Here is a 55,145-nt window from a genome sequence, read left to right as displayed (position 1 = left end):
CGTTCACCCCGTCCTCCGGGAAGGCGCCGTGGCTGGCCTTGCCGATGACGTCGAGCTCGAACCAGATGCGCCCCTTGAAGACGTGGGGGACGTCGAAGTTGGTGGCCTCGCCCAGGATGGCGGCCCGGGCGGGCACGAGGCCCTTCTCGAAGGGGTAGCGCAGGCCGTAGCGCCCGGCGGTCTCGTCGTCCACGGCGGCCACGAACCAGAGGTCCCCCTTGAGCCGGACACCGGAGGCGCGGATGGCGCGGATCGCTTCCAGCATCCCGGCGAGCATGCCCTTGGAGTCGGCCGTGCCCCGGCCCCAGAGGATGCCCTCCTCCACCCGGGCCTCGAAGGGAGGGTACTTCCAGGCCGAGAGGTCGCCCGGGTCCACCACGTCCATGTGGGAGGAGAGGCAGAAGGCGGGCCCCCCGCCCGCGCCGGGCAGGCGGCCGACGATGTTCGGGCGGCCGGGCTCCCCGATCGAGCGCCGGATGTCCACGAGCCCCACCTCGCGCATCAGCCGCTCGGCCTCGTCGGCGACCGCGGCATAGTCCCCGGGCGGGTTCACGCTCGGCCGGCGCACCAGCTCGCGGGTCATCCCGACGACGGAGTCGCGGCTCACGCGGGCGAGGATGCGTTCCTGGGCGTCCGGCACGGGATGGGCCTCCTGTGGGATGGGATCGGATAATCGCGGCGTTTCGCCTTCGGTGCCGTTCATCCGCAGGGGCGGTTCGCGAACCGCCCCTACAACCAAACCCTGCCATGCCGCCTGATCTGGGCGAGGCATGCCTCGCCCCTACCCCTTCCTGTCCTTCCCCTCGTACACCTCCAGCACCCGGGTGGCGTCGTCCTTGGCCCAGCCGGCGGCCTCGGCGCGCTGGAACATCTCGCGGGCCGCCTTCACCACCTGGAGGTCGAAGCCCTTCTCCTTGGCGAGCTTGACGGCCATGCCCATGTCCTTGACGAAGATCTCGACGGCGCCGCGCGGGGCGAAGTCGCGCCCCATGATGCGGGGGGCGGTCTGTTCGAGCATGGCGCCCCGGACCGAGCCCTTGCGCAGGCAGGTCATCATGGTCTCGTGGGAGAGGCCGCAGCGCTCCCCCAGGAGGATCATCTCGCACAGGAGGGCGACGGAAGAATTCACGTAGAGGTTTGTCACCACCTTCATGGTGGCCCCGGTGCCGCTCGGCCCGGTGTAGTCCACCCCCGAGGCCAGGGGCTTGAGGATGGGATGGACGCGGTCGAAGACCTCGCGCTTTCCCCCGACCATGATGGAGATGGTGCGGTCGTCCACCTTGGGGTGGGAGCCCGAGATGGGGGCGTCGAGCATCTCGACGCCGTGGGCCTCGAGCTTCTTCGCGAGCTCGGCCTGCCAGCTCGGGTACATGGTGCTCATCTCGACGTGGATGAGGCCCTTCTTCTTCGCCTCGGTGAGGCTGTTCGGGCCGAAGAGGTTCCCCTCGATGTGCTCGGGCTTGAGGAGGATGGAGAAGGTGACGTCGGAGCGCTCGGCCACCTCCTTGGCCGAGGCGCAGGGGGTGCCGCCCGCTTCCTTCAGGAGCTTCAAGCGCGCGGGGTCGGTGTCGTAGCCCGAGACGGCGTGGCCGTCCTTAATGAGCGCCCGGGAGAGCGCCAGCCCCATCTTGCCCAAGCCGATGTAGCCCAGCCGTTCGGCCATGAAGCCTTCCTCCTCGATGAATTCGGTCAGGGGACGAGGACCAGCTTGCCCAGGAAGCGCCCGCTCCGCAAGAGCTCGTGGCACTCGTTCGCCTTCGCGAGGGGCATCTCCTGGTCCACGGGCACCCGGAAGCCGCTCTTCTCCCACAGGGCGTCCAGGCGGCGGTTCACCTCGGGGATGTGGGGCTCGAGGTTCCGGGCCGCGATGCCGAGGACGCGGGCGTTCTTCCCCATCACCCCCGAGACGCGGAAGGTGGTCATGGGGCCCTTTCCGGTCCCCATCCCCACCAGGACGACCCGGCCCCCGGCCGGGATGGCGTCCAGGTCCTTGTCGAGGTTGTCGCAGGCGGCCAGCTCCACGATGACGTCCGCGCCCCGGCCCCCGGTCAGCTCCCGGCAGCGGGCGGCGAAGTCCTCTTTCTTGTAGTTGATGGTCTCGTGGGCCCCGTGGGTGCGGCAGAAGGCGGCCTTCTCCTCCGAGCTGACGGTGGTGAGCACCCGGCAGCCCAGCGCCCGGGCGAGCTGGATGGAGGCGATCCCCACGCCCCCGGCCCCGCCCTGGACCAGCACGGCCTCGCCGGGCCCGGCCTGGGCCTGGAGGACGAGGGCGTGCCAGGCCGTCTGGAAGGCCACCGGGAGGGCGGCCCCGTCGGAGAAGGAGATGGAGCCGGGCAGCCGGGCGGCGGAGCGCGCCTCCATGAGGGTGTAGTCGGCGTAGGCCTCCCGCCTGGGGCAGTAGGCGAACACCCGGTCGCCCTCCTTGAAGCCCTGGACGCCCTTGCCCAGGGCCGCCACTTCGCCCGCGCACTCGCTCCCCAGCAAGTGGGGGAGCCTGAGGCCGGCCACGTAGTTCGGCAGCCCCCGGCGGATGGAGAGGTCGATGGGGTTCACCCCGGCGGCCTTCACCCGGACGAGGAGCTCGCCCGGCCCCGGCTCGGGGACGGGGACCTCGTCCAGGCGCAGGGGCTCGCCGAGGGTGTCGCTGTAGGCGTGGATCCGCATGGCTCGCATGGTCTTCTCTCGCGGTGGAGCGGGGATAAGGACGCGCCGGCGGGGGCCGCCGGCAGGGGCTTATAGGAACGGCATGGAGCGGACGCGCATGACCTGGTTCGTGGCCTCGGAGTGGAGGAAGGCGGTCACGTCCCGGAGGTACTTCTCCATGGGGGCCTCGGTCATGTAGCCCATGCCGCCCCAGACCTCGAGCGCCTTGCGGACCACGTCGAAGCAGGTCTCCCCCATGTAGGCCTTGGTCATGAAGGCCATCTTGGGGTCGTAGATGGCGGGGTCCTCGGCCGTCCAGGCGGCGTAGTGGAGGAGCCGCCGGGCGGCCTCGAGCTGGACGAAGCAGTCGCAGAGCAGGAACCCGACCGCCTGGTGCCCGATGATGGGCCTGCCCCCCTGGACGCGGTTGCGGGCGTACTCCAGGGCGTCCTCGTAGGCGGCGCGGGCCACGCCGAGGCAGGGACCCACCGCCTCGATGTTCGAGCCGCGCACCTTGCGGCGGGCCTGGTAGGCGCCGTTCACCTCGCCCAGGCGGTTCCCGTCCGGCGCCTGGAGGTCGCGGAAGACGAGCTCGCGGTTGGGGCCCAGGCGCATGCCCAGCTTGTCGTGGTAGCGGCCGTAGGAGAAGCCCTCCATGTCCGGGGTCAGGAGGAAGAAGGTCGTCCCCTTGGTGATGCCGGCCGAGGGGTCGGTGCGGGTGTTCACCATGTAGAGCTTGGAGAGGCCGGCGTTGAAGATGAAGTGCTTCATGCCGTTGATCACCCAGCCCGCGCCCTTGCGGACGGCGGAGGTGTGCATCCCGGCGCCCGGGGCGTCGACGGGGATGAGGTTGTCCGAGCCCGAGTCGGGCTCGGTGCCGGCGATGCTGAAGTGGTAGCGGTGGTCCCCGGCGAAGGCCCGGAGGAAGCGCCCCTTCTGCTCCTCCGTCATCAGGGTCTCGAAGACGCGGGAGAGCTTCCAGTCCTGCTCCAGGATGACGCTCGTGCCGAGGTCGCCCCAGCCGAGCTCCTCCCCCACGATGCACAGCGTCACCATGTCGGCCCCGCCGCCGCCCCACTCCTCGGCCAGGCCCAGCGTCCTCAGGCCGAGGCGGCTCGCCTTGTCCAGGACCTCGACGGGGCTGCGGTCCTTGGGGTCGGGGCGCCGGTCGAGCTCGCGGGCGACCGGGCGGATCTCCCTGCGGGCGAACTCCCGGGCCATCCCCTGGAGCGCGAGCTGGCGTTCGGTGAGCCGGAATTCCATGCGCGCTTCCCCGGTCCGGAGAGGCCGGACCGCGAGGCTCAGTTGCGGGTGCGGGGGTCGAGGGCGTCCCGCAGGCCGTCGCCGAAGAGGTTGAAGCCCAGGACCGTGAACATGATCGCCAGCCCCGGCGCGACGACGATGAACGGCCGCTCGGAGAGGGAGGTCATGTTCTGCTTCAGGTCGAAGCCCCAGGAGGGCGTCGGGGGCTGGGTGCCCAGGCCGAGGAACGAGAGGTTGGCCTCCACCAGGATGGCGAAGGCGATGGACACGGTGGCCGTGACGATGATGGGGGCGAGGCAGTTGGGCAGGATGTGCCGGAAGAGGAGCCGGACGTCGGAGGCGGAGATGCTCCGGGCGCCGGAGACGTAGTCGAGCTCTTTCACGGTGAGGACGCTCCCCCGGATGACGCGCGCGAAGATGGGGATGCGCACGATGGCCAGGGCCAGCACCACGTTCTTCGTGCTGGGGCCCAGGATGACCATGATCACGATGGCCAGGAGGAAGGTGGGAAAGGCCAGGATCAAGTCCATCAGGCGCATGACGAGCAGGTCGATCCAGCCGCCGTAGTAGCCCGAGCTGATCCCGAGCGGGATGCCGAACAGCACCGCGAGGCTGATGGAGCCCAGGCCCACGAACAGGGCCACCCGGGTGCCGTAGATCACCCGGGTCAGGATGTCGCGGCCGAGGGGGTCGGTGCCGAAGGGATGCCTCAGGGAGGGCGGTTGCAGGCTGCCCGCGGCCGGGTTCTCGAAGGAGTAGGGGGCGATGAAGTCGGCCGTCAGGGCGGTCAGGACGAGGCCGACGACGACGACGAGGCCGGCAATGGCGGTCTTGCTCCGGCACAGGTTGCGCCAGATCATCAGCAGCATGGACTCGTAGCCGGGCTCCTCCGGCCCCGGGAGGCCTGCCGGGCGCCCTCCCATCTCCCCGAGCTGGGCGCCGGCGCGGCCGTTCCCGGCCAGGGCGCCCTGGCGGGCGGGTTCAGTTCTCATAACGAATCCTCGGATCCAGGAACGCGTATACCAGGTCCACCGTCAGGTTCGCCAGGACGAAGATGGACGATGATACCAGAATGAAGCCCATCACGGCAGGGTAGTCCCGGCTGGCGATGGCGTTGATGCCGTACTGCCCGAGCCCGGGCACGGAGAAGATGGTCTCGACCACGATGGAGCCGCCCACCAGGAAGCCGACCTGGAGCCCCATCACCGTGACCACCGGGATGAGGGCGTTCTTCAGGGCGTGCTTGCAGATGACCAGGAACTCGGGCGAACCCTTGGCCCGGGCCGTCTTGACGTAGTCCAGGCCCACGACCTCCAGCATGCAGCCGCGCACCATGCGGGTGAGCAGCGCGCCCCGGGTGAGGCCCAGGGTGAGCACCGGCAGGACCATGTGCGTGACGTGCTCGGCGGCCCCCTGCGACCAGGGCTTGTAGCCCTGGACAGGCAGGATGCCCAGCCCCAGCGAGAACAGGAGCACCAGGAGGATGCCCCCGAAGAACTCCGGCACCGAGATGCCCACCATGGAGCTGGTCATGGCGGTGTAGTCGCTGGCCGTGTAGGGCCGGGTGGCCGAGATGATGCCCGCCGGCAGGGCCACCATGAGAGCCACGATCATGGCGCCGAAGATGAGCTCGAGGCTGATGGGCAGGCGCTCGAGTATCTGCTCCAGGACCGGCAGGCCCGAGAGGACCTCCTTGCCCCAGTCCCCCCGGGCCAGCCGGCCGAGCCAAAGCACGTATTGGACGTAGACGGGCTTGTCCAGGCCGTACTGCCTGCGGAGCGAGGCCGCGAGCTCCTCCTCATAGTACTGGCCGAGGTAGGCCTCGATTGGGTCGCCCGGGATCGACTGGATCGCCAGGAAAATCACCATGGTGATCCCGAGCAGGGTCGGGATCAGCAGCAGCAGGCGCCGGATGATGTATGACCGCATCGTCCTCCGAACCTCATGTTACTTGTCCAGCCAGACGGCCCTGTAGTCGAGCATGAGCTTACCAAGATTCGTGAATCCTTTCACGTAGTCCCGCGCCGCCTGCAGGAGGCCGAAGCTGGCGATGTTGGGGTAGTACCCCTGCTCCACCATGTAGCGCTGGAGCTTGTGGCTGGCCTCGAGCTGCTTGCGGGGGTCGATGTTGGAGCGCCACTCGTCGAGGAAGGCGTCCACCTTGGGATCCTTGATGTTGTAATAGTCGATCCCCGACTTGGAGTGGATGGTGTGCGAGTTGCTGTTCACCGTCCGGGAGGAGAGGGTGTTCTGCAGCGTGAGCTGGAGCCGGCGCTGGGCGACGAAGGCGCGGTTCCAGGTGGCGTAGTCCACCACGCGGATCTCCATGTCGACCCCGAGCTGGCCAAACTGGGACTTGAGCGCCTGGGACACCTCGAGGTGGGCCGGGTCGGAGTTGTTGGTGGTCAGGGTGATCTTGAGCGGCTTGCCCGGCCCGTAGCCCGCCTCGGCGAGGAGCTTCTTCGCCTTGGCGGGGTCGTGGGGGCACTCCTTCGTGAGGTCCAGGGCGTCCTTGGCGCCGGCGGGGGAGTAGCTCGCCCAGGGCTTGCCGAGCCCCCGCAGAGCGGTCCTCACGATCTGGGCCCGGTCGATGCCGTAGCAGCCGAGGGCCCGGCGGACGCGCACGTCCTTCCACGGGTCCATCTGGCCGTTGATGGGCACGGCGTAGTTGATGGTGTTGGGGCCTACCAGCACCTTCACCCCCTCGGTCTTCTTCGCCGTCTCGTAGAGCGGGAGGGGCAGGTTGTTGATGATGTCGATCTGCCCGGCGGCCAGGGCGTTCATCCGCTGGTTGGCGTCCGGCATGAAGTAGAACTCGATCCGGTCCACGTAGGGCAGGTTCTTGTCGAAGTAGCCCTTGTGGCGCTCGGCGAAGAGGTGCTGGTTGCGCTTCCACTCCACGAACTTGAAGGGACCGCTCAGGACCGGGTGGAGGCGGAACTTCTCGAGGTCCGTGTCGTAGGCCTTGGGCGAGACGAGCACGAAGCGGGAGAAGGCGCTCGACATGGCGTCGAAGGTCTGCGCCTTGCCCAGGTCCTTCTGGCGGACCCGGACGGTGTACTTGTCGATGACATCCACCTGGTCGATGTGGAAGAGATAGCCCACCCAGATGTTGCGCCACTTGTACTTGGGGTTCTTCTTCTTCATCTCCTCGGCCCACTTCGGGGCCGTCTTGTTGATGAGGTCGAGGTTCCACTTGACGGACGCGGCGTCGAGCGGGGCGCCGTCGTGGTAGGTGCCCCCGGGATGGAGCTTGAAGGTGATGATGCGCCCGTCCTCGGAGACCTCCCACTCCTTGGCCGCGTCTCCCACGACCTCGAAGTTCTCGTCGAGGCGGACCAGGCCGTTGCCCATCGCCTCGCGGTACACCTTGCGGGCGAAGTTGATGCCGATGACGTTCAGGTCCGGCGCCTCGCCCTCGATTCCGATGCGCAGCGTGCCGCCGCGCTTGGCGGCCTCCGCCCCGGCCGCGGGGGCCAGGACGAGGGCCAGGGCGGCCATGACGGCCGCGGTCCGCGTCCACATCATGATGGTGTGCCTCCCATGGTTTGGGCCTGCATTGTCAGGATCCAGCGTCAGGATCGCGGTGCGCCCGGCGCCGCGGGGCGGCCGCCGGCCGGATGATGGCCGCTTTTCGAATGGTCATTTTTCTCAAAAAGGCTCTTACCTGTCCAGCCACACCCCGCGGAAGTCGTTCATCAGCTTGCCCAGGTAGTGGAAGCCCTTCACGTCCGCCCGCGACGCCTGGATGAACGGGAACCCGGCGATGGCCGGGTAGTAGGCCATCTCGGCCATGTACCGCTGGATGCGGTGGCTGGCCTCGATCTGCCGGCGCGGGTCGATGGTGGAGCGCCAGGCCTCCACGAGGCCGTCCAGCTTGGGGTCCTTGATGTTGTAGTAGTCGAGCCCCGACTTCGAGTAGAAGACGTGGGAATTGGTGTTCACGGTCAGCGAGGAGAGCGTGTTTTGAAGGGTGATCTCCAGCCTGCGCTGGACCACGAAGGCGCGGTTCCAGGTGGCGTAGTCCACCACCCGGATGTCCATGTCCGCCCCGATCCGGGCGAACTGGGACTTCAGCGCCTGGGCCACCTCGAGGTGGGCCGGATCGGAGTTGTTGGTGGTCATGGTGAACTTGAAGGGCTTGGCCGGCCCGTAGCCCGCCTCGGCGAGGAGCTTCCTGGCCTTCTCCGGATCGTAGGGGCACTCCTTGGTGAGGTCGAGGGCGTCGACGGCCCCGGGGGGGGAGACGCTGTTCCAGGGCTGCCCGAGGCCGCGCAGGGCGGTCTTGGCGATCCCGGCCCGGTCCACCCCGTAGCACGAGATGGCCTTCCGGACGCGGATGTCCTTCCACATCGGAAGCTGCACGTTGTAGGGGAAGGCGTAGTTGGTGGTGGTCCGGCCGAGGTAGGTCCGGACGCCGGGCGCCTTCTTGGCCGTCTCGTAGAGGGACAGGGGCAGGTTGTTGATGATGTCGATCTGCCCGGAGGTCAGGGCGTTCATCCGCTGGTTGGCGTCGGGCATGAAGTAGAACTCGATCCGGTCCACGTAGGGCAGGTTCTTGTCGAAGTAGCCCTTGTGGCGCTCGGCGAAGAGGTGCTGGTTGCGCTTCCACTCCACGAACTTGAAGGGACCGCTCAGGACCGGCGACCGGCTGAACTTCTCGATGTCCATGTCGTAGGCCTTGGGCGAGACGAGCACGAACCGGGTGAAGGTGGCGGCCAGGGCCTCGAAGGTCTGGGCCTTGCCGATGTCCTTCTGGTGGATGCGGAGGGTGTACTTGTCCACCACCTCCACCTTCTGGACGTGGCTCAGGTAGGCCTTGAAGCTGTTGGGTATCTGCGCCTTCGGGTTCTTCTTCCGGGCCTCCTGCAGCCACTTCGGCACCACCTCGCCCGTGACGAGGCCGAAGTTCCACTTCACCGACTCGGCGTCGAGCGGGGCCCCGTCGTGGTAGGTCCCGCCGGGGTGGAGCCTCAGGGTGAGGACCCGCCCTTCGTCGGAGAGCTCCCAGCTCCGCGCCAAGTCTCCCGTGAACTCGAAGTTCTCGTTCACGGACATGAGGCCGGTGCCGAGGCTCTCCCGGTACACCTTGAGGGGCCAGCCGACCTTGACGACGTCGAGGTCGGTGGTGTCCCCCTCCATGGCCACGCGCAGGGTCCCGCCGCGCTTGGCGGCGTGGGCGCCGGGCGCGGCGCCGAGCAGCAGCAGGGCGGCGGCGATCAATGCCAGGCGGGCTTTCATGTCGGCTCCATCCTTCCGGTGCGCGCCGCGGTTCAGGCGGCTATTTGTCCAGCCAGACCTCGCTGTAGTCGAACATCAGCTTGCCCAGGTACTTGAATCCCTTCACGTAGTCCCGCGTGACCTCCAGGAACGAGAAGGTGGCGAGGTTGGGGTAATACGCCTGGTCCAGGACGTAGCGCTGGATCGCGTGGCTGGCCTCGAGCTGCTTGCGCGGGTCGATGGTCGAGCGCCAGGCGTCCAGCAGCTCGTCCAGCTTGGGGTCCTTGACTTGGTAGTAGTCGTTCCCCGCCTTCGAGTAGACGACGTGGGAGTTGCTGTTCACGCTGCGGGAGGAGAGCGTGTTCTGGAGCGTGAGCTGGATCTTGTGCTGGCCCACGAAGCCGCGGTTCCAGGTGGCGTAGTCCACGATCTTGACTTCCATGTCGATGTTGCTCTTGGCGAACTGGAGCTTGAGCGCCTGGGACACCTCGATGTGGGCCGGGTCGGAGTTGTTGGTCGTCATGGTGATCTTGAGGGGCTTGCCCGGGCCGTAGCCCGCCTCGGCCAGGAGCTTCTTGGCCTTCTCGGGGTCGTAGGGGCACTCGGCCGTGAGGTCGAGCGCGTCCACGGCCCCGCCGGGCGCGAAGGTCACCCAGGGCTTGCCGAGCCCCCGCAGGGCGGTCTTCACGATCTGGGCCCGGTCCACGGCGTAGCAGGAGACGGCCTTGCGCACCCGGAGGTCCTTCCAGGGCTCCATCTGGTTGTTGAAGGGGAAGGCGTAGTTGATGGTGGCCCGCCCCCGGTGGACGACGACGCCGGGCGCCTTCTTCATCGTCTCGTAGAGGGAGAGGGGCAGGTTGTTGATGACGTCGATCTGGCCCGAGAGGAGGGCGTTCATCCGCTGGTTCGCGTCGGGGATGAAGTAGAACTCGAGCCGGTCGAGGTAGGGCTGGCCCTTGCGGTAGAAGCCCCTGTGGCGCTCGGCGAAGAGGTGCTGGTTGCGCTTCCACTCCACGAACTTGTAGGGGCCGCTCAGGACGGGGCGGCGGCGGAAGGACTCGATGTCGGTGTCGTAGGCCTTGGGCGAGACGAGGACGAAGCGTCCCAGGGTGCCCGTCATGGCGTCGAAGAGCTGGCCCTTACCCAGGTCCTTCTGGTGGACGCGGAGGGTGTACTTGTCCACCACCTCCACCTTGTCGATGTGGTAGAGATAGTTGACGAAGAGATTTTGCCACTTGTACTTGGGGTTCTTTTTCTTCATCTCCTCGACCCACTTCGGGACCGTCTTGTTGACGAGGTCGAGGTTCCACTTGACCGATTCGGCGTCGAGCGGGGCGCCGTCGTGGTAGGTGCCCCCGGGGTGGAGCTTGAAGGTGACGATGCGCCCTTCGTCGGAGATCTCCCAGCTCTTCGCCAGGTCGCCGATGGGGTTGAAGTTCTCGTCGAGGCGGAGAAGGGCGCCGCCCATGATCTCCCGGTAGACCTTCAGGGCGCCGCTGATCCCGATGGGGTTGAGATCGAACGCTTCTCCCTCGGTCGCGATCCGGAGGGTGCCGCCCCGCTTCGCGGCCTGGGCGCCGGCCGCGGGTCCAAGGGCGAGGGCGAGAACTGCGAGGGCAGCGGCGAGAATATGCATCATGGGATTTTTTCCTCCAGTAATCCTGGATGACCGCATGGCGGCGCATGGGCCGCCGCACCGGCCTTCCCACCGCTGATGAGTTCGAGAGTTCCGCCCTCGGGGGCGGCCGGGCCACCCCCGAGGGCGCATGGACGCGGGAATGAAGCCTAGGCCTTCACCTTGTCGAGAATCCCGGTCTTGGTCAGATCGTCCCGGAACTGCTTCCGCTCCTTGTCCGTCAGGGGGACGATGGGCGGGCGCGGCTCGCCGGCGGCCATGCCGAGGAGCTTGCTCCACTCCTTCAGGTAGGCCGTCGTCCGGCCGTTCGGGCCCGAGGTGAAGTACTTCTTCCGCACCTGGCGCAGGGGCTCGAGCTCATAGTGGAGCTTCCAGGCCTTGACCATGTCGCCCTTCTGGATCGCGTCGTACATGTCCTTCATCGGGGTGTAGCCGGGGACCTGGTACAGGAACGGCGCGGGCGAGGACATGTGGACCTGCATCCCGAAGTGCGCCATGCCGACCAGCATGTTCTCGTCGCTGGGGTCGCAGACCACGATCTTGTCGCCCACCCGGCGCCGGACCTCGGCCATGTGGTCCATGCTGTTGACCGCGTTCTTGATGCAGCAGATGTTGGGGATGTCGGTCAGCCGCTCGACGAGCGCGGGGCTGAGGGTCGTGCCCGACTTGGGCTGGTTGAAGAGGGCGATGCCCATCTCGGTCTGCTTGGCGATGGTCTGGAAGTAGAGGAAGATCTCGTCGTCGTCGTGCGCGCCGTAGACCGGGTTGATCATGATCACGTAGTCGCCGCCCACTTCCTCGGCGTGGTGGGTGAGCTCGACCGCCTCGGAGATGTTGATGTGGGCCGTGTGCGGGATGGTCTGGGCATTGCCCCGGCTCTCCTCGCAGACGATGTGCTGGGCGCGCTTGCGCTCCTGCGGGGAGAGCGACCAGAATTCGCCCATGAGGCCGTTGCAGAAGAAGCCGTCGATCTTGAGGTCGTCGATGCAGCGGCGGACGTTGCGGCGGAGGCCCTCCTCGTCCAGCTCGCCCGAGGGGGTGAACGGAGTGCAGAGGGCGGCCCACACGCCCTTCATGTGGGCCTTACAGTACTCCTTGGCTTCGGACGCGCTTTTGTACTCCATTGCTCTTCTCCTTTGGATGACCGCGGGTTCCCCCGTTGACCGATACGCCACTCTCCGCCCCAAGCGGCGGTGATGGTGCTCCCCCCAGGAGCCTGGACAGCTCGGCGGCCCCTCGCCGGACGGCCTCCGCGATGGCCGGCACCCGGTCCTCCGTGAGCCGGTCGTTCGGCCCCGAGAGCCCGATGGCGGCCACCGCCTCGCCCGTGAAATCGAAGGCGGGGGCCGAGATCCCTCCGCCGCTCTCCCGCCACTCGCCCCGGTTGATGGCCACGCCCTCGCGGCGGATCTGCTCCAGCCGGGCGAGAAGCGCCTCCGGGGCGGTGATGGTCTTGTCGGTGAAGCGCTTGAGCCCGGCGCGGAGCACCTCCTCCACCTTCTCCTTCGGGGAGTGGGCGAGGATGGCGAGGCCGGGGGAGGTGCAGTGGATGGGCGCCCGCACGCCCGGCCGCAGCACGAACCGGTGGGGCACGGGGCTCTCCAGCACCCGGAGGTAGACCGTTTCGAGGCCGTCCACGACCGCGAGCTGGGCCGTCTCCCGCGACTCGATCCACATGCGGTGGAGCACGTCCTGGGCGATGCGCACGAGCTCCATCTGATCCTGGGCGAGGGCGGCGAGCTGGAGGATCTTGAAGCCCATGCGGTAGCGGCCGCTCTGGGGGTCGCGGCGCAGGTAGCCGCGCTCCTCCAGCACCCGCAGGACGCGGTACTGCGTCGCGCGCGGGATGTGGAGCATCTCATGGAGCTCGCGCGCGCTGAATTCCTTGGGCCCGAACTGGAAGGCCTCGATGGTGTCGAGGGCATGCCGGATGGCGGAGGGCGTGTGGTCCATTTGGGGCCTCTGCTTCTCTTCTGCTTTGTCTCTGTATTGAGAAAGGATGATCAATCTAGAGATTCCCGGCACTGTGTGGTTTGGCAAAATCAAAGTCAAGCCCCGCCTGGGAGGAAATTTGGGCCACGGCGGCCTTGGCCCGTACTCTCATGCTTATCAATGGATTGCGCGTACCTCCCACTCTCGGTTGCGTCTTTGGAGAATGGCGTCGGATAATCCGGCGGCCTCTGTGTGGAGAAATTCCGCATGATCTATGAGATCGAAATCGTGCGTTTGGCGCCCCGGGGGTGGGGGGAGTACGCGAAAGAGTTCGCGCGGGTCTTCCGGAAGCACGACCTGGGGGCCTCGCTCCTCGGCCTCTTCCAGGCCGACATCGGCCTCCTCAACCGGGCGATGCTGGTCTGGGCGCACGAGGACGGGGACCAGCAGGCGCGCGTGCGCCGCGCGCTGACCAACTGCTGCGAGGTGGAGGGCTCCACCTCCAGGATGTACCGCACCGTCCCCCTTCTTCCCCGCCCGCTCGTGGGCAGCTGGGGCGGCGTCTACGAGGTCCGCACCTACCAGGGCCATCCCGGAAGGATGGACGACGCCGTCCGCGCCTGGGAGAAGCATCTCCCCCCCCGGCTGAAGCTCTCGCCCTGCGTGGCGCTCTTCTTCTCGGAGCCCGCTCCCGACGGCTCCTGGGAGTACGTCCACTTCTGGCCCTACCGGGACCTCAACCACCGCGCCGAGGTGCGCGGCCGCGCCCACGAGGCCGGCTGGCCGCCCGGCACCATCGACTACGCCCGGGGCATCCTGAAATCCCAGCAGTCGGAGATCTGGCTCCCGGCCCCCTTCTCCCCGATGCACTAGCCGCGCGGCGGCGGGATACCGGGAATCCCGGCCGTTCGCGGAAGAGGGCGGGCCGGGGCGGCCCCGCTCTCACTTCATGACGATCTCCCAGGCATAGACGATCTCGTCGTATCGCGGGCGGAATTCGATCCTCTTCTTCTGGAAGGCCACGACGTCGTTGACCTGGAACATGATCTTGTGGGTCGCCTTCGCCTTGATCATGTCCGTCACGCGCTCCCACCCGGCCTGCTGCGCCTCGGAGCCGGGGGTGCCCAAGGCCTTGTACATCGCGTCGTCCAGGTCCTTGAAGCAATGGCTCGACCATCCGCCCCCGCAGGCCGAGGTACTGATCATGGCGAGGCCGGGGTCTCCCGAGCTGTTCCCGAAGCCCATGTAGTACATGGCCGGGTCCTTCTTCGTGCCCTGCGCGTATGCCCGGTACTCCCTCGTGAAGAGCGCGAAGGTCATCGGCTTGCAGACCGCGTCGATCTTGATCTCCTTGAGCATCCCCGTCATCGCCTCGCAGGTCTGCTTGTCCGCCGGGAACCGTCCGACGGGGGAGAGCAAGGTGGCCTTGAAGCCGTCCGGGTAGGCGGACTTCCGCATGTACTCCTTCGCCTTCGCCGGGTCGTAGCCGTACCAGCTCTTGTCCGGGTTGTAGCCGGAGTAGTTCCACTGGTGGATCATCTGGCCGATGGGCACGGCCTGCCCGCGGAGCAGGGTCCGGATGATGCTGGCCGTGTCGATGGCGTGGTTGACCGCGAGGCGCACGTTGAGGTCCGTGAAGGGCCCGCCGTGACGGGTGTGGAACCCCAGGTACATGATCCGGACGGAAGGCACGGACTTCATCTCGACGTTGGGGTTGTCCTTGATCTCGTCCATGAACTGGGGGTGAATCTGGGTGATGAGGTCCACCTCGCCCACGGCCAGGGCCTTGACCCGCGTGGACGCCTCCTGGATCCGGCGGAGGACGACGGTCTTCGGCCGGTGGGGGAATCTGTCGTTGGCCCACCAGCCGGGGTTTGCCTCCAGAACCATCCGCTGCCCCTTCGTCCAGGACTGGAGGATGTAAGGCCCCGAACCGGCGGGCTCGCGGGCGAACCGGGCCTTGTCCCACCCCTTCGTTTTCGGCGACATGATGGCCGGACGGACGGTCATGCGGTTGAGGGTGCCGTTGTCGGGGACCTTGTTGTGCCAGATGAAGGTGTGGTCGTCGAGGATCTCGACCCGGTCGAACGCCTTGAAGGCCGGGGCCGAGCGGCTCTTGTTCGCCGGGTCCATGATGCGGCCGATGGAGTACTTCACCGCCTCGGAGGTGACGGGCGTGCCGTCGAAGAACTTCACGCCCTTGCGCAGCCAGAACTTGATAGCGGTAGGGCTGATCTGCTCCCACCTCTCGGCGAGCCAGGGCCCGACCTTCCCGGTGGCCGTATCGGCCGAGGTCAGGGTGTCGAAGGGATAGCGCCAGACCATCACGCCGATGGCGCTGGTGATGATGTGGGGGTCCATCGTGGGCACCTCGTCCGCCAAGGCGATGGTGACCTCTCCCTTGAACGCCTGGGTGGAGGGCGCGGCGAGGACCCCGGCGGCGAGAACGAGAGCGGCGAGAAACGATCGTCTCATGGTGTTCTCTCCCCATGAAAGAGCCGGCATCCCTTTCCACGTGTGTGGACGAAAGCGGGCCCCGACGGATGGATTCATAGCCGATGTGCCATCCAGGGTATTCCGACCGGAAAATATTGCAACCGCGGGAGCGCCGCCGCGCGATGAGCCGTCCGGAAAGGCGCCCGGCCCCGCGGCGGAGGCGCCGCGTGTTGACACCTCGCCGGAGAGTGATCGAGAGTCACCCGTTATTGGGATTCCTTTGTCTCAATTGCGAGTTGCCCGCCACGGCCGTCTAGGACCCGCCGCATGAGCGCGAATCACAGCCTGGCGCCCCTGTTCCATCCGGCATCGGTGGCCGTGGTGGGGGCCTCCTCGGATCTCCGGCGCCTGGGCGGCATCCCCATCCGCCTCATGCGGGAGCACGGCTTCCCGGGCGCCATCTACCCCATCAACCCCAACCGCGCGGAGATCGCGGGCCTGCGCTGCTACCCCGACGTCGCCTCGCTTCCCGAGGCCCCCGACCTCGCCCTCTTCGCCGCCCCGCGCGACGCCGTCCTTCCGGCGCTGCGCCAGTGCGCGGAGCGCGGGGTGAAGGCCGCCGCCGTCTTCACCTCGGGCTTCGGGGAGACGGGCCCCGGGGGCGCGGGCCTCCAGGAGGAGATGGCCGGCCTCTGCCGCGCCGCGGGGATGCGCCTGCTGGGCCCCAACTGCATGGGCGTCATCCACACCCGCTCGCGCCTCATGGCCACCTTCACCATCTCCATCCGGGAGGGCGAAACCCTCTCGCCCGGCCCCATCGCTCTCGTCACCCACAGCGGGGCGCTCGCCGCCTGCATGATCTCCGACCTCCACGACACGGGCGCCGGCCTGAGCGCCATGGTGAGCCTCGGCAACGAGGCCGACGTGGACTTCGCCGAGTGCGTGGACCACTTCGTGGACGACCCCGATACCCGCGTCATCTGCGGCTACCTCGAATCGGTGCGCGACGGGCAGGGCCTGCGCCGGGCGGCGGAGCGGGCCCTCGCGGCCGGGAAGCCCATCGTGCTGCTCAAGTCCGGGGCCACCGAGGCGGGCGCCCGCGCCGCCATGAGCCACACCGCCGCCCTCGCCACCCCGCACGGTGTCTTCACCGCCTTCGCCCGGCAGTGCGGCGTCACCCTCTGCCGCTCCTACCAGGAGCTCATGGAGACGGCTCACTTCCTCTCGCGCGCGCCGCGCGCCCCGCGGCCTTCGCCGGCGAAGGCCGGTGGAGGGAGAAGGCTCGGCGTCCTGAGCTTCTCGGGGGGCGGGGCCTCCCTGGTGGCGGACGCCGCGGTGGAGGAGGGCTTCTCCCTCCCCCCGCTCGCCGAGGCCACCCGCGCCCGCCTCCAGGCCGTCCTCCCGCGATACGCCGCCCTGCGGAACCCGGTGGACCTCGTCTCGGTCATGGTGAGCAAGCCCGGCCAGAGCCCCATCGCCGAGGCCGGCGCGGCGGTGCGGGACGATCCCTCGGTGGACGCCGCCGTCCTCGTGATGGGGGTGTACCACCACATGGCGGACCAGGTGGGCCGGGACTTCAAGCGCCTCTTCGAGGAGAGCGCCAAGCCCTTCGCCTGCTGCTGGATGGCGCCCCACCGGGCGGCGCTCCAGGCCGTGCGCAAGGCCGGGGTGCCCGTCTTCGAGGACTACGACCGGGCGGTGCGGGCGCTGGCCGCGCAGGCTGGCTTCGAGGAGGCCGCCGCGCGCGCGGCCAGGCCCGGGTCGGAGATCGACCTGTCGCGCCAGAAGGAGGCGCGGCGGCTGATCGGGAGCGCGCCCCGGAGCCCGGAGGGAATGCTTCCGCCCGCCGCCTGCCGCGCCCTGCTCGGCCTCTACGGCATCCCCCAGCCCGCCCAGGCCGAGGCCACCGACGCGGATGGGGCGGTCGCCGCCTGGCGGAAAATGGGCGGGCCGGTGGCCCTCAAGGCGATCTCCCAAGGCCTCGTCCACAAGACCGACGCCGGCGGCGTGGTCCTCGGCCTGGACGACGAGGGGAGCCTCCGGGAAGCGGCGGCGCGCCTCCTCGCCCTGGCCCCGGACGCGGGACTCCTCGTGCAGCGGATGGCGGAGGGCGGGGTGGAGCTCCTGGCCGGGCTCTCGCGCGACCCGGCCTTCGGCCTTTGCGTCACGGGGGGCATCGGGGGCATCTTCGTGGAGGTCTTCGGGGAGGCGGCCCGCCGGCTCCCCCCCTTCGGGGAGGAGGAGGCCTCGGCCATGCTGTGGGGGCTGCGCGGGGCCAAGTTGTTTGAGGGTGTGCGCGGGAGGCCGCCGGTGGATCTCCCCGCCGCGGCCCGCGTCCTGGCCCGGCTCTCCGAGATGGCGGCCGAGCTGGAGGGGGCGCTGGCCGAGCTGGACATCAACCCCCTCATCGTGACCCCAGGCGGCGCCCTGGCCGTGGACGCCCGCGTCCGGGCGGCGTAGCCGAGGAGAGTCCCCCATGCCGAACCGCATCACCCCCGGGATCGCGGCCCTCAAGGGGCGGACGCACGGCCCCTACCGGGTCGCCGTGGAGGCGGGGGCCATCCGCCGCTTCGCCGAGGCGATCGGGGACCCGAGCCCCGCCTACCGGGGGGAGAGCCCCATCGTGCCCCCCACCTTCCCGGCCACCTTCCGGCCCGAGGGGGACTACCCCGACGTGCCGGCGGACTTCGGCGACGTGGGGCTCCACGCCTCCCAGTCCTACGAGTTCGAGCGGCCGCTCCGGGCGGGGGACGTCCTGGACGTCTCGTTCACCGTCACGGACATCTACGAGAAGGGTGGCCGGAGCGGGGACCTGGTGTTCATCGAGCGGACCTACGAATTCACCGACGCGAGGACGGGGGCGAGGGCGGGCGGGGGCAAGTGGGTGTCGCTGCGGCGCTTCGACCCCTGACGCGCATCCGGCGCATGAGGAGACTGCCATCATGAAGATCGGGATCATCGGGACGGGCAAGGTCGGCGGGGCGGTGGGGAAGCGCTGGGCGGCCATGGGGCACGAGGTGGTGTTCGGCTCCCGCGACCCGGGCGCGGCGAAGGTCAAGGAACTGATGGGCGCCTCCGGAGGGAAGGCGAAGGCCGCGACCATCGCCCAGGCGGCCGCCCACGGCGAGGTGGTGGTGCTCGCCACCCCCTGGGCGGGGACGAAGGAGGCCCTCGCCGCGGCGGGGAGCCTCGCCGGGAAGGTCGTCATCGACTGCACCAATCCGCTGAAGCCCGACCTCTCGGGCCTCGCGGTCGGGCCGGACACCTCGGCCGCCGAGCAGGTGGCCTCCTGGGCGAAGGGGGCGAAGGTGGTGAAGGGGCTGAGCACCACCGGGTCGGCAAACATGGAGAACCCCCGCTACGGGGACCAGGACATCTCCATGTTCATCTGCGGAGAGGACGCCGGGGCCAAGAAGACGGTAGGCCGGCTCATGGAGGACCTGGGCTTCGAGGTGGTGGACTGCGGCCCCCTCGCGGCGGCCCGCCAGCTCGAGCACCTGGCGCTGCTCTGGGTGTGCCTGGCCTACCAGCTCGGCAACGGGGCCAACATCGCCGTCAAGCTGCTGCGGAGGTAGGGGGCGGTTCCTTTTTCCCGGATTCGCGCCCCCATCCGTAGGGGCAAGGCATGCCTCGCCCCCTGCTTCTCCGTCGGGTCGTAAACCCTCTCCCAAAGGGAGAGGGAGGGCGCGGATGCGCTGTGCCCCCGGATTTATCGTTGGACGCTGAACAACATTGGATTCCGCTGCCAGGAGGCACCCATGCGTTACATGGCGGGTGACGCCCTGCCCGAGCTGGCGAAGCCGCCCGTCGCACGCGTCCAGCTCGTGAGGTACGCGGGGGCGAGCGGGGATTTCAACCCCATCCACTTCGACGACGGGGCGGCGCGGGCGCGGGGCCTGCCCAGCGTCATCGCCCACGGGATGCTCTCCATGGGTTTCCTCGGCCAGTTCGTCGAGGCCGCCTTCGGCCCGGGGATGACGCGGAAGATCGAGGTGAACTTCCGGGGGATGGTGCGGCTCGGGGACAGCGTCACCTGCCGGGGGCGGGTGAAGGAAGTCCGCGAGGCGGGCGGGCGGGCGCTCGCCGTGTGCGAGATCGAGGCCATGAACCAGGAGGGGGCGGTCGTCACCGCCGGTAGCGCCGAGGCGTGGATGGAGTAGGGGGGTGGGCGGATGGGAACGTAGGGGCGCATGGCAATACGCCCCTGCGGAAACGCACCAAATTCTGTAGGGGCGAACCTCGTGTTCGCCCTCGGCGGTTTCGTCACCGGCGAAAATTTCCTGTAGGGGCAGGCCCCCGTGCCTGCCCCGTGTGAGGGGCGGCCACGGGGGGCCGCCCCTACGGAACCCGCGGCGCGTGGATGCCCTGTAGGGGCGCATGGCAATACGCCCCTGCGGACCGGCCGGCGCCGCGTCACGGAGGGCGATGACAAGCATCGCCCCTACGGACTGCCTGATCTGTAGGGGCGAACCTCGTGTTCGCCCGGGCTTTTTCGTCGAGTGTCTTCTTCGTCCATCTTCACGGGAGGTCCGATGCGTCTCAAGGGGAAAGCCGCGGTGGTGACGGGGGCGGCCCAGGGCATAGGCCGCGCGGTGGTGGTGGCCTTCGCCCGCGAGGGCGCCCGGGTGGTGGCGGTGGATCTGAACGAGGCGGGGGGGGAGGAGACCGCCCGGCTCGCGCGGGAGGCGGGCGGGGAGGCCCGGTTCCACCGGGCGGACGTGAGCAAGCTCTCCGAGGTCGAGGCCGTGCTCGACGCCTGCGAGAAGGCCTACGCCCCCGTGGACGTGATGGTGAACAACGCGGGTATCGTGCGCGCCGCCATGCTCCACAAGATGACCGAGCAGCAGTGGGACGAGGTGATCGCCGTTCACCTGAAGGGCACCTGGAACGGCCTCCACGCCGCCGCCAAGCGGATGATCCCGCTCAAGCGCGGGCGCATCATCAACGTCACCTCGGGGGCGGGGCTGCGCGGAACCATCGGGCAGATCAACTACTCCTCGGCCAAGATGGGCATCGTCGGGGCCACGAAGAGCGCGGCCCGCGAGCTCGGCCGCTACAACATCACCGTGAACTGCATCTCCCCCGCGGCCGTCACTCCCATGACCGAGACCATCCGCACCGACCCCCGCTTCGAGCAGAAGTACCTGGAGCGCATCGCGCTCGGCCGCTGGGGCACGCCCGAGGAGATGGCGGCGGGCTTCGTCTTCCTCGCCTCGGACGACGCGAGCTACGTCACCGGCCACGTCCTGCGGGTGGACGGCGGGATGGCGATATAGGGGCGAGGAAACAGCCCCACGATTCCAATCCGTAGGGGCGAGGCATGCCTCGCCCCTACAAAAGGGCATGACAACCCTTGCCGACGAGGCGGGAGACGCCGACATGACTTCCCCTGGCACCGCCGGCCTCCCCTTCCACCTGACCGAGCCGCAGGAGATGCTCCGCCGCGTGGTGCGGGAGCTGGCCGGGCGCCATATCGCCCCCCGCGCCGCCGAGATCGACGAGAGGGAGGAGTACCCCGAGGACGTCTTCCAGCTCCTCAAGGCCCAGGGCCTCCTCGGCCTCTACGTCCCGCCCGAGTACGGCGGGAGCGGGATGGGCATCCTCGGCACCTGCGTCGCGGTCGAGGAGATCGCCCGCGTCTGCTCGAACAGCCCCCTCTTCCTCTCGGTCCACCTCCTCGCCACCCGGCCCATCGCCGTGGCGGGAAGCGCCGCCCAGAAGGAGCGCTACCTGCGCGGGGTGGCCACCGGGGAGCTGCGCGGCTCCCTCGCCATGACCGAGCCCCACGCCGGCTCCGACGTGGCGAACATCCGCACCCGCGCCGCGCGCGACGGGGACTCCTTCGTCATCGACGGCCAGAAGGCCTTCTGCACCGGCTCGGCGCACGCCGACTTCATCGTGGTGGCCGCCAAGACCGACCCGGGCGCCGGGAGCCGGGGCATCTCCATGCTCATCGCGCCCAAGGGGACGCCGGGGCTCAGGGTCGGGCGCCGGGAGCGCAAGATGGGGATGCGGGGCATCCCCACCTGCGAGGTGCTCCTCGAGGGGTGCCGGGTCCCGGCGGAGAACCTGGTGGGGGAGGAGCACAACGGCTTCCGGGCCGCCATGCGGGGCTTCAACCAGGCCCGGCCCGTCATCGGGGCGCGGGGGGTGGGGCTCGCCCAGGGCTGCCTCGACTACGCCTCGAATTACGCGAAGGAGCGCGAGGCCTTCGGCCGGCCCATCGCGGAGCACCAGGCCATCCAGTTCATGCTGGCCGACATGTTCCTCGCGACCGAGGCGGCGCGGCTCCTCGTGCGCCGGGCGGCGGCCATGGTGGACGCGGGCCGGGACGGCCGGGAGTGCGTGCGCTACGTCTCGGCCGCCAAGTGCTACGCCTCGGACGCCGCCATGCGCGTCTCGGTGGACGCCATCCAGGTCCTGGGCGGCGCGGGCTACATGAAGGACCACCCCCTCGAGCGCTTCATGCGCGACGCCAAGCAGCTCCAGATCATCGAGGGCACCAACCAGATCCAGCGCTCCCTCATCGCAAGGGAGGTGCTGGGGTAGGAAAAGGAGCATACGGAAAAAAAGATGTCATTCTGAGCGACCGGAGGGAGCGAAGAATCTCGGTTGGATTCAAACCGAGATGCTTCGCTGCGCTCAGCACGACATCATTGCGCCCAATCTGATAGATGGCCCCCCCGCCCTTGCCGCATTCCCTCCCCGGCGGGATAATGGCCGCCTCGCGGCACGAAGCGCCACATGCCAACGGTGACGCCCGCCCGGGCAGGGGGCGGGCCCGCGCCTTTTTCCGACACAGGGGGGACGGGAGCGACATGAGCGGCGGATATCCGAAGAGCGAGATCCGGGACGGGATGCGGATCGACTGGGACGTTCCGATCCAGATGGACGACAAGGTGGTGCTCCGGGCCGACGTCTACCGGCCGATCAAGGGCGGCAAGTACCCCGTCATCATGACCTACGGCCCCTACGGCAAGTGGCTCCACTTCGAGGACCTCTACACCGACCAGTGGCGCCGGATGGCGGAGGAGCACCCGGACGTGCCCTCGGGCTCCACGAACAAGTACCAGAACTGGGAGGTGGTGGACCCCGAGAAGTGGGTGCCGGACGGCTACGCGGTGGTGCGGGTGGATTCGCGCGGGGCGGGCCGCTCGCCGGGGCTGCTGGACATCTGGTCGGCCCGCGAGGCGAAGGATTTCCACGACTGCATCGAGTGGGGCGCCAAGCAGCCCTGGAGCAGCGGGAAGGTGGGGCTCAACGGCATCTCCTACTACGCCATGAACCAGTGGCAGGTGGCGGCGCTCCAGCCCCCCCACCTCGCGGCCATCTGCATCTGGGAGGGCGCGGCGGACTACTACCGCGACCTGAGCCACCACGGCGGCATCCTGTGCACCTTCGGCCGCACCTGGTTCCCCTCCCAGGTCATCCGGGTCCAGCACGGCAAGGGCTCGCGCGGCTACCGCAGCCGCATGAACGGGGACTGGGTGGCCGGCCCGGCCGAGCTGACCGAGGAGCAGTTGGGCGCCAGCCGCCGGGACTTCTACCCGGACTGCGTGAGCAACCCCCTCGCCACGGACGGCTACTGGACCTCCCGCATGCCCGACTGGTCGAAGGTCCAGGTGCCCCTCCTCTCGGCCGGGAACTGGGGCGGCCAGGGCCTCCACCCGCGCGGGAACATTGAGGGCTTCGTGCGCTCGGCCTCCCGGCAGAAGTGGCTCGAGATGCACGGCATCGAGCACTGGACCCACTTCTACACCGACTACGGGGTCAGCCTTCAGAAGAAGTTCTTCGGCCACTTCCTGAAGGGCGAGAAGACGGGCTGGGACAAGCAGCCCAAGGTGGTGCTCCAGGTGCGCCACCCGGGCGAGAAGTTCGCCGAGCGCGCCGAGGGCGAGTGGCCCTTGAAGCGCACCAAGTGGACCAAGTTCTACCTCGACCCGGCCGGCGCGGCCCTGACCACCAAGGCGGGCGCCTCGGGGAAGGTGAGCTACGGCGGCCTGGGCGAGGGCGTGACCTTCCTGACGGCGCCCCTGAAGGAAGACACCGAGATCACCGGCCCCATCGCGGCCAAGCTCTTCGTCTCCTCCTCCACCCGGGACGCCGACCTCTTCCTCATCCTGCGGGCCTTCGACCCGAACATGAAGGAGATCACCTTCATGGGGGCGCTCGATCCCCACACCCCCATCGCCCAGGGCTGGCTCCGGGCCTCCCACCGCAAGCTCGACAAGGAGCTCTCGCTCCCCTGGCGGCCCTACCACACCCACGACGAGGTGCAGCCCCTCAAGCCCGGGCAGGTCTACGAGCTCGACGTCGAGGTGTGGGTCACCTCCATCGTGGTGCCGGCCGGCCACCGCATCGGCCTGACCGTGCGGGGGAAGGACTACGAGTGGCCGGGCGGGGGCGCCAAGGGGCTGGGGACGCTGGGCGAGGTCTTCACCGGGGTCGGGCCCTTCAAGCACGACGACCCCCAGGACCGCCCGCCCGAGGTCTTCGGAGGCAAGGTCACGATCCACGCCGGGAAGGGCCGGGCCAGCCACATCCTGCTGCCCGTCATCCCGGCCAAGCGGGGAAAGTAGGCGGGGGAACATTCGAACGCCGGAACCGCCCGGCCGGGGCGCAGCCCGTCGGAATTGTCCGTAGGGGCGAGGCATGCCTCGCCCCTACGGAAAAACGCGCCGCAGGGTGAGGGTCCAGAATAGACCGGGCACATGGGTGACAGGCGGTTTCCCCCTCGCCGGGGAGGGCAGGGCCATGACCGACCTCTACCGCCTCCCGGTGAGGGAGCTGACCGCCCTCTACCGGGCGGGCAAGGCCTCCCCCGTCGAGGCGGCGCGCGCGGCGCTGGATCGCATCCGGGCCTGGGACGGGGCGGTCAACGCCTTCTGCCTGGTGGACGAAGAGGGGGCGCTCGCCTCGGCCCGCGCCTCGGAAGAAAGGTGGCGGCGCGGGGAGCCCCTCGGGCCCCTGGACGGGGTGCCCGCCACCATCAAGGACCTGGTGCTCGCCCGGGGCTGGCCCACCCGGCGCGGGAGCAAGACGGCGGACGAGGCGCCGGCCGGGGAGGACGCGCCTCCCACCGCCCGCCTGCGCGAGGGCGGGGCCGTCCTCCTCGGGAAGACCACCACCCCCGAGCTCGGCTGGAAGGGGGTGACGGACTCCCCCCTCACCGGCGTCACCCGCAACCCCTGGGACACCCGCATGACCCCGGGCGGGAGCAGCGGGGGGGCCGCCGCGGCCTGCGCCCTGGGGATGGGGGCACTCCACCTCGGCACCGACGCCGGGGGCTCCATCCGCATCCCGGCGGGCTTCACCGGGGTCTTCGGCTTCAAGCCCAGCTTCGGTCGCGTCCCCACCCATCCCCCCAACCCCAACCACACCCTCGCCCACGCGGGCCCCATGACCCGCACCGTGGAGGACGCGGCGCTGATGCTCAACGCCCTCGCCCGGCCGGACGCGCGGGACTGGTTCGCCCTCCCCTATGAGGCGCGGGACTACCGCGAGGGCCTGGAGGATGGAGTCTCGGGGCTCAGGGTCGCCTTCAGCCCCTCGCTGGGCGGGGCGGAGGTGGACGCTGAGGTGGCTGAGAGAGTGGCCTCGGCCGCCTGGGCCTTCGAGGAATTGGGCGCCCGGGTCGAGGAGGCCGACCCGGGGCTGGGCGATGCCGAGCGCATCTTCTGGACCATCTACTTCGCCGCCGCGGCCACCCTCGTCGGGGGCATCCCCCGGGAGAAGCACGCCCTCATGGACCCCGGCCTCATCGAGGCGGCGCGCATGGGGTCCGGCATCCGCCTCGAGGACTACGTGCGGGCCTCGGTCCCCGAGCGCGCGGCCCTCGGGCGCAAGATGAAGCTCTTCCACCAGGGCTGGGACCTGCTCTTGACCCCCATGCTCCCCATCCCCGCCTTCGAGGCGGGCCGGGAGGCGCCCGGGGAGGGCGAGCCCGGCCGCTGGGTGAAGTGGACCCCCTTCACCTACCCCTTCAACCTCACCGGCCAGCCCGCCTGCTCCGTCCCCTGCGGCTTCACCTCGAAGGGCCTCCCCGCCGGGCTCCAGATCGTGGGCCCCATGCACCGGGACGCCCTCGTCCTGCGCGCCGCCCGCGCCTTCGAGCGCGCGAGGCCGTTCAAGATGCCCGAGGGGGCGAGGGAGGGGTAGGGGGAGAACCAAAAGTGTGACAGCCTTTCGGCCCTGCACCGGGGTCACTATCCCACTATGGTGAAATGAATTTCCCAATGAAGCCATCGAATGGGGAAATTTCATAGGTTTGCGCTGGCTTGGGCATGCCAATGGCCTTGAAAAGCCTTGCTGGTATATCTCCGGTGGCGAACAAATCCGGCTATGGGGCAAATGAAGAAATCAATCGTGAAGCTGAAGGCCCTTGAAACTAGGCCATCGCCACAATTGCTGGATGAAATAATACATACCTTCAAGGTCAAATCAGCCCAGAAGTGGTTCGTGGAAAATTTAATAGCGGCTAAGGATGGGAAGCCTGTTGTGATTCGGGATCCACTTGGAAGGGTTATTTTAATTCACGAGCGTAGGTTCGGACATCTCTTGGTTTCGGATGCAAAAGCCGGAGGCCATCAATTCAACATCCTTAAAATGAAGTGCCTCACGTTGTTAAAGCCTTCCCTGGAAAGGCCCATCGAAATTTACAGGGAAAGAGGAAAACGTCATTCTTTTATATACATAAGTCCGTGGAAGCCTTCGCCGGGAACAAGGTACATCGCAATTGCTGATCGGATTCACGGTTCGTTATCGCTAATGACCCACATTTTCATGGGTGACAAAAAAGTAGAAAAGAAATTAGAAGGAAAGAAATGTGTGAGTGGTGGCGAGTGTAAAGAAAGAAAAAAGGGAAGCGAGAGGATGAGGGTCGCTTCCCCGTATGAGAGGCATTGGCCACGGAACTGCCTTGGGACCCCATCTATCCCGTACAGTTCCTTCCCTGGCTAGCAGGGTGTCGAGAGATAGCCCTCTCGTTCATCCTCTGCGACGGGACGAACAAGTTCGGGCAACGTTCAATCCCTCTAGCTTCCCTCCGGAAGCGCGATCCTAATGGATCGCATGGCTGACAGTACGCGGATAACCGCGTGCCTCTCCACCTGTCAAAGATACTATATGCGTTGTGCAAAAAAACTTCCACTTGAAACTATAACCTACTGATTTTAAATACTTTGAAGGCCAGCCTTTTCTTTGTGCTTTCGATAATCTCCCCCCCTACCACCCCGCCGCGTACGATTCCCTTCTGGGGTCCGCCCCGCCCAGCAAGAATCCCGTCTTGGGGTCGCGGAGGATGCAGCAGACGCTCCCGGGGCGCCAGCCGAAGTCGGGCCACGTGTCGAGCTTGTAGCCCCGCTCCCGGAGCTCCGCCCCGGCCTCGCGCTCGATGCTCTGCTCCACCACGGCCCGGCCCGGCTTGTACTCGTGGGGCCAGAAGGAGTTGGGGAAGTTGAAGGTGGCGCCGCGGGGGGCCTCGACCGCCATCTGGGGGGCCATCCCGAACTCGGCGATGTTGAGGAAGACCTGGGCCATGGCCTGGGGCTGCACGTCCCCGCCCGGGGTGCCGAGGGTCATGTAGAACTCTCCGTCTTTCAGGACGAGGGCCGGGGCGGGGGTGAGGCGGGGGCGCTTCCAGGGCTGGACCGAGCTCGGGTGCGCCTCGTCCAGCCAGCTCTGGGAGCCCCGCCCCGAGACCGAGGCCCCCACGCCCGGGAAGATGGGCACGTCCCCGCTCCCGTCCGAGGGGGTGGCGGCGAAGGCGTTGCCCTCGGCGTCCACGGCGGTGCAGAAGGAGGTGTCCTGCTCGAAGGCGCCCGCCCCCGCCGTCTCTTTTAAGTTGAAGTCAGCGGCCCGCCGCCCGTTCCCCTTCTGGCCCTTCTGGAAGGCCCAGGGGTCCCCCGCCGGGGGCATCCCCCCGAAGGCCTCCGCCCGCTCCATGAGCTTCGCCCGCTCGGCGGCGTAGCCCTTGGAGAGGAGGCCCTCCGCCGGCACCTCCACGAACTCGGGGTCCCCGAGGAAGGCGTGGCGGTCGGCGAAGGTGAGGTCGAAGGCGGAGAAGAGCGCGTGGAGGCTGGCCGGGCGGTTGTGGCCCAGCGCCCGGAGGTCCACCCGCTCCAGGAGGTTGAGTGCCTGGGGGAGTGTGAGCCCCTGGCACCAGGGGCCGCAGGCGTGGATTTCGTGCCCCTTGTAGGACGAGACCACGGGCGGCTCCTCCCCCACGTGGAACCCGGCCAGGTCCTCCAGCGTCATGGCGCCCCCGTTCTTCTGGATGAAGTCCACGATGCGGCGCGCCGTCTCCCCCTTGTAGATCTCGTCCCGGGCGGCGCGGACCCCGGCCGGGCGCGAGGAGGCCTTCGCCTCCGCCCGCGCCATGCGCTCGTAGGTCCCGGCCAGGTCGCGGTGCAGGACGGGCGCCCCCACCGGCACGAGATCGCCGTCCGGGAAGTAGACGGGGCGGTTCTCCGGGAAGCGGTGATAATTCTCCCGCGCCCCGGCGATGTGCTCGTGCATGAAGTGGTGCATGGGGAAGCCCCGGCCCGCCAGCTCGATGGCGTCCGCCGCCACGTCCGCGAAGCGCATGGTCCCGTATTTTTCCAGCGCCGTGAGCCAGGCGTCCGCCGCCGCGGGCACCAAGCAGCGGGCGACGCCGGGCGGGATCTCGCCCCCCCACTTCTCCCGGAACCATTGGATGGAAACCGCCCGGGGCCAGCGCCCCAGGCCGCTGATGGTCACGACGCGGCGCTCCTTCGCCAGGTAGAGGATGATGGGGGCCACCCCCAGGAAGGAGATCATGTCGGTCAGCAGCACGCTCATGCACAGCCCCGCCGCCACACCCGCGTCCACGGCGTTGCCGCCCCGGTCGAGGACCCTGAGCCCGGCCTGGGTGGCGAGATGGTGGCCCGAGGCCACCATGGCGCGGCGGCCCGCGACCTGGGGCCTGTGGCAGATGTACTCGCGTCCGTCGGGCAGGCGGTGGCGGAAGGCCATGCGGGCGTCCTCAAGCGCGGGGGATGACGGGGGCCCGGGGGCATTCTGGCACAGAGCGGGGGAGGGGGCGAGGGGGGCCTAGCCAGAATAGGTTTGCGCAAACCTGTCGAAATCCGAATGTGTGCCTATGAAAATCCAATAGTACACATCCTCGTTGTTTTCCTTGGTGACGCGGGCCACCGCACGGTATCTTCTTCCCGTTATTTCCACCTCAATATACGTTCCCAGATGTTTGAGCTGTTCAATCGGTTTGCGATCCAGCCGGCTGTCGAAGGGATTTTCTGTGAAGATTTTAAATTTTTCTGAGGCGGCCTTCTGAATTCTTGCGGGCAACCTGTCCAGGAATGCTTTATATCTGCGCGAGCGGATTGAGCGCATCAATCTTCCAAGACGTGTCCCGCCTTGGCGTCTTCCTCCGCTTGTCGGATGATTTTCTGGAACGCCTCGGATGTGTAATCCCAGTTCATCTGATGAATCAGTTCCGCGTGCCTTTTCTTCAGCTCCTCCAAGCCTGCGACCTTTTGCCCCCTTTTGGAAATTTCTTCGGCCGTTCGGATTAGTTCCTTCTCGTTCTGGCAGACCAGCGCGATAACGCCGTCCATTTCACCTTTCATTTCGAGCCATTGGTCTTTCGGGTACTCATTGACGGCACCATGGACGTCTTCTTCCAGTTCCAGCGCCATCCGATGCGCGACGAGCGCCTTCGCGATTCCATTTTGAACGCGCCAAGCCACTTGGCGCACGCCATGTCCGGCTTCCAATCCTTCCCTGTATTGCTCGGCAAGCCTGCTGATGCCTTCACCCTCCAGGTGCAAGAGGCTCGCAAGGCCGGGCAACATATAAGCTTGCAATGTCACGGCTACCCTCCGGGTGTCCGGCAGCAGGGGCCTCTTTCAGGCGCATCGTTCGCTCGCCTCAAATTCAAATAATACCCGGAACCGACTCGCTTCACCACCCCTCGAAAAAAATCCCCCGGTGCATGAAGGTGCGCGAAATTGGCGCGATTTGCGGTAACGGGCCTTCCCCGCCCGCGCCCTAGATTGCTCCCGGAGCGGGCCATCGCGCCCGCGAGAGGAGGAGGGCCATGGTCAGCCGGGACATCATCGAGACGATTCACCGGGCGGCGCGGGAGGCCGACGCCGAGGAGGCCCGCCGCAAGCGGAGGGCGACGAAGGTGGAGCGCAGCCGGGCGGCGCAGGCGGTGGACGAATGCCTCCTGAAAGGGGGGTCGCTGCGGGAGGCGTCTACGATATTTCACGATATTACAGGCGAAAAAATCAGCCTGGGCGCGATGAGCCACCACTACGGCGCCCTCCAGGCCCGGGCCCGGCACGCCCGCGCGCTGGAGCTCCTGGCCCGGGAGCTGGCCGGGCGGGCGGGGGAGGGGGGCCTCGGGACGCTCGCCCTCCAGATGCTCCAGGCCCAGGCGCTCGAGGCGGCGGCCGAGCTGGACGACCTGGCCTTCGAGGACCTCCCGGCCGAGCGGCTCTGCCGGGTGGCGGCCGCGCTGGCCCGGGCGGCCGCCCAGCAGGAGAGCCTCCGCCTCCGGCGGGAGAACATGGAGGCCCGGGCCCGGAGCCGGGCCCTGGGCGAGCTCGAGGCCGCCCTCAAGCGGCGCCCCGGGCTCTGGGCCCAGGTCCAGGAAGCGCTGGGGGAGGAGGAGGAGACGGCATCCGGTCCCTCCCCGGAAGGCGGGGCAGGCCCGGCGGATCGGGGCGCGGCGGATTGTGCTTGTCATTCCGAGGGCCGGAGGCCCGAGGAATCTGCTTCGGATTCCGCTTCATGCGTAAAAGCAGATTCCTCGCCCGCCCGGAATGACGGCGGGAGAACGGGCGCCCCGGAAGACGCGGGAGCGGATTCGGCACCCGTCCCTGCGGAGGGAACGGGCGGCGGCGCGGCGGCCGGCCCTCCGGCGGAGCCTGACCCCCCCACCCCCCCCTTGCACAAGGGGGGGCAAGGGGGGGTGGCTTCGGAATCCTCGTCCGGGCCGGTCACTTCGGGGGCAGGGAAGAGGCGAAGTCCTCGGCGAGCGCCAGCCAGCGCCTGAGGGCGGCGGCGCGGCAGCCGGAAGGGGCGACCGCGACGATGCCCGTCATGGGCCTGCCCGTGAAGTCGAAGGGCCGGGCGTGGGGCGAGCGCAGCGCCCGGGCCGCCCGCCCGGGCCCCACCCGCAGGATGAGGTCGTCCTTCAGCACCCCGCAGCACATGTGGCCCCGGAGCATGAAGGTCAGGCCCCCGAACATCTTCTTCTCCTCGATGCCCCTGCGCCCCGCGAGCGCCCGGCGGACGCGCGCGGCCAGCTTCTCGTCATAGGCCATGTGGACACCTCCGTGCGGAAACCCGCCGCCGATCTCCTTCACCGTCTTGGGCAGGGGCGTATTGCCATACGCCCCTACGGAAACCGGGGCCGTGTACGTCCGCAGGGGCGACCGGCCATGGCCGCCCGGGGCAGGCGTCGAATTTGGGGCCCCCGCGCGACGTGTCGCGCGGGGCGGAGGGGCCTGCCCCTACGGAGCGGGAACACCCCCTGCTCAGCCCAGCAGCTCCGCCAGGCGGTCGAGGGTGCCCGTCCAGCCGCCCTCGTGATCGTTCCGCATCTTCTCCTCGGGGAACCGCTCGTGGATGAGGACGAGCTCGGTCCGGCCGCCCAGGTCCCGGAACTCGGCCGTCACCAGGGTCTCGGGGTAGTCCCAGCCGGGCTTCTCCCACTGGAAGGTGTAGACCAGCCGCTCGGGCGGGAGGACCTCCTGGAAGACCCCGTTCAGGTGAAAAATTTCCCCCTCGGGCGGGCGCATGGCGATTCGGTAGCGGCCGCCCGGCCGGAGGTCCATCTCGATGCTGGGGGCGGTGAAGCCCTTGGGCCCCCACCAGTGCTTTATCTGCTCCGGGTCGGTCCAGGCGCGCCAGACCCGCTCGCGGGGGGCGTTGAAGACGCGGGTGAGGCGCAGGGTGTGGAGGGGCTGGGTCTGGGGGATGGACATGGGGCCTCCTTTTTTTTCGAGTCTCTCACGCCTTGGCGGCGAAGCGCGCGGCGGGGGCCGTGCCGGGCCGGTGGGCCCACCCGATGATCAGGCCCGCCAGGGTGAACTGGATCAGGAGATAGGCCGTCTCGATGGCCACGAAGGTCGGGATCGGGGAGATGGGGTTCTTCGCCGCCGCCGCGAGGACGTGGCAGCTCCAGAAGAAGGCCCCCATCGCCAGGCTGAAGCGGAGCCCCTCCCGGTAGGGGTCCCCGCCCCGCGCGAAGCGCGGGAAGAGCCCGCCCAGCGCCGCCCCCTGCACCACCATGGAGAGGAGGCCCAGGGCGAAGATCGGCTCCTTGCGCCCCACGTAGCCGAGCGCGTCGTAGACGCCCTTGAACAGCACCAGGTGCCAGAGGACGGCGAGGACGAAGGTGACCGCGACGTAGCCCAGCGCGATGGTGAGGAAGCGGCGATCGATCATGCGGAGACTCCTTTCCCGTGGAAGGCTCAGCCCAGGTATTCCGCCAGGCAATCGAGGGTGCTCGCCCAGCCCCCCCCGTGCAGATCGCGGGTTTCGGCGCGGGGGAACCGCTCGTGCGTGAGGATCAGCTCCGTGGCGCCGCCCCGCTCGTGAAATTCAACCGTGACCAGCGTTTCCCCCAAGCCGCCGAGGTCGAGGTGGAATTTCTCCCAATTCCAGGTGTAGACGAGCCGCTCCGGCGGCCGGACCTCCCGGAAGGTCCCGCTCAGGCGGATCTCCTCGCCTTCCGGGCCCTTCATGGTGATCCGGTAGCCGCCTCCCGCCCGGAGGTCCACCTCCGCGCTGGGGGTGGACCACCCGTCCGGCCCGTACCACTCCTTCAGCGCCTCGGGGTCGGTCCAGGCGCGGAAGACCCTCTCGCGCGGCGCCTCGAAGGTGCGGACGAGGCGCAGGGTGTGGAGGGCGCGGGCCGGGAGAGCGGGCACGATCAAGCTCCTCCTCTGGGGGTCGGCGTCATGTCCGGCCCGAGGTCATCCGCCCAGGTATTCCGCCAGGCAGCCGAGGGTGCTCGCCCAGCCCTGGCTGTGCTGGTCGCGCGTGCCCTCGTCCGGGAAGCGCTCGTGGACGAGGGTGAGCTCGGTGGAGGCGCCCCGCGCGTGAAACTCGACGGTGACGAGGCTCTCCTCCGCGGCCGCGTCCCAGTGCCCCCAGCGCCAGGTGTAGACAAGGCGGGCGGGGGGCTCGACCTCCCGGTACTCGCCGAGGACGGTGTAGACCTCGCCCTTCTCCCTCTCCCGGACGGTGATGCGGTAGCGGCCCCCCGGGCGCGGGTCGCTCTGGGCCTCGATGCAGTCGAAGTCGGCGGGTCCCCACCAGCGCTTCAGCGCCTCCGGGTCGGTCCAGGCGCGGAAGACTTTTTCGCGCGGCGCCTCGAAGGTCCGCGTGAGCCGGAGGTGGATGCCGGCCGGGGAGGCGGGCATGGGCGTTCTCCTTCGGGCGGGCGGCGGCCCGGGCTTCGCCCCCGGGCGGGACGCTCTCCTCTACGCTCCGTACCGGTCGTGGTGACGCACCCACTCCATGGTGAAAGAAAAGCCCTCCTCGTCCCGGCCCATCGGCGCCAGGTCGAGGAAGTTGTACGCGCCGATGAGCATGTCGAGCCCGCGCGCGTAGGCGGAATAGGTATGGAAGACGGCGCCGGCCGGGTCCTTATAGAACGCGCTCAGCCCGGGGAGTTCCTCGCTGCCGTGCGCGGTCGAGACCGCGTAGTTGTAGTTCACCTGGTCCTTCGCCACATCTTCTTTCGCGAACGACACGCCGTAGTCGAAGTTGAAGTCGCTGCCGAGGGATGAAACCCACTCGAAGCGCCAGCCCATGCGTTTCTTGAACCTCTCGATCTTGGCCAGGGGGGCGCGGGAGGCCGCCAGCAGGCGCACGCCGCGGTGCGGGAGGTGCCGGTTGGCGCCGTCGATATGATCGGACAGGAACGAGCAGCTGCGGCAGCCCTCCTCCCAGTCCGGCCCGAACATGAAGTGGTAGATCATGATCTGGCTCTTGCCCCCGAAGAGATCGGCCAGGGATTTCTTCCCATCCGGCGCGTCGAAGATGTAATTCTTGTCCACCCTGACCCAGGGCAGCTCGCGCCTCCGCCGGCTCAATTCGTCGCGCCGGCGGGTCAAATCCTTCTCCTTGTCCAGGAGCGCCCTGCGCGCTTCGAGCCACGCCTCCCGCGACACGGCCCTGTGCGCCGCCGTCTCGATCGTTTTCATGGATTGTCTCCTTCTTCCTTATCCGCGCCTCCGCCGGCGCTTTCCCCCGGCGGGCGGCGAGGGGGCGGAGGGCGGCTTGGGCTCAAATGGGGGCTCCGGCGCATGAGGCTCCTCCGCCGTCTCCTCCAGGTAGCGGGCGAGGGCGTCGAACTGCGCCTCCCAGAAGCGGCGGTAGCGGGCGATCCACGCCTCCGCCTCGCGCAGGGGCGAGGCCTCCAGGCGCAGGCGGTGGACCCGGCCCTCCCGGCTGCGCCCCACGAGCCCCGCCCGCTCGAGCACCCGCAGGTGCTTCGAGACGGCCGGGAGCGACATGCGGAAGGGGGCGGCGAGCGCGGTGACGCTGGCCTCCCCCTGGGCGAGGCGGGCGAGGATGGCCCGCCGGGTGGGGTCGGCCAGGGCGGCGAAGGTGCGGTCGAGGGCGGGGGGCATGGGCTCTCCTGCGATCGGTCAGAACCCGAGCCAGCCGTGGCCCTTGAAGTGGCCCCGGAGGTAGCAGATCTGGCCGGCGTGGTGGGAGTAGTCGAGGAGCAGGACGGCCATGAAGTCCCCCGCCGTCTGGACGGCCGGGTTGGGCGGGCTCTCCAGCTTCCGGTCGAAGGCCTCGGGGGGGACGGAGGGCAGGAGGGCGAGGGTGTTCTTCCGCACCGCCTGGGCGTAGTCGAGGAGATCCTGTTTCTTGGCCCGGAAGGCCCGCACCTGCTCCATGGTGTGCCCGAAGCCGCTGTCGTTGGTGCCGGCCGGGAGGGGAATGCGCTTCTCCCATCCGTCCCCGGCCCAGACCTGGGGCTTGCCGGCGAGCTGGGCGATGAGGCCGTCCTCGGTGCGGGTCATGTGCCAGAGGAGCCAGCCGGTGGGGTTGGAGTCCTTGCCGGGCTGCTTGAGGAGGTCCTCGTCGGTGAGGCCGTCGAGGGCCTTGCTCACGAGGGCCTGGCTGTTCAGCTCAAGGGTCTTGGCGATGAGGTCCGCGGCGTTCATGGGCGCGTCTCCTGTCTCAAGGGGGGGGCCGATGATATTTAACCACTTGGTTAATAATAAGGCGGCCAATGCGTTCCGTCAAGGGGGAAAATCCAGGCGCCGCCGGGGCCTTCCGCTAGAGCCGGGGCCTTCCGCTAGAACGGCAGCCAGCCGGCCCCCTTGATGTAGCCGCGGAGGTAGCAGATCTGGCCCGCGTGGTGGGAGTAGTCGGTGAGCAGGATGCTGAGGAAATCGCCCTGCCGCTGGACGGCGGGGGAGGGCGGGTTCTCCACCTTCGCCGTGAGCATCTCGGTGGAGATGGCGGGGAGGATGTCCTGGGTGTTTTGGCGCACGGCCTCGGCGTAGGCGAGGAGGTCTTCCTTCCCGGCCCGGAAGGCGCAGACCTGCTCCATCTTGTTCCCCATGCCGGCGTCCTCGGCGCCGCCGGGTGCCTGGATGCGCTCGTGCCAGCCCCCCTCGATCCAGACCTGGGGCTCGCCGCTGAAGCGGGAGAGGATGGAGTCCTCGACGCGGGTCATGTGCCAGAGGAGCCAGGCGATGGGGTTGCAGTCCGCCTTGGGCTGCTGGAGGAACTCCTCGTCGCTCAGGCCTTCGAGGGCCATGCGGACGAGGTTGGAGTTGAGCTCCAGGGTCTTGGCGACGACGTCCGGGGCGGTATACATGAGGGCTCTCCAGGGGGAGGGAAGGGGATCATTCTATGCCACTGGCGGCCCGCAGGGAATTTGGCGCTCCGGCGCCCCGCCGTCAATCCGATGTCCCATGGAGTTGGAGGGGCGGACTTGACCCGCTATCCTGGCCCGCATGAGGGAAGTGGCCGCCCGGGACGGGAAACGGGGATGAGGAAGATCCTGCTCCGGCCCCTCGCGTGGATGGGGGGCCTCCTGCTCCTGCCCGCCTGTTGGGCGCTGGCGGAGGCGCTCGCGGCGGCGGCGCCCGGGGCCTTCCTCCACCGGGGAGGCGGGGAGCCGGGCTTCCTCCTCTCCCCCGGGGGCTGGGCCTTCCTCGCCGGGGCGCTCGCCTACCTCGCCTGGCACCGCCTGCGGCCGCCCGAGTTCCTCTACACCTTCGCGCACGAGTTCACCCACTTGGCCTTCGCCCTTCTCATGGGGAAGAAGGTGAGCCGCTTCGAGGTCTCCCGCGCGGACGGGAAGGTGGCCCTGAGCGGGACGAACTTCCTCATCACCCTGGCGCCGTACTTTTTCCCGCTGCTGGCCGCGCTGGCGCTGGCCGCGGGCGCCCTGGCGGGGCGCGTGGCCGGGTCGCCCTGGGTGGACCGGGCCACGGCCTTCGCGGTGGGCCTCGCCTTGAGCTTCCACTTGACGATGACCCTGCGGGTGCTGCGCTCGGCCCAGCCCGACATCGCCCGCGGCGGGCGCTTCTTCTCGTGGACGGTGATCGCCTTCGCGGGCGGGTTCTTCGCGGGCGGGACGGCGCTCGCGGCGGCGGGGGGCGCGGGGGCGTTCGCCGCCTTCGCGTGGAGCCTCCCCGGCCGGCTGGCCGGGGCCTACGCCTGGGCCGGGAGAGAGCTGCTGGCGGGCCTCGGGCTGCTCCTGGGGCGCGGGGGGATGTTCGGATGAGGAAGCGGCCCGCGCCCCTCCTGGCGGCCCTCCTGCTCTGGTGCGCGGGCTGCGGCTATCAATTGAGCGGCCAGGCCGAGGTGTTCAACTCGGGCGAGCTGGAGGGTGTGCGGCGGGTGGCGGTGGCGCCTTTCGCCTATCCCTACGACTGGACGGGGTACTTCCGCGACATCTACCGAAAGGCGGGCGTGCCCGCTCCTCCGGGGAGCAAGGTGGACCGGATCGAGGCCACCTTTCTCGTCGAGGAGGCCCTGGCGGCGCGCGGCTACGAGCCCCTCCCCTGGCCGGGCGGGGAGGAGGCCCCGCCCGTGATGCCCTCGAAGGCGCTGCTCGGGCGCCTGCGGGAGGGGGGGCATCCGGCGATGCTCGCCGCCCGGGGGGACGCCCGGTGCGAGAGCGTCGACGCGTGCACCGCCCGGGTCTCCCTCACCCTGTGGAGCACGGAGGGGGAGCGCCTGTGGTCGGCCGAGGCCTCCGCCTCGACCTTGATCCACCAGGGGGACGAGATGAAGGCCGCCATCCAGGAGGCGCTTTCGGGCCTGCCGAGGCGGAGGTAGGGAGGGGCTGCGATGCGCCATCCATCCGCCCGGTTCGTTTTCCCCCCTCCCTCCGGGAGGGGGGAGGGGGAGGGGAGATCACCGGGCTGCGCTCTGTGCAACCGGCTACATGGGTAACACATCAGACCGGGTACATGGGTGACACTTTACCCCACCGGCCCTTGGGGCCTCCCCGGCCCTCCCCCCGAAAGGGGGAGGGAGATCGCCGCCCCGCCGAAGGCAACGGATGCTTTCGGGCCTGCCGAGGCGGAGGTAGGGGACTGAGGAAGAAGATGATCGGGGCGTGAATTGTCCGTAGGGGCGGCCGGCCGCCCCTTGAAAAAGCGGCAACTCCCGCAAACCACCCCACCCCCATCCCCTCCCCTTGATAAGGGGAGGGGCGGAGGGGAGGGGTCGAACGGTGGCATGGTGGCCACCATCGAACGGTGCCGGGGGATGGAAAGTTTTCGCGTGATGGCCCTCACTCCTTCTGGTAATCGCAATATTTCAGCACGTCCTCCCGCGGGGGGCCGTAGACGGCGAGGACGCGGCAGCGCTTGCCGCCGAGGGCGCTGGCGCCGTGCGGGGTGCCGGGCGGGATGCGGAAGACCGAGCCGGCCGGCACGGCGCGCTTCTCCCCGCCGAGGGTGAACTCCACGTCCCCCTCCAGGACGAAGACGAGCTGCTCGAAAGGGTGGGTGTGGGGCGATTCGGTCGAGCCGGGCCCGAACTCGGTGATGAGAAGCATGGCGCCCTCACCGGTGAACACCTTACGGCTTACTCCGGGACGAACCGGATGGCTGGGGACGCTGTCCCAGTGGAAGATTTGCATCGGGCTCTCCTATATCCGGGGCAGAATGACGATTTGTCCGAAGCCGCATCGGCGAAGCCTGACAAATTGGCAATTTGCCAAGGCTATCCGAAAAGTTACGGACAGTGAAATCAATGGTTTATATAGGAATCCGAAATGGCACACCGCTTGCTTTATAGAACTATGCTGGTCGAGGCGTTCTTAGGCGGCACGTCTCGATTGGCAGGCGGATGGAGTAGTCGATCGGGTCGGCTCTCCTCCGCCACGCACTCATAATTCATCGGGCACCACCCTCTTGCTTACGGCTTCCTCTCCCGGCGACGGGAGGGGAAGCTTTTTTATGTCCGGCGGGGCCTTTGCGGGACGGCCCCCCCATGCTTTATGTTGGAGCGCTCGACGTATCCGCCGGCCCTGCCGGCTCCAGGCAAATGGGAAAAAGGAGAAGAAATGGCTGCGGATAAGGTGCGCCTGGCCTCGGTGGGGCTGGGCTGGTGGGGCGCGATGCTGGCCGAGGCGGTGAAGCGGAGCGGGGAGGGCGAGATCGTATCGTGCTTCGCCCGGGGTGCGGACGCCCGCAAGGCCTTCGCCGGGAAGGCCGGCTGCCCCCAGGCGGGGAGCTTCGAGGAGATACTCAAGGACCCCTCGATCCAGGGCATCGTCCTCGCCACCCCGCATTCGACGCATGTCACCATGATCGAGCAGGCGGCCTCGGCGGGCAAGCACGTCTTCGTCGAGAAGCCCCTCACCCTCACCGTGAAGGACGCCCGGCGCGCCATCGAGGCCTGCGAGAAGGCGGGTGTGACCCTCCTGGTCGGGCACCACCGCCGCCGCCTCGGGGCCACCCGCCGCATCAAGGAGATGGTCGAAAAGCGGGAGCTCGGCATGCTCCACCAGCTCGAGGCGAACCTGTCCATGTTCGGCGGGCAGACGCCGCGGCCCGGCTGGCGCTCCGAGCCGGGCGAGTCGCCCGCCGGCTCCATGACGGGCCTGGGCGTCCACATGGTGGACAACCTCATCTACCTCGCCGGCCCCGTGAAGCGCCTCTCCGCCTTCAGCAAGCGCCTGCTCGGCAAGAGCCAGCTCGACGACGTGACGAGCATCATCCTGGAGTTCGAGAGCGGCCCCCTCGGCTACATCGGGACGGGCTATGTCCTCCCCAAGATCTGCTACACCGCCGCCTACGGCACCGAGGCCAGCGCCTGGAGCGACGAGGACGGCGCCAAGCTCTACTTCCAGAAGAAGGGCGAGGACGTCCGCCGGGAGCTCCCGAACCAGGCGGGCGACGCCCTGGCCCTCGAGCTGGCCGAGTTCGCCCAGTGCATCCGCGGCAAGGCCAAGCCCGAGACGGACGGCCACGCCGGGCTCCAGGTGGTCGCGGTGCTGGAGGCGGTCATCGAGAGCGCGCGGACGGGCCGCGCCGTGGACGTCGCGGCCCTGCGCAAATAAGCTTGAGCGCGTAGAATGGCCGGAGGGGCGGCTCCCTCCGGCCGGCGCCGGATGCCCTTGCCGCGGCTCATTCACCTGCCGCTCTTGAGGTGCGCATGCCCCGAATGAACGTAGTCGGAACCTCGCCCACCAAGGCGGACGCCCTCGCCAAGGCGGTGGGGGATACCTTGTACGGAGACGATTTCCACCTCCCCGGCGAGCTCCACGCCCGGGTGGTCCGGGCGGCCATGACCCCGGCCCGGATCAAGAAGATCGACGCCTCGCGCGCCCTGGCGCTCCCGGGCGTCCACTGCGTCCTGACGGCCAAGGACATCCCGGGGGTGAACGCCGGGCGCTACGCGGACTACCCCGTCATGGCCGAGGACGTGGTGCGCGACATCGGGGACGCCGTCGCCATCGTGGCGGCCGAGTCGCGCGACCTGGCGGCGGAGGCCGCCTCGCTCGTGCACGTCGCCTACGAGCCCCTGCCGGGCGCCTACGACTTCATGAAGCCCGAGGGCGAGATCATCTGCGACTGGAACACCGAGAAAGGCGACGTGGACGCCGCCTTCGCCCGGCCGGACGTGGTGACGGTCGAGAACGTCTACTTCTCGGCCTGCCTCGATCACGCCTACATCGAGCCCGAGGGGGGCGTGGCCTGGGTGGACGAGCGCGGGGTGGTGAACGTCCGCGTGCCCACCCAGACCATCGAGAACTACCAGAAGGTGGCCTCCATCCTCGGCCTCCCGGCCAGCCGGGTGCGCTACGAGTGCCCCATGCTGGGCGGCGCCTTCGGCGGGAAGGAGCACCCCCTGCTGGGCGCCTTCCTCGCCCTCCTCGCCATGAGGACGGGCCGGCCCGTGCGCATGGCCTACTCGCGCGAGGAGAGCGTGAACACGGGGAGCAAGCGCCACCCCTTCCTCATGCGCTACAAGACGGCGGCCACCCGGGACGGCAAGCTCGCGGCGGTCGAGGTGGACATCCTGGCCGACGCCGGGGGCTACGCCTCGAACAGCAAGGGCCTCGTGATGGGGGCGCTCTGCATCAGCGGGGGGCCCTACGAGATCCCGAACGCCCGGGGCCGGGCGCGGGCCGTCCTCACGAACAACCCCTTCACCGAGGCCATGCGCGGGGTTGGGGCCAACCAGGTCTGCTTCGCCTACGAGTCCCAGATGGACGAGCTGGCGAAGCGCCTCGGCATGGACCCCGTCGAGTTCCGCCGCCGCAACTTCATCAAGAAGGGCGGCACTCTCATGCAGAAGCAGCCCTTGCCCAGCCGCGTCATGCTGCCCGAGCTGCTGGAGAAGGCCATCGCCGCCCTGGGCGGGCCGGCGGGCCGGGTGCCGGAGAAGGACCGCGGCCCCTGGCGCCGGGGGCGGAGCCTCATCGGCAACATGGGGGGCTACGGCCGCCCCCGCAACGAGGGCGAGGTCTACGCCTCCCTCGAGGACGACGGCAGCGTGAACCTGCGCGTCGGCGCCTCCGACGTGGGCGCGGGCCAGACCCACGCCTACCGCCAGATCGCCTCCGAGGTGCTGGGCATTCCGTGGGAGAAGGTGACAGTGGTGATGTCGGACTCCCACGTCACCCCCCTGGTGGGCATCACGGCCGGGAGCCGGCAGACCCTCATCTCGGGCGGGGCCACCCACCGCACCGGCCTCGAGCTCCGGAGCCGCCTCCTGAAGGGCGCGGGCGAGCTCCTCGAGGTGAGCCCCGAGGATCTCGACATCCGCGGCGGCCGCATCTTCGTCAAATCCGCCGAGGAGAGGGGCGTCACCGTTGCCCAGGCGGTCAAGAAGTGCCGCTCCATGGGCCTCGACATGTTCCACACCGGCAAGATGAAGATCGGCGACCACCGCTTCGAGGGCCACGAGAAGTACGGCGACGCGGGCGGCTGGATGGACTACACCTTCGGCGTCCACGGCGCCGAGGTCGAGGTGAACGTGGAGACGGGCGAGGTGCGGCTCCTGCGCTACGTGTCGGGCCACGACGTGGGCCAGGCCATCAACGTCCAGCACGTGGAGGGGCAGTTCGAGGGCGGCACCATGATGGGCATCGGCCACGGCCTCTCGGAGGAGATCGTCACCCGCAAGGGGGCCATCGCCAACAACGAGTTCCACGGCTACCTCATCCCCACCGCCGTGGAGACGCCCGAGTGGGCGAACGTCATCGAGGAGTCGCAGGAGGGCCTCGGGCCCTACGGCGCGAAGGGCATCGGGGAGCCCCCCTGCACGGCGGGGGCCGCCGCCGTGGCCTGCGCCGTGAGCCACGCCATCGGCGCCCGCATCACCCGCATCCCCATCACCCCGGACCACGTGCTCGAGGTGCTGGGCAAGCTCAAGAAGAGCCCGAAGGCCTCGAAGGCAGGGGGCAACGGCAAGGGGCGGTAGCACGTTCGTAGCCAGACACAGAAGCGGCCCCGCAGGGATGCGGGGCCGCTTTTTTTACAAGACGACGAACGAAATGTTAGTGGTTAAGCCAGGACAATTTTTCCCGCGCGATGGCTTGTGCCGCCAAAACGAGATCACGGAAAGCATGAGCTCCGAACAGGGAATTCGAATTGTCCTTTTTGATGATCTGCGATGTTTTCCTTAGGAGTGAGAATATGGGGCGAAGCTCCCGGATGGTTGGGTGATTCTTGGAACGGACGAACACATTGGTCAGGGCAGTCAGGAGGTCTTCCGGCCTTCCGTTGTGAATGTGGGGGTCGGTCCCGTCGAGGTCGCTCAGCGATTTGTTCAGCCGGTGTCTCCGTGCCTCGAACACGAACCATTTATGGGACCGCGATTCCAATTTTGCGCACGCCACGACGAGGCCGAGCTCGAATGGCATGTTGAAGCGGGGTGTCGGGGGCGAGTTGCGATCCAACTGTACGCGGGAGAGATCGTGGAGAGAATAAGAGCAACCGCGAATTAGTTTGAAGATTCGCTCCAACCGCCGGTCGCTGCTTGGAATTTCCAGTGTCGCATGAGGGATTAGGCCAAATGCACACAAGCCGGCGATATAAGCTATGAACAGAGTCTCATAACGCTTATCGTAAGGGATGTTTAAGAATACGGTATTCGCAGGTTTCCGCTTCCCTTGTCGTTTAGGCGGCATGATTGTTGATACCTGTCAGGGCTTGCCTTAGAGAGAAACGGACAGCACGGGTATCACTTTTTTCTTTTTTTGGCCGTCCGCACCGCAGGGACAGCGCGGGCTGCCTCATTTTTCTGAACCTTGCGTACCATGTCGACAATTTTTGTGATTCTGGATTTGGCCACGCCGAGTTCGCGGGCGACAGCTTCCAAGGAAGGGTATGGCGTTGAGATTTTTGTTTTAGGCATGGCCCTTGTCCCTGATTTAGAGAAATTCAATAGCCAATAAAAATATAGCCTTTAAGGCGAGGGTGAAGCAATGCTGTTTGTTAACAAAAGGATTGCCAGCATTTAATCGTCCGAGACTCCCGCCCCCCCGGAGCCCCCATGCTCTCCCCGCTCGATTGGTTCCTCATCCTGGCCTACCTCGCCTTCACCCTGGGGGCGGGGCTGTGGGTCTCGCGCCGGGCCTCGGCGAGCCTCGTCTCCTACTTCGCGGCGGACCGGAGCCTCCCCTGGTGGTGGGTGGGCACCAGCATGGTGGCCACCACCTTCGCCTCGGACACCCCGCTCGTCATCGCGGGGGTGGTGGCGACGAAGGGCATCTCGGGCAACTGGTTCTGGTGGTCGTGGGCCATCGGGCACGTGGGGGTGGCCGTCTTCTTCTCCCCGCTGTGGCGGCGGCTCGGGGTGGTGACGGACGCCGAGCTGCTCGAGCGCCGCTACGGGCGGGGGCCCGGCACCTTCCTGCGGGGCTTCAAGGCGGTCTACTCCTCCCTCGTCGTGAACCTGATCGTGCTGGGCTGGGTGTTCCGCGCGATGGGGAAGATCGCCGACCCCTTCCTCCGCTGGGAGGAGGCCCTGCCCGCGCCCGCCTGGGCGGCCGTCCAGGCGGCCTGGCCGGGGTGGCTCCTCATCGGCTCGCTGAACGAGACGCTCACCATCGTGGCCCTCGTGCTGTTCATCGGGCTCTACTCGAGCGCGGGGGGCCTGCGGGGGGTGATCCTCACCGACCTCTTCCAGTTCGCGATCGCCATGGCGGGGAGCGTCCTCTTCGCCTGGCTGGCGGTGGGGAGGGTGGGCGGGCTCTCGGGGCTGACGGAAAAACTGCGCTCGATCTACGGCGAGGCGGGGGCGGGCGAGATACTCTCCTTCTTTCCCCCCGCCGAGGCCGGGGCCCAGATGCTGCTCATCTATCTTTTCGTGGTGTGGTGGGCCCAGCACCACGCGGACGGGGGAGGCTACATCGCCCAGCGCCTGGTCGCGGCGGCCAGCCCCCGGGACGCCCGCCGGGGGATGCTCTGGTTCACCTGGGCCAACTACGTCCTCCGGCCCTGGCCCTGGATACTCGTCGGGCTGGTGGGCCTCGTGCTTTTCCCGCGGGGGATGGAAGCCCCCGCCGGGAGCCTGGCCGCCCGGATCGTGGCCGACCGGGAGGCGGCGTACGCCCTCCTCATGCGCGAGATGCTGCCGGCGGGCCTGCTGGGGCTCGCGCTGGCGGGGCTCCTCAGCGCCTTCATGAGCACGGTGGACACCCACTTCAACTGGGGGACGAGCTACCTCATCAACGACATCTACGCCCGCTTCGTCCGGCCCGGCGCCGGCCGCCGGGAGGTGATACTGGCGAGCCGGGCGGCCGTGCTCGCCATGACGCTGGGCTCGCTCGCGGTGGCGGCGCGGATCGGGAGCATCGAGTGGGCCTGGAAGTTCAACGTCTCCATGGGCGCGGGGCTGGGGCTCCCGGTGCTGCTCAGGTGGCTGTGGTGGCGGGCGAACGCGTGGACCGAGGTGGCGGGGATGGCGGCGGCGGGGCTCACCACGGCGGCGCTGCACTGGGCCGGGGCGGCGCCCTCGTTCCCGGTGCTGCTGACGGCCCAGGTGACGGCCGGGGCGGCGGCGATGCTGGCCGCGACCTATCTCACCCGGCCCGTCCCCCTGGAGGTGCTCCGGCTCTTCTACCGGGATGCGAGGCCGCCGGGGGCCTGGGGGCCGGCCCGGGGGCGGGGCGAGGCCGGGACGCCCCTTCTTCCCCTGGCGGCGGAATGGGCGCTCCTGAGCGTGGCCGTCTTCGCCGGAATGTTCCTCGCGGGATCGCTCCTGGTGGGCACCCCGGGCGAGGCAGGGATGTGGGGAGGCCTGCTCGCCCTCGCCCTGCTCGGGGCGGCGCTGCTGGGGAAGAGGGGACTTTCATCCAACAGGGACCTGTAGGGGCGTATGGCACACTGGCTGTTGCCTTGGCCTCTCCCCCTCCCTTCGGGAGGTCGGGCCCGCATGGGCCCGAGGGGGGAGGGAAGCCGCGAGGGGGATTCTTCCCCCACCCCATCCCTCCCCCGGAGGGGGAGGGGGTCCAAGATTTAAGCCTGTTCCTTCCTCTCATCCAGGGCGGTTTCACTTGACCGTCCCAGAATCGCCGGCCGCGCCTACTCCTCCTCGAACTCGGCGCTGTACTCGACCTTGATGCCCCGCTGGACGCTCTGGCTGGCGGGGCAGCCCTTCTCGTGCACTGCGAGGGCGCGCTCGGCCTCGGCGCGCTTGCCCTTGGGGATCCGGCACTTGTAGCGGACCCGGATGGTGGTGATGAGGGCCACGCCCTCGACGTTCTCGATGATGCCCTCGACCTCGGCGACCAGGTTGTCCGGCGAGCTCTTGATGCCGCGCGCATCCAGCGCGCCGCCCATATTGCCCGTCAGTCACCCGGCGACGGCCATCACCAGGTGGTCCAGGGTGGCGGGCCGCTCCTCCTCGGGCTGGGTCTTGTAGAACTTCGAGATGCCGCCGTGGATGCCGTAGGGGATCGGGGTGTCCGGGAAGGCGTCGAGGTAGGCCGTCTTCATGCCCCGGCCCGGCTCCTTCACGACGCGGGCCTTCGTTACGTGGATTACTTCGCCCATGGGTGAGCCTCCTGGCGGATGGAAAAATGTCATGGAGTGAAAACAAAGGATAGCACCCTTCCATTTCCGGGGAAACGGAGGGTTTCAGGACACGACGATCAGGGTCCCGGCCACGGTGAGGAGGGCGCCCGCGCACAGGCGCGGGGTGATGTTCTCGGATTCGCGGAGGAAGAGCCAGCCGACGACCAGGGCGATGAGGGGCTGGGCCGAAACGATGGCGGTGACGTTCACCGCGAGGGTGTGCTTGAGGGCGTAGTTGTAGGAGGGCACCGCCGCCGCCTGGAAGACCGAGGCGATGAGCAGCCAGGGCCAGGCCCGCCGGGGGATGGGGGGGAGCTTGGAGCGCGCGGCCTCGCCGGCGGCGATCGCCCAGGCCACCACGGCGCCGATCATGAGGGCGAAGGAGGCCACGGCCACGGGATGGATGTCCAGGGAGGCCCGCTTGAAGAAGACGGCGGAAACCCCCCACAGGATGGACGTCACCCCCGCCGCGATCCAGCCCAGGGTGCGCCACCCGGGCGAGGGGGAGGCGCCCTCGGACTGGGCCGGGGCCGCGGAGACGATGAGGGAGATCCCCAGGAGGAGGACGGCCAGCCCCAAGACGATGCGCAGGGTCAGCGGCTCGCCCAGCAGGGGCCAGGCGACGAGGGCGGTCACGAACGGGTAGCTCATCGCCACCGGCACCGAGCGGTTGGGCCCGAGGCGGTGGATGGCCAGGTAGAAGAAGGAACGGGAGATGCCGATGTGGAAGACGCCCGAGAGGAGGACCCACAGGAGCGTCCCCTCTATCTTCGGCGCGAACGAGGCGAGGGGGAGGACCGCCAGGGCGAACAGGGTGACCAGGAGGGCGTTCAGGGTGGTGAGGCAGGCCGTCACCCGGAGGACGGGGGCGTCGCGCAGGGCCATCTTGACGAGGAAAGAGAAGGCGGCCCAGGCGAGGGCGGCGACCGTGGCGAAGGCGAGGCCCAACGCGTGATCACCGGGGTTCAACGGCGTCTCCCGGGCGAAGCGGCCGCCCGCGGCTCCGGCCGGACGAAAAACGCCCCCGGCAGGGGGCTGCCGGGGGCGGCGTCATTACTTTTGGGAGTTGTAACAGAGGACGGCGCGCCAGTAGTCGAAGATGTTCACCCGTTCCTGGACGCCGATGGTCAGGTTGTTCTCGGCCATCAGGTGCTCGAGGTCCAGCGTGGTTTCCCAGCCGAACTTGCGGCAGATGCCGTTGATGAGCTCCTCGAAGCGGGCGAGGATCGGGTTCTGGCTCTTGAAGTGGTTGATGAATACGATGCGGCCGCCCGGCTTGCACACCCGGCAGATCTCGGAAACCACCTTGTGCGGGTCCGGCGCGGCGCTGACGACGTAACAGGCCGTGACACAGTCGAAGCTGTTGTCCGGGAACTCCATCGACTGGGCGTCCATCACGTTCAGATCCACATTCCTGAGCCCCAGGTTCGTCACCTTCTCCTGGGCTTTTTCCAGCATTTTCGACGAAATATCGATGCCGACGATCCGGGCGTCCTTGCGGTAGAGCGGCAGGGAGAGGCCCGTGCCCACCCCCACCTCCAGGAGGCGCTCGCCGGCCTTGAGGTTCAGAAGCTCAACCCCGACGTTGCGGCCCTCGCTGAAGATCCACTTGAACACAATGTCGTAAAACCGGCCCCAGCGGTCGTAGATTTTGACGACGGAATCCGCAGTGAGCATCCGATTAATCCTCGTCCGGACGGGATGCGAGCGTAGGTCCCGGCATGAATCCGAACCGCGTGCCGCAAGCCATCAATATGGGGTAACAGGCCAACCCGCAACTCTGTAGCCAGAAAGCCGTCTGAAGTCAACCCAAAGTCCGCCCCGCTTTCCTTTCGCGTCAAGAAGGCGAAGGGTCGAAGGAACGGTGAATTATAGCCCACCCGTGGCGGTTCTTTCCATGTAAAATCCGGGGGATCGGGCCAAAAATTGCCCATGAAAAGGGCGAAAAATTGACCCCGCCCCGATCCTTTCACTACTATAATTGCAGGTGCCGCGGTTTCGCGCGGACCGCCCGCCTGAGATTGGGCCGCCCAGGGGGACTCATATGCTCGGGACGGAGGTCCGGGATCCCATCCCGGAAACGCATGCCTTGGGGCGAATGCTGCGCAAGACCACCGAATCCGCCTTCGAGGCCGTCGGGTACACGGACGGCGAGATCATCGATTATGTCTGGCGGATGCTCCTGCGGTTCGTCCACGTGGACAATCTGTACCGGCGCGGCCGCCGGAACCAGGGGCGGCTCGAGCGGGTGATGGACTTCCTGCTGGAGGAGAGGGGCCTGCAGGGGGCCCCGCGGCGGGAGCTCAAGCGCCAGATGGGGGACGTATGCCTGTTCTTCACGGGCCTTTTCCCCGAGAGCCTTGAGCGCCAGCGGCTCAACCCGGGGTTCTACGTGATGCAGGGCAAGGCCGCCTACGGCCAGGTGGCCGAGATGGACGCCGTCCGGCCGACGGCCCGGGTCTTCCGCAAGCTCACGCACGAGTTCGACCATTGCGTGATGGCGCTCCACGTGGAGCGCCAGTTCCTGTACGATTCCGTCTACCAGTACGTTGGCCGCCAGTTCCAGGTGTGATCCGGAAAGGGAATTCTTCTGAAGGAGTGCTCGTGAAAATTCGCGAAAGACTGATCCAGGGAGGGGCGGCCCTCGCCCTTCTGCTCGCCAGCCTCGCGCCCGCTTTCGCGGCCCCCGCCGCGGCCCCGCCCCAGGAAGACAAATCCAAGGTGGTCGTGGCCGAGATCAACGGGCGGAAAATCACGCTCGCCGAGCTGGAGGAGCGCCTGATGCAAGTGTCCCCCGCCGTCCGGCTCCAGATCCGCAGCAAGAAGGAGCAGTTCATCGACGGCATCGTGCAGTCGGAGCTCCTGTACCAGGAGGCCCGCCGGCGGAAGCTGGAGGCCACCCCGGAGGTCGAGAAGCGCATCGAGGCGGCCAAGCGGCGCATCCTCATCGAGGAATTCCTGCGCCGGGAGATCAACCGTCCCGTCGAGGCGTCGGAGGCCGACCTGCGCGCCTTCTTCGAGGCCAACCGCGACCGTTTCCGCCGCAAGGAGCAGGTCACCCTCAGCCATGTCGTCCTGAAAACCGAGAAAGAGGCCTGGGACGCCGCCGCCGAGGTAAAGCGCGGGGTGCCCTTCGCCCAGGTGGCGCGGGCGCGCTCGATCTTCGAGGCGACCCGGGACGCGGGCGGGGTGATGGGCACGGCCGCGCGGGGCGAGCTGGACCGGAAGCTCGAGGAGGCCGCCTTCAAGCTGCCCATCGGCCAGGTGAGCGATCCGATCCAGACCTCCCTCGGCTGGCAGATCATCCGCGTGAGCGAGCGGCTGTCGGCCTCGGACGCGAAGTTCGAGGACGTCAAGGAAGATGTCCGGCAGATACACGCCGACGTCCGCCACCGGGCCGCCTACGACCGGATGATCGGCGATCTCAAGAAGAAAGGCTCCGTCACCGTCCATCCCGACCGATTCAAGTAGCGGGCGGGGAAGGCCCGGCCGGCCTGAACCCGGAGGCAGGGGTGCGCGCCCGGCCCCGGCCCGCGGCGGCGGGTTATCCACAGGATCTGCACCTTCTTTCCCCCATCTTTGGTGGCGGTTATTCCCGGCCCGTGCACAGGTTGCCCACAAGGAATTGTGCTTCGGGGAACAAAATCCTTTGACACCCACTAGATGCTGTGATGGAATCGCGCTTCCTGCATTGGGGAAAACCCCAGTAAGCCAATGGCTCAAACGGGATTCGCTTCCGCCATCGGGCGGGCGGTAGCGATGAACCTGGCCGGGAGAGGGGGAACCCTGCTCCCGGCCAGGCGTCCCGGGCCCGCCCCGCACCGAACGAGGTGCCCCATGAGCATCAAGTCCGACCGCTGGATCACGCGGATGGCCCGCGACCACGGGATGATCGAGCCCTTCGAGGATCGGCAGATCCGCAACGGGGTCATCTCCTACGGCGTCTCCTCGTACGGCTACGACATCCGGATCGCCGACGAGTTCATGATCTTCACCAACGTCAACTCGACCATCGTGGACCCCAAGAACTTCGACAACCGCTCCCTCGTGACGATCCGGGGCGACTCCTGCATCATCCCCCCCAACTCCTTCGCCCTGGCCCGCACGGTGGAATACTTCCGCATCCCGCGCAGCGTCCTGACGGTCTGCGTCGGCAAGAGCACCTACGCCCGCTGCGGCATCATCGTGAATGTGACTCCCTTCGAGCCCGAGTGGGAGGGCTTCGTGACCCTCGAGGTTTCGAACACCACCCCGCTCCCCGCCAAGATCTATGCCAACGAGGGCATCGCTCAGGTGCTCTTCTTCGAGAGCGACGAGGTCTGCGAGGTCTCCTACGCCGACAAGAAGGGCAAGTACCAGAAGCAGCCCGGCCTCACCCTCCCCAAGCTCTAGCCCTCCTCTCCGGCCGCCTTTTTTCCGGCCCCTTTCGGGCGCCGGGCGGCCGCGGGGGGAAATTTCCGCCCGCCGTCCGTGTTCCACGAATCGGGATTGCCGGGAAAAAGGGCTTTTCTGAGAGATGAAAAGAGGGTGTATAATTGGAGAGGATGGAAGTAATTGATGTTTGTTCGCTAAGGATATGAAATTAGGGGAGTTGGGGCGAATGCCCGCTGAATTGAGCCATTTGGACGAAAAAGGCCGGGCCCGGATGGTGGAAGTGGGGGCCAAGCCCGAGTCGGCCCGGGAGGCGGTCGCCCGGGGCCGGGTGGAGATGGAGCCCGAAACCCTCCGGCGCATCCTGGAGGGGGGGCTTCCGAAGGGGGACGTTCTGGGAACGGCGCGGGTGGCCGGCGTCATGGCGGCCAAGCGCTGCGCCGAACTCATTCCGATGTGCCATCCGCTCCGGCTGACCAGCGTGGAGGTCCGGTTCTGGCCCGCCGAGGGGGAGCGCGCCCTCGAGATCGAGGCCGTTGTCCGGGCCATGGACCGCACCGGGGTCGAGATGGAGGCCATGACGGCGGTCGCGGTGGCCGGCTTGACCATTTACGACATGTGCAAGGCGGTGGACCGGGGGATGGCTCTTTCCGCGGTCCGGCTGGCGAGGAAAACGGGGGGGAAGAGCGGCACCTATATTCGGCCCGGGGAAAGCATCGGCCCCCCTGGCGATTGATTCCGCCCCGTCGGGAGGTAGAGGCGTGAAGCGGATAAACGAGAAACCGAGGTCCAGGTTGTCGAATCTGGGGCTTCCGGCCTTCCGGGATGGAGGCGGAGGCCTCAAGGCGGCGCGCGGGGCGATTGTCCTGGCGGCGGCCGTTCTGGGCGCCTGGATGGGCGGCGCCCTGGGAAGCGGAGGAGCCGGCTACGGCCTGGGAGGCGTGCTGGGCGCCGCGGCCGGGCTCCTGGCGGTATGGGCGGAGACGGGCCTGGGCCGCGTGGGAGCGGGGGCCGCGGCGGGAGGGGCGGCCGGGGCCCTGGCCGGGCTGCTGGCGGCCCTGCTCGTCATCGGCGTTTCCTCTGCGGCTATCCCGGAGGCCGCCCGGTCCATCGCGGCCTTGTTCATCGGACTCATCCTGAGTTATCTCGGGGCCGCCGCCGGGGCCGCGCACGGGCGGCGGCTGTGGACGCGCCCGGAGGCGGCCGACGGGGCGGGCGGCGAGCCGTCGAGGGCCAAGATCCTGGACACCAGCGTCATCATCGACGGCCGGGTGGCCGATATCTGCGAGGCGGGCTTCCTGGAAGGCCCTTTGGTCCTGCCGCAGTTCGTCCTCAAGGAGCTCCAGCAGATCGCCGACTCGTCCGATCCCCTCAAGCGCAACCGCGGGCGCAGGGGCCTCGACGTGCTCCACCGCATCCAGCAGATGCCGGAACTGGACATCCAGATCGTGGACACGGACTTCCCCCGCGTCCGGGAGGTGGACGCCAAGCTCGTCCTCCTCGCGAAGGAGATGGCGGCCAAGGTCATGACCAACGATTTCAACCTGAACAAGGTGGCCGAGCTCCAGGGGGTGCGGGTCCTCAACATCAACGAGCTGGCCAACGCCGTGAAGCCCATCGTCCTGCCGGGCGAGGAGATGAGCGTCTTCGTTCTCAAGGAAGGCAAGGAGTACGGCCAGGGCGTGGGCTACCTCGACGACGGCACGATGGTGGTTGTCGATCACGCGCGCGACCGCATCGGCCACAACGTCTCGGTCTCGGTCACGAGCGTTCTCCAGACCACGGCGGGCCGCATGATCTTCACCAAGCTGCGGGACGATGGCGAGCCCCAGCGGAATGGCAACTGATCCCGGGAGCTCCTCTCCCGGACGATCCGGGGAGAGCCTCCCCCCTCCATCCAGGGTCGGCGCGGTGGTGCCGGCGGCGGGGCGGGGGGAGCGTCTGCCCGGTCCCATTCCCAAGCAATTCCGCCCGCTGGCGGGGCTCCCTCTTCTCTGGCACTCCCTCTACCGCCTGGCTCAGAGCGGCGCGGTGGGCTCCATCGTCGTGGTGATGCCCCCCGGGGGCGGGGGACCGCCCGAACTTCCCGAGGTGCGCCTCCCGATCCGGGTGGCCGAGGGCGGCCCGCGGCGGCAGGACTCGGTGGAGCGGGGCCTTCTCGCCCTGCCCCGGGACGTGGAGTGGGTCGTGGTCCACGACGGGGCGCGGCCCCTGCTGCCCCCGGACCTGGTGCGCGCCTGCCTGGCGGGGGCGCTGGAGACGGGGGCGGCGCTGGCCGCCCTGCCCCTCTCGGACACCCTCAAGCGGGGCGGGCCGGAGGGGTTCGCGGAAGCCACCCTCTCCCGGGACGGCCTTTGGCTGGCCCAGACCCCCCAGGCCGCCCGGCGCGATCTCCTCGCGAGGGCCCTGGCGGCCGCGCGGGAGGAGGGCCGGGAGGGGACGGACGAGGCCTCTCTCCTGGAGGCCATCGGGGTGAGGGCGCGGCTGGTGCCGGGCGATCCGATGAATTTCAAGGTGACCCGCCCCGGGGACATGGCCCTGGCCGAGGCCTGGCTGGCGAGCCCGCTGGCGGAGAAGAGGGCGGCGCCATGATGCGGGTGGGGGTGGGCTTCGATGTCCACCGCTTCGATGCGGGGCGCAAGCTCATCCTGGGCGGGGTGGAAATCCCCTTCGAGAAAGGCCTGGCGGGACACTCGGACGCGGACGTGCTGGTTCACGCCGTCTGCGACGCCCTCCTGGGCGCCGCCGCCCTGGGGGACATCGGCCAGCATTTCCCGGACACCGACCCCCGCTGGCGCGGGGCGGACAGCATTGGGCTGCTGGGCGAGGTGGTGGCCATGGCCGCCGCCCGGGGGTTCCGGCCGCACAACGTGGACGCCGTGGTGGTGGCCGAGCGGCCCAAGCTCGCCCCCTACATCGGCCGGATGCGCCAGCGCCTGGCCCGGGCCCTCGGCCTCGGGGAGGACGCGGTGAGCGTGAAGGCCACGACGAGCGAACGCCTAGGTTTCACCGGCCGGGAGGAGGGAATCGCCGCCCAGGCCGTCTGCACCCTGCGGCCTGAGGCGTCTTGACGCTCCTTCCGTCCGCGTGACAAATTCGGCTCCGGAATCCCTTTTCCGCCGCCGGCCCCGCCGGACGCTCGACCGCGATATCCCCGGGTTCAGGAGACGGAACTTGGCCGTTCAGCTCTACAACACCCTCACCCGCCGCAAGGAGCCGCTCGAAACCCTGGAGCCGGGCCGGGTGAAGATGTACGTGTGCGGGGTGACGGTCTACGACCATTGCCACCTCGGCCACGCCCGCGCCGCCATCTCGTTCGACGTCATCCGCCGCTACCTGGAGTACCGGGGCTACCAGGTCACCTTCGTGTGCAACTTCACGGACGTCGACGACAAGATCATCGCCCGGGCGCGGCGCCTCAAGATTCCCATCGGCCAGCTCACCGAGCAGTTCATCGCGGAGTACTACAACGACATGGACGCCTTGGGCGTCCGCCGCGCCGACGTCTCCCCCCGGGCGACCGAGAACATCGACGGCATGGTCAAGATGATCCAGGGCCTCATGGAGAAGGGCCTGGCGTATGCCGGGGCCGGGGACGTGTATTACGACATCTCCCGCTTTCCGGCCTACGGGAAGCTCTCCCACCGTGCCCTCGAGGAGCTGGAGGCGGGCTCCCGGGTGGAGCCCGGCGAGGGGAAGCGCCATCCGCTCGACTTCGCCCTGTGGAAGGCCTCGAAGCCGGAGGAGCCGGCCTGGGACAGCCCCTGGGGCCCCGGGCGCCCGGGCTGGCACATCGAGTGCTCGGTCATGTCGAGCCGTTACCTCGGCGAGAGGTTCGACATCCACGGCGGGGGGGAGGACCTCATCTTTCCTCACCACGAGAACGAGATCGCCCAGAGCGAGGGGTGCTTCGGCCACGATTGGGTGCGCTACTGGATCCACAACGGCTTCGTGCGCATCAACCACGAGAAGATGAGCAAGTCCAAGGGGAACTTCTTCACGATCAAGTCGGTGCTACAGGACATCCCGGCCGAAGTGGTGCGCTTCTTCCTCCTGGGCTCCCATTACCGTCACCCCGTCGATTACTCCGACCAAGTGGTGGGGGAGGCGTGGCGGGGGCTCGACCGTCTCTACAACCTCCTCCTGCGCCTGGGCCTCGCCGGCCCGGGGGAGGGCGGCGAGGCGGAACGCCGCATGAAGGAGGAGGCGGGCATCTTCCGCGCCCGTTTCGCGGAGGCCATGGACGACGACTTCAATTCCGCCCGGGCGCTCGGCCATCTCTTCGACTTCGCCCGGCAGGCCAACTCCATTCTCCTCGACGCGGGCGGCGCGCTCACCCGGGCCGCCGCGGCCCCGGCGGCCGAGGCGCTCCGGGAGGTGGGCCGGGTGCTGGGCCTCTTCACCCACGAGCCGGAGGAGTGGTTCCGCCGGGCGCGGCCGGGGGCCTCCGGCGAGGAAAACAACGGCCAGCTCGCGGACGCGCAGATCGAGGAGCTCATCGCCCGGCGGGCCGACGCCCGCAAGCGGAAGGACTTCGAGGAAGCCGACCGGATCCGCGAGGAGCTGGCGGGGGCGGGCGTCCTCCTCGAGGACGGCCCCTCGGGCACCATCTGGAAGCGCAGGCTCTGAATTGTCCTCCCGGCCATCCCGCGAGCGGGTGTGCGGGGTCCACGCGGTCCTCGGGGCCCTGGAGAAGGGGCGTGTGCTGCGGCTTTTCCTCGCGCCCGCTCGGGGCGGCGGGCCCGCGGCCCGCGCGCGGGAGCTTGCCGAGCGGCTGGGCGTCCCGATCGAGCTGAAGAGCGCGGAGTTTCTCGCCGATCTGGCCTCGACGCGCCAGCATCAGGGCATCGTGGCGGAGGTGAGGCCGCTGCGCCTGATGGACCTGGAGGAGCTCCTGGCCGCCCAGCCTCCGGAGCGTCCGCCCCTGCTCTTGCTGGACGGGGTGCAGGACCCCCGGAACCTGGGGGCTCTCCTCCGGACGGCGGCGGCCCTGGGGGCGGGAGGAGTCGTCTGGCCCAAGGACGCCTCGGCAGGGCTCACCCCGACGGCGGCCAAGGCGGCGGCGGGGGCGCTGGAGGTCCTCCCGCTGGCCCGGGTGACCAACTTGGCCCGGGCCCTGGAAGCGTTGAAAGAAAAGGGGTATTGGACGCTCGCGGCCGACCCGGAGGGGGAACTCTCCCTGGGGGGCCGGGAGTTGCCCCGTCCCGCCGCCCTCGTCGTCGGGGGAGAGGGGCGGGGGGTGCGCCGGCTGGTGCGCGAGCGGTGCGACCTGGGGGTGCGGATTCCCCAGAGCCGGGGTATAGTGGGCTCCCTGAATGTGGCGGTGGCTGCGGGGATCCTTCTTTTCAGCCTGGCCGCCGTGCGGCCCGCCGCCCCCGGGGCGGCGGGGGAGGAGGGGTGTTCCCCGGTCTCCGCTTGACAAAAATGGGGGCCGCGCCTACTTTGCCCCGCCTTTGTTGGCTGGCGTAGCTCAGCTGGTAGAGCAGCTGATTTGTAATCAGCCGGTCGGAGGTTCGAATCCTCTCGCCAGCTCCAAGGCGGGGCGGGCCCCCGAATGTATGCGGCAAGATCGGGGGGAGGTTCCCGAGCGGCCAAAGGGATCAGACTGTAAATCTGACGGCGTAAGCCTTCGGAGGTTCGAATCCTCCCCTCCCCACCAGGCATGAAACTTCCCAGCGTCGTCCCCGATCGGCGGCATTCGGGAATCGAGATGTGTTGTTCGCTGGAGTGAGAGGCGGGAATAGCTCAGTTGGTAGAGCATCAGCCTTCCAAGCTGAGGGTCGCGGGTTCGAGTCCCGTTTCCCGCTCCAAAGAAGTCACCGGCGGATTCTGCGATCCGCCCTCGGGCCCACGTAGCTCAGCCGGCAGAGCACTTCCTTGGTAAGGAAGAGGTCACCGGTTCAAGCCCGGTCGTGGGCTCCAGAGGAATTTTATTGAGGAAAGATTTTTTCCTCTTTCATCGGATTCCCCAAAGGGAGATGTGAAAGGCCATGGCGAAGGCGAAGTTTGAGCGGACGAAGCCGCACGTGAACGTAGGGACGATCGGGCACGTGGACCATGGGAAGACGACGCTGACGGCGGCGATCACCAAGCGTTTGGCGGAGAAGGGGCGGGCCAAGTTCGTTCCC

At 68.4% G+C, this 55,145-nt stretch carries 55 protein-coding genes and 4 tRNA genes (1 of these 59 running past the window's edge); 30 read left to right on the top strand and 29 right to left on the bottom strand.

Annotation, left to right across the window (positions count from 1 at the left end; translation table 11 throughout):
* The 11 genes from HYZ11_05600 to HYZ11_05550 form a co-directional block, all read right to left on the bottom strand.
* Positions 1-640 carry the 5' portion of a M20/M25/M40 family metallo-hydrolase gene (locus HYZ11_05600; protein MBI3127059.1) on the bottom strand. Its footprint begins 551 nt before the window's first position, so only the first 640 of its 1,191 coding nucleotides appear in the window; it begins with the start codon at positions 638-640; the stop codon falls past the left edge of the window.
* Positions 641-781: 141 nt separating this feature from the next.
* Positions 782-1,663 carry an NAD(P)-dependent oxidoreductase gene (locus HYZ11_05595; protein MBI3127058.1) on the bottom strand — a complete coding sequence of 294 codons (882 nt, stop codon included), beginning with the start codon at positions 1,661-1,663 and terminating at the stop codon, positions 782-784.
* 26 nt (positions 1,664-1,689) lie between these two features.
* Positions 1,690-2,673 (bottom strand): NADPH:quinone reductase, encoded by a 984-nt coding sequence (locus HYZ11_05590; protein ID MBI3127057.1) that lies wholly within the window; start codon positions 2,671-2,673, stop codon positions 1,690-1,692.
* A gap of 60 nt (positions 2,674-2,733) precedes the next feature.
* Complete coding sequence (locus tag HYZ11_05585; GenBank protein MBI3127056.1) at positions 2,734-3,906, bottom strand: acyl-CoA/acyl-ACP dehydrogenase; 1,173 nt, start codon at positions 3,904-3,906, stop codon at positions 2,734-2,736.
* A 38-nt stretch (positions 3,907-3,944) separates the two neighbouring features.
* On the bottom strand, positions 3,945-4,775 hold the full coding sequence (locus HYZ11_05580; GenBank protein MBI3127055.1) for an ABC transporter permease: 831 nt from the start codon (positions 4,773-4,775) through the stop codon (positions 3,945-3,947).
* A gap of 112 nt (positions 4,776-4,887) precedes the next feature.
* Complete coding sequence (locus tag HYZ11_05575) at positions 4,888-5,835, bottom strand: ABC transporter permease (protein ID MBI3127054.1); 948 nt, start codon at positions 5,833-5,835, stop codon at positions 4,888-4,890.
* 18 nt (positions 5,836-5,853) lie between these two features.
* Complete coding sequence (locus HYZ11_05570; GenBank protein MBI3127053.1) at positions 5,854-7,434, bottom strand: ABC transporter substrate-binding protein; 1,581 nt, start codon at positions 7,432-7,434, stop codon at positions 5,854-5,856.
* Between the two features lie 135 nt (positions 7,435-7,569).
* Positions 7,570-9,147, bottom strand: coding sequence for an ABC transporter substrate-binding protein (locus HYZ11_05565; protein MBI3127052.1), 1,578 nt, complete (start codon positions 9,145-9,147; stop codon positions 7,570-7,572).
* Between the two features lie 40 nt (positions 9,148-9,187).
* Complete coding sequence (locus HYZ11_05560; protein MBI3127051.1) at positions 9,188-10,765, bottom strand: ABC transporter substrate-binding protein; 1,578 nt, start codon at positions 10,763-10,765, stop codon at positions 9,188-9,190.
* A 146-nt stretch (positions 10,766-10,911) separates the two neighbouring features.
* Positions 10,912-11,886 carry a dihydrodipicolinate synthase family protein gene (locus HYZ11_05555; GenBank protein ID MBI3127050.1) on the bottom strand — a complete coding sequence of 325 codons (975 nt, stop codon included), beginning with the start codon at positions 11,884-11,886 and terminating at the stop codon, positions 10,912-10,914.
* Positions 11,846-12,715, bottom strand: a complete 870-nt coding sequence (locus HYZ11_05550) for an IclR family transcriptional regulator (GenBank protein MBI3127049.1) — start codon at positions 12,713-12,715, stop codon at positions 11,846-11,848. Before HYZ11_05550 ends, HYZ11_05555 begins: the two co-directional genes overlap by 41 nt.
* A gap of 246 nt (positions 12,716-12,961) precedes the next feature.
* On the opposite strand from HYZ11_05550, the gene HYZ11_05545 reads away from it, so the two are divergent.
* Positions 12,962-13,567, top strand: a complete 606-nt coding sequence (locus HYZ11_05545) for an NIPSNAP family protein (protein MBI3127048.1) — start codon at positions 12,962-12,964, stop codon at positions 13,565-13,567.
* Between the two features lie 69 nt (positions 13,568-13,636).
* Here the strand turns inward: HYZ11_05545 and HYZ11_05540 are convergent, their stop codons facing one another.
* Positions 13,637-15,169, bottom strand: a complete 1,533-nt coding sequence (locus HYZ11_05540; GenBank protein MBI3127047.1) for a hypothetical protein — start codon at positions 15,167-15,169, stop codon at positions 13,637-13,639.
* A 288-nt stretch (positions 15,170-15,457) separates the two neighbouring features.
* Here HYZ11_05540 and HYZ11_05535 point away from each other — a divergent pair, with 288 nt between their 5' ends.
* From HYZ11_05535 to HYZ11_05495, 9 genes are all read left to right on the top strand, one after another.
* Positions 15,458-17,590 carry an acetate--CoA ligase family protein gene (locus tag HYZ11_05535; protein ID MBI3127046.1) on the top strand — a complete coding sequence of 711 codons (2,133 nt, stop codon included), beginning with the start codon at positions 15,458-15,460 and terminating at the stop codon, positions 17,588-17,590.
* Positions 17,591-17,606: 16 nt separating this feature from the next.
* Positions 17,607-18,041 carry a MaoC family dehydratase N-terminal domain-containing protein gene (locus HYZ11_05530; GenBank protein ID MBI3127045.1) on the top strand — a complete coding sequence of 145 codons (435 nt, stop codon included), beginning with the start codon at positions 17,607-17,609 and terminating at the stop codon, positions 18,039-18,041.
* Positions 18,042-18,072: 31 nt separating this feature from the next.
* A complete protein-coding gene (locus tag HYZ11_05525) occupies positions 18,073-18,705 on the top strand; it encodes an NAD(P)-binding domain-containing protein (GenBank protein MBI3127044.1) in 633 nt (210 codons plus the stop codon).
* 183 nt (positions 18,706-18,888) lie between these two features.
* The gene (locus HYZ11_05520) at positions 18,889-19,290 is read left to right on the top strand and encodes a MaoC family dehydratase N-terminal domain-containing protein (protein MBI3127043.1); all 402 of its coding nucleotides are present in this window, start codon (positions 18,889-18,891) and stop codon (positions 19,288-19,290) included.
* A 372-nt stretch (positions 19,291-19,662) separates the two neighbouring features.
* Positions 19,663-20,406 (top strand): SDR family oxidoreductase, encoded by a 744-nt coding sequence (locus HYZ11_05515; GenBank protein MBI3127042.1) that lies wholly within the window; start codon positions 19,663-19,665, stop codon positions 20,404-20,406.
* 103 nt (positions 20,407-20,509) lie between these two features.
* Positions 20,510-21,679 carry an acyl-CoA dehydrogenase family protein gene (locus HYZ11_05510; GenBank protein ID MBI3127041.1) on the top strand — a complete coding sequence of 390 codons (1,170 nt, stop codon included), beginning with the start codon at positions 20,510-20,512 and terminating at the stop codon, positions 21,677-21,679.
* Positions 21,680-21,987: 308 nt separating this feature from the next.
* Entirely contained in the window at positions 21,988-23,709 is a 1,722-nt protein-coding gene (locus HYZ11_05505; GenBank protein MBI3127040.1) for a CocE/NonD family hydrolase, read from the top strand.
* Positions 23,710-23,884: 175 nt separating this feature from the next.
* Positions 23,885-25,288, top strand: coding sequence for an amidase (locus HYZ11_05500; GenBank protein MBI3127039.1), 1,404 nt, complete (start codon positions 23,885-23,887; stop codon positions 25,286-25,288).
* Positions 25,289-25,495: 207 nt separating this feature from the next.
* Complete coding sequence (locus HYZ11_05495) at positions 25,496-26,089, top strand: hypothetical protein (protein ID MBI3127038.1); 594 nt, start codon at positions 25,496-25,498, stop codon at positions 26,087-26,089.
* A gap of 264 nt (positions 26,090-26,353) precedes the next feature.
* Here the strand turns inward: HYZ11_05495 and HYZ11_05490 are convergent, their stop codons facing one another.
* The 3 genes from HYZ11_05490 to HYZ11_05480 form a co-directional block, all read right to left on the bottom strand.
* Positions 26,354-28,123, bottom strand: coding sequence for a gamma-glutamyltransferase (locus HYZ11_05490; GenBank protein MBI3127037.1), 1,770 nt, complete (start codon positions 28,121-28,123; stop codon positions 26,354-26,356).
* Between the two features lie 78 nt (positions 28,124-28,201).
* On the bottom strand, positions 28,202-28,501 hold the full coding sequence (locus HYZ11_05485; GenBank protein ID MBI3127036.1) for a hypothetical protein: 300 nt from the start codon (positions 28,499-28,501) through the stop codon (positions 28,202-28,204).
* Complete coding sequence (locus HYZ11_05480; protein ID MBI3127035.1) at positions 28,501-28,980, bottom strand: hypothetical protein; 480 nt, start codon at positions 28,978-28,980, stop codon at positions 28,501-28,503. Before HYZ11_05480 ends, HYZ11_05485 begins: the two co-directional genes overlap by 1 nt.
* A 227-nt stretch (positions 28,981-29,207) precedes the next feature.
* Between HYZ11_05480 and HYZ11_05475 the strand changes: the two genes are divergently transcribed.
* Complete coding sequence (locus tag HYZ11_05475; GenBank protein MBI3127034.1) at positions 29,208-30,170, top strand: hypothetical protein; 963 nt, start codon at positions 29,208-29,210, stop codon at positions 30,168-30,170.
* On the opposite strand, the gene HYZ11_05470 is transcribed toward HYZ11_05475, so the two are convergent.
* The 9 genes from HYZ11_05470 to HYZ11_05430 all read right to left on the bottom strand — a co-directional run bounded on the left by HYZ11_05470 (position 30,115) and on the right by HYZ11_05430 (position 34,970).
* Positions 30,115-30,441: a TfoX/Sxy family protein gene (locus HYZ11_05470; GenBank protein MBI3127033.1), complete on the bottom strand. Its 327-nt coding sequence runs from the start codon at positions 30,439-30,441 to the stop codon at positions 30,115-30,117. The two genes, HYZ11_05475 and HYZ11_05470, sit on opposite strands and share 56 nt — an antisense overlap.
* A gap of 213 nt (positions 30,442-30,654) precedes the next feature.
* Positions 30,655-31,104, bottom strand: a complete 450-nt coding sequence (locus HYZ11_05465; protein MBI3127032.1) for an SRPBCC domain-containing protein — start codon at positions 31,102-31,104, stop codon at positions 30,655-30,657.
* Positions 31,105-31,129: 25 nt separating this feature from the next.
* A complete protein-coding gene (locus HYZ11_05460) occupies positions 31,130-31,567 on the bottom strand; it encodes a hypothetical protein (GenBank protein MBI3127031.1) in 438 nt (145 codons plus the stop codon).
* A 26-nt stretch (positions 31,568-31,593) separates the two neighbouring features.
* A complete protein-coding gene (locus HYZ11_05455; GenBank protein ID MBI3127030.1) occupies positions 31,594-32,052 on the bottom strand; it encodes an SRPBCC domain-containing protein in 459 nt (152 codons plus the stop codon).
* Between the two features lie 45 nt (positions 32,053-32,097).
* Positions 32,098-32,547: an SRPBCC domain-containing protein gene (locus tag HYZ11_05450; GenBank protein ID MBI3127029.1), complete on the bottom strand. Its 450-nt coding sequence runs from the start codon at positions 32,545-32,547 to the stop codon at positions 32,098-32,100.
* Between the two features lie 60 nt (positions 32,548-32,607).
* Positions 32,608-33,333: a thioredoxin family protein gene (locus HYZ11_05445; GenBank protein MBI3127028.1), complete on the bottom strand. Its 726-nt coding sequence runs from the start codon at positions 33,331-33,333 to the stop codon at positions 32,608-32,610.
* 18 nt (positions 33,334-33,351) lie between these two features.
* Complete coding sequence (locus HYZ11_05440) at positions 33,352-33,762, bottom strand: winged helix-turn-helix transcriptional regulator (GenBank protein MBI3127027.1); 411 nt, start codon at positions 33,760-33,762, stop codon at positions 33,352-33,354.
* A gap of 18 nt (positions 33,763-33,780) precedes the next feature.
* Positions 33,781-34,308: a DinB family protein gene (locus HYZ11_05435; protein ID MBI3127026.1), complete on the bottom strand. Its 528-nt coding sequence runs from the start codon at positions 34,306-34,308 to the stop codon at positions 33,781-33,783.
* Positions 34,309-34,442: 134 nt separating this feature from the next.
* Positions 34,443-34,970: a DinB family protein gene (locus HYZ11_05430; GenBank protein ID MBI3127025.1), complete on the bottom strand. Its 528-nt coding sequence runs from the start codon at positions 34,968-34,970 to the stop codon at positions 34,443-34,445.
* A gap of 174 nt (positions 34,971-35,144) precedes the next feature.
* On the opposite strand from HYZ11_05430, the gene HYZ11_05425 reads away from it, so the two are divergent.
* Positions 35,145-35,885, top strand: a complete 741-nt coding sequence (locus HYZ11_05425) for a M50 family metallopeptidase (protein MBI3127024.1) — start codon at positions 35,145-35,147, stop codon at positions 35,883-35,885.
* Entirely contained in the window at positions 35,882-36,442 is a 561-nt protein-coding gene (locus HYZ11_05420) for a hypothetical protein (protein ID MBI3127023.1), read from the top strand. The genes HYZ11_05425 and HYZ11_05420 overlap by 4 nt, the downstream gene beginning before the upstream one ends.
* Before the next feature lie 460 nt (positions 36,443-36,902).
* On the opposite strand, the gene HYZ11_05415 is transcribed toward HYZ11_05420, so the two are convergent.
* The gene (locus HYZ11_05415; GenBank protein MBI3127022.1) at positions 36,903-37,253 is read right to left on the bottom strand and encodes a cupin domain-containing protein; all 351 of its coding nucleotides are present in this window, start codon (positions 37,251-37,253) and stop codon (positions 36,903-36,905) included.
* A 426-nt stretch (positions 37,254-37,679) separates the two neighbouring features.
* Here HYZ11_05415 and HYZ11_05410 point away from each other — a divergent pair, with 426 nt between their 5' ends.
* The 3 genes from HYZ11_05410 (at position 37,680) to HYZ11_05400 (ending at position 43,942) form a co-directional block, all read left to right on the top strand.
* Positions 37,680-38,678, top strand: coding sequence for a Gfo/Idh/MocA family oxidoreductase (locus HYZ11_05410; protein ID MBI3127021.1), 999 nt, complete (start codon positions 37,680-37,682; stop codon positions 38,676-38,678).
* A 104-nt stretch (positions 38,679-38,782) separates the two neighbouring features.
* A complete protein-coding gene (locus HYZ11_05405; protein ID MBI3127020.1) occupies positions 38,783-41,047 on the top strand; it encodes a xanthine dehydrogenase family protein in 2,265 nt (754 codons plus the stop codon).
* A gap of 1,074 nt (positions 41,048-42,121) precedes the next feature.
* Positions 42,122-43,942 carry a Na+:solute symporter gene (locus HYZ11_05400; GenBank protein MBI3127019.1) on the top strand — a complete coding sequence of 607 codons (1,821 nt, stop codon included), beginning with the start codon at positions 42,122-42,124 and terminating at the stop codon, positions 43,940-43,942.
* 212 nt (positions 43,943-44,154) lie between these two features.
* Here HYZ11_05400 and HYZ11_05395 read toward each other — a convergent pair whose 3' ends face one another.
* The 4 genes from HYZ11_05395 to HYZ11_05380 form a co-directional block, all read right to left on the bottom strand.
* Complete coding sequence (locus HYZ11_05395; protein MBI3127018.1) at positions 44,155-44,412, bottom strand: OsmC family protein; 258 nt, start codon at positions 44,410-44,412, stop codon at positions 44,155-44,157.
* 12 nt (positions 44,413-44,424) lie between these two features.
* Positions 44,425-44,625, bottom strand: a complete 201-nt coding sequence (locus HYZ11_05390; protein ID MBI3127017.1) for a hypothetical protein — start codon at positions 44,623-44,625, stop codon at positions 44,425-44,427.
* Between the two features lie 84 nt (positions 44,626-44,709).
* Complete coding sequence (locus HYZ11_05385) at positions 44,710-45,615, bottom strand: DMT family transporter (protein ID MBI3127016.1); 906 nt, start codon at positions 45,613-45,615, stop codon at positions 44,710-44,712.
* Positions 45,616-45,699: 84 nt separating this feature from the next.
* Positions 45,700-46,323 (bottom strand): methyltransferase domain-containing protein, encoded by a 624-nt coding sequence (locus tag HYZ11_05380; protein MBI3127015.1) that lies wholly within the window; start codon positions 46,321-46,323, stop codon positions 45,700-45,702.
* Positions 46,324-46,735: 412 nt separating this feature from the next.
* On the opposite strand from HYZ11_05380, the gene HYZ11_05375 reads away from it, so the two are divergent.
* The 14 genes from HYZ11_05375 to tuf form a co-directional block, all read left to right on the top strand.
* A complete protein-coding gene (locus tag HYZ11_05375) occupies positions 46,736-47,218 on the top strand; it encodes a hypothetical protein (protein MBI3127014.1) in 483 nt (160 codons plus the stop codon).
* Positions 47,219-47,250: 32 nt separating this feature from the next.
* Positions 47,251-48,117 carry a peptidyl-prolyl cis-trans isomerase gene (locus HYZ11_05370; protein MBI3127013.1) on the top strand — a complete coding sequence of 289 codons (867 nt, stop codon included), beginning with the start codon at positions 47,251-47,253 and terminating at the stop codon, positions 48,115-48,117.
* A gap of 366 nt (positions 48,118-48,483) precedes the next feature.
* The gene (locus HYZ11_05365; protein MBI3127012.1) at positions 48,484-49,038 is read left to right on the top strand and encodes a dCTP deaminase; all 555 of its coding nucleotides are present in this window, start codon (positions 48,484-48,486) and stop codon (positions 49,036-49,038) included.
* A 208-nt stretch (positions 49,039-49,246) separates the two neighbouring features.
* On the top strand, positions 49,247-49,753 hold the full coding sequence (gene moaC, locus HYZ11_05360; GenBank protein ID MBI3127011.1) for a cyclic pyranopterin monophosphate synthase MoaC: 507 nt from the start codon (positions 49,247-49,249) through the stop codon (positions 49,751-49,753).
* A gap of 157 nt (positions 49,754-49,910) precedes the next feature.
* Positions 49,911-50,864, top strand: coding sequence for a TRAM domain-containing protein (locus HYZ11_05355; GenBank protein ID MBI3127010.1), 954 nt, complete (start codon positions 49,911-49,913; stop codon positions 50,862-50,864).
* Positions 50,865-50,928: 64 nt separating this feature from the next.
* Positions 50,929-51,609 (top strand): 2-C-methyl-D-erythritol 4-phosphate cytidylyltransferase, encoded by a 681-nt coding sequence (ispD, locus tag HYZ11_05350; protein ID MBI3127009.1) that lies wholly within the window; start codon positions 50,929-50,931, stop codon positions 51,607-51,609.
* Positions 51,609-52,088: a 2-C-methyl-D-erythritol 2,4-cyclodiphosphate synthase gene (locus HYZ11_05345; protein ID MBI3127008.1), complete on the top strand. Its 480-nt coding sequence runs from the start codon at positions 51,609-51,611 to the stop codon at positions 52,086-52,088. The genes ispD and HYZ11_05345 overlap by 1 nt, the downstream gene beginning before the upstream one ends.
* A gap of 103 nt (positions 52,089-52,191) precedes the next feature.
* Positions 52,192-53,646, top strand: a complete 1,455-nt coding sequence (locus HYZ11_05340; protein MBI3127007.1) for a cysteine--tRNA ligase — start codon at positions 52,192-52,194, stop codon at positions 53,644-53,646.
* Between the two features lies 1 nt (position 53,647).
* Complete coding sequence (rlmB, locus tag HYZ11_05335) at positions 53,648-54,436, top strand: 23S rRNA (guanosine(2251)-2'-O)-methyltransferase RlmB (protein ID MBI3127006.1); 789 nt, start codon at positions 53,648-53,650, stop codon at positions 54,434-54,436.
* Between the two features lie 40 nt (positions 54,437-54,476).
* A tRNA-Thr gene (locus HYZ11_05330) sits at positions 54,477-54,552 on the top strand.
* Positions 54,553-54,590: 38 nt separating this feature from the next.
* Positions 54,591-54,676: transfer RNA gene (locus tag HYZ11_05325), tRNA-Tyr, on the top strand.
* A 75-nt stretch (positions 54,677-54,751) separates the two neighbouring features.
* Positions 54,752-54,827 (top strand) — tRNA-Gly (locus HYZ11_05320).
* 36 nt (positions 54,828-54,863) lie between these two features.
* Positions 54,864-54,939 (top strand) — tRNA-Thr (locus HYZ11_05315).
* Positions 54,940-55,007: 68 nt separating this feature from the next.
* The coding region (gene tuf, locus HYZ11_05310; GenBank protein ID MBI3127005.1) for an elongation factor Tu at positions 55,008-55,145 on the top strand (138 nt) is incomplete at its 3' end.

Source organism: Candidatus Tectomicrobia bacterium, assembly GCA_016192135.1.
In the GTDB taxonomy this organism is placed as follows: Bacteria; UBA8248; UBA8248; order UBA8248; family UBA8248; genus 2-12-FULL-69-37.
This window is presented reverse-complemented; position numbering and strand designations above follow the sequence as displayed.

Excerpts from the sequence above, each read along its gene's own strand:
- HYZ11_05595 (MBI3127058.1), bottom strand. The coding sequence starts at position 1,663 with ATGGCCGAACGGCTGGGCTACATCGGCTTGGGCAAGATGGGGCTGGCG.
- HYZ11_05590 (MBI3127057.1), bottom strand. The coding sequence starts at position 2,673 with ATGCGAGCCATGCGGATCCACGCCTACAGCGACACCCTCGGCGAGCCC.
- HYZ11_05585 (MBI3127056.1), bottom strand. The coding sequence starts at position 3,906 with ATGGAATTCCGGCTCACCGAACGCCAGCTCGCGCTCCAGGGGATGGCC.
- HYZ11_05580 (MBI3127055.1), bottom strand. The coding sequence starts at position 4,775 with ATGCTGCTGATGATCTGGCGCAACCTGTGCCGGAGCAAGACCGCCATT.
- HYZ11_05575 (MBI3127054.1), bottom strand. The coding sequence starts at position 5,835 with ATGCGGTCATACATCATCCGGCGCCTGCTGCTGCTGATCCCGACCCTG.
- HYZ11_05570 (MBI3127053.1), bottom strand. The coding sequence starts at position 7,434 with ATGATGTGGACGCGGACCGCGGCCGTCATGGCCGCCCTGGCCCTCGTC.
- HYZ11_05565 (MBI3127052.1), bottom strand. The coding sequence starts at position 9,147 with ATGAAAGCCCGCCTGGCATTGATCGCCGCCGCCCTGCTGCTGCTCGGC.
- HYZ11_05560 (MBI3127051.1), bottom strand. The coding sequence starts at position 10,765 with ATGATGCATATTCTCGCCGCTGCCCTCGCAGTTCTCGCCCTCGCCCTT.
- HYZ11_05555 (MBI3127050.1), bottom strand. The coding sequence starts at position 11,886 with ATGGAGTACAAAAGCGCGTCCGAAGCCAAGGAGTACTGTAAGGCCCAC.
- HYZ11_05550 (MBI3127049.1), bottom strand. The coding sequence starts at position 12,715 with ATGGACCACACGCCCTCCGCCATCCGGCATGCCCTCGACACCATCGAG.
- HYZ11_05545 (MBI3127048.1), top strand. The coding sequence starts at position 12,962 with ATGATCTATGAGATCGAAATCGTGCGTTTGGCGCCCCGGGGGTGGGGG.
- HYZ11_05540 (MBI3127047.1), bottom strand. The coding sequence starts at position 15,169 with ATGAGACGATCGTTTCTCGCCGCTCTCGTTCTCGCCGCCGGGGTCCTC.
- HYZ11_05535 (MBI3127046.1), top strand. The coding sequence starts at position 15,458 with ATGAGCGCGAATCACAGCCTGGCGCCCCTGTTCCATCCGGCATCGGTG.
- HYZ11_05530 (MBI3127045.1), top strand. The coding sequence starts at position 17,607 with ATGCCGAACCGCATCACCCCCGGGATCGCGGCCCTCAAGGGGCGGACG.
- HYZ11_05525 (MBI3127044.1), top strand. The coding sequence starts at position 18,073 with ATGAAGATCGGGATCATCGGGACGGGCAAGGTCGGCGGGGCGGTGGGG.
- HYZ11_05520 (MBI3127043.1), top strand. The coding sequence starts at position 18,889 with ATGCGTTACATGGCGGGTGACGCCCTGCCCGAGCTGGCGAAGCCGCCC.
- HYZ11_05515 (MBI3127042.1), top strand. The coding sequence starts at position 19,663 with ATGCGTCTCAAGGGGAAAGCCGCGGTGGTGACGGGGGCGGCCCAGGGC.
- HYZ11_05510 (MBI3127041.1), top strand. The coding sequence starts at position 20,510 with ATGACTTCCCCTGGCACCGCCGGCCTCCCCTTCCACCTGACCGAGCCG.
- HYZ11_05505 (MBI3127040.1), top strand. The coding sequence starts at position 21,988 with ATGCGGATCGACTGGGACGTTCCGATCCAGATGGACGACAAGGTGGTG.
- HYZ11_05500 (MBI3127039.1), top strand. The coding sequence starts at position 23,885 with ATGACCGACCTCTACCGCCTCCCGGTGAGGGAGCTGACCGCCCTCTAC.
- HYZ11_05490 (MBI3127037.1), bottom strand. The coding sequence starts at position 28,123 with ATGGCCTTCCGCCACCGCCTGCCCGACGGACGCGAGTACATCTGCCAC.
- HYZ11_05485 (MBI3127036.1), bottom strand. The coding sequence starts at position 28,501 with ATGCGCTCAATCCGCTCGCGCAGATATAAAGCATTCCTGGACAGGTTG.
- HYZ11_05475 (MBI3127034.1), top strand. The coding sequence starts at position 29,208 with ATGGTCAGCCGGGACATCATCGAGACGATTCACCGGGCGGCGCGGGAG.
- HYZ11_05470 (MBI3127033.1), bottom strand. The coding sequence starts at position 30,441 with ATGGCCTATGACGAGAAGCTGGCCGCGCGCGTCCGCCGGGCGCTCGCG.
- HYZ11_05465 (MBI3127032.1), bottom strand. The coding sequence starts at position 31,104 with ATGTCCATCCCCCAGACCCAGCCCCTCCACACCCTGCGCCTCACCCGC.
- HYZ11_05460 (MBI3127031.1), bottom strand. The coding sequence starts at position 31,567 with ATGATCGATCGCCGCTTCCTCACCATCGCGCTGGGCTACGTCGCGGTC.
- HYZ11_05450 (MBI3127029.1), bottom strand. The coding sequence starts at position 32,547 with ATGCCCGCCTCCCCGGCCGGCATCCACCTCCGGCTCACGCGGACCTTC.
- HYZ11_05445 (MBI3127028.1), bottom strand. The coding sequence starts at position 33,333 with ATGAAAACGATCGAGACGGCGGCGCACAGGGCCGTGTCGCGGGAGGCG.
- HYZ11_05440 (MBI3127027.1), bottom strand. The coding sequence starts at position 33,762 with ATGCCCCCCGCCCTCGACCGCACCTTCGCCGCCCTGGCCGACCCCACC.
- HYZ11_05435 (MBI3127026.1), bottom strand. The coding sequence starts at position 34,308 with ATGAACGCCGCGGACCTCATCGCCAAGACCCTTGAGCTGAACAGCCAG.
- HYZ11_05430 (MBI3127025.1), bottom strand. The coding sequence starts at position 34,970 with ATGTATACCGCCCCGGACGTCGTCGCCAAGACCCTGGAGCTCAACTCC.
- HYZ11_05425 (MBI3127024.1), top strand. The coding sequence starts at position 35,145 with ATGAGGAAGATCCTGCTCCGGCCCCTCGCGTGGATGGGGGGCCTCCTG.
- HYZ11_05420 (MBI3127023.1), top strand. The coding sequence starts at position 35,882 with ATGAGGAAGCGGCCCGCGCCCCTCCTGGCGGCCCTCCTGCTCTGGTGC.
- HYZ11_05415 (MBI3127022.1), bottom strand. The coding sequence starts at position 37,253 with ATGCAAATCTTCCACTGGGACAGCGTCCCCAGCCATCCGGTTCGTCCC.
- HYZ11_05410 (MBI3127021.1), top strand. The coding sequence starts at position 37,680 with ATGGCTGCGGATAAGGTGCGCCTGGCCTCGGTGGGGCTGGGCTGGTGG.
- HYZ11_05405 (MBI3127020.1), top strand. The coding sequence starts at position 38,783 with ATGAACGTAGTCGGAACCTCGCCCACCAAGGCGGACGCCCTCGCCAAG.
- HYZ11_05400 (MBI3127019.1), top strand. The coding sequence starts at position 42,122 with ATGCTCTCCCCGCTCGATTGGTTCCTCATCCTGGCCTACCTCGCCTTC.
- HYZ11_05395 (MBI3127018.1), bottom strand. The coding sequence starts at position 44,412 with ATGGGCGGCGCGCTGGATGCGCGCGGCATCAAGAGCTCGCCGGACAAC.
- HYZ11_05390 (MBI3127017.1), bottom strand. The coding sequence starts at position 44,625 with ATGGGCGAAGTAATCCACGTAACGAAGGCCCGCGTCGTGAAGGAGCCG.
- HYZ11_05380 (MBI3127015.1), bottom strand. The coding sequence starts at position 46,323 with ATGCTCACTGCGGATTCCGTCGTCAAAATCTACGACCGCTGGGGCCGG.
- HYZ11_05365 (MBI3127012.1), top strand. The coding sequence starts at position 48,484 with ATGAGCATCAAGTCCGACCGCTGGATCACGCGGATGGCCCGCGACCAC.
- moaC (MBI3127011.1), top strand. The coding sequence starts at position 49,247 with ATGCCCGCTGAATTGAGCCATTTGGACGAAAAAGGCCGGGCCCGGATG.
- HYZ11_05355 (MBI3127010.1), top strand. The coding sequence starts at position 49,911 with ATGGGCGGCGCCCTGGGAAGCGGAGGAGCCGGCTACGGCCTGGGAGGC.
- HYZ11_05345 (MBI3127008.1), top strand. The coding sequence starts at position 51,609 with ATGCGGGTGGGGGTGGGCTTCGATGTCCACCGCTTCGATGCGGGGCGC.